General features: G+C 32.3%; 52 protein-coding genes and 1 tRNA gene (2 of these 53 cut by a window edge). 19 read left to right on the top strand and 34 right to left on the bottom strand.

The window, feature by feature from the left end:
• The 6 genes from OJ995_RS07545 to OJ995_RS07520 form a co-directional block, all read right to left on the bottom strand.
• Positions 1-89 carry the beginning of a hypothetical protein gene (locus tag OJ995_RS07545; protein ID WP_264368853.1) on the bottom strand. Its footprint begins 1,141 nt before the window's first position, so the window shows 89 of its 1,230 coding nt (coding positions 1-89); the start codon lies at positions 87-89; its stop codon lies beyond the left edge, outside the window.
• Between the two features lie 105 nt (positions 90-194).
• Positions 195-554 carry a nuclear transport factor 2 family protein gene (locus OJ995_RS07540; protein ID WP_264368852.1) on the bottom strand — a complete coding sequence of 120 codons (360 nt, stop codon included), beginning with the start codon at positions 552-554 and terminating at the stop codon, positions 195-197.
• 118 nt (positions 555-672) lie between these two features.
• Complete coding sequence (locus OJ995_RS07535) at positions 673-1,569, bottom strand: pseudouridine synthase (RefSeq protein ID WP_264368851.1); 897 nt, start codon at positions 1,567-1,569, stop codon at positions 673-675.
• A 28-nt stretch (positions 1,570-1,597) separates the two neighbouring features.
• Entirely contained in the window at positions 1,598-2,518 is a 921-nt protein-coding gene (locus OJ995_RS07530; protein ID WP_264368967.1) for a geranylgeranylglycerol-phosphate geranylgeranyltransferase, read from the bottom strand.
• A 98-nt stretch (positions 2,519-2,616) separates the two neighbouring features.
• The gene (locus tag OJ995_RS07525; RefSeq protein ID WP_264368850.1) at positions 2,617-3,555 is read right to left on the bottom strand and encodes a mevalonate kinase family protein; all 939 of its coding nucleotides are present in this window, start codon (positions 3,553-3,555) and stop codon (positions 2,617-2,619) included.
• 46 nt (positions 3,556-3,601) lie between these two features.
• On the bottom strand, positions 3,602-4,678 hold the full coding sequence (locus tag OJ995_RS07520; RefSeq protein WP_264368849.1) for a diphosphomevalonate decarboxylase: 1,077 nt from the start codon (positions 4,676-4,678) through the stop codon (positions 3,602-3,604).
• A gap of 82 nt (positions 4,679-4,760) precedes the next feature.
• On the opposite strand from OJ995_RS07520, the gene OJ995_RS07515 reads away from it, so the two are divergent.
• Positions 4,761-5,237 (top strand): TspO/MBR family protein, encoded by a 477-nt coding sequence (locus OJ995_RS07515; RefSeq protein ID WP_264368848.1) that lies wholly within the window; start codon positions 4,761-4,763, stop codon positions 5,235-5,237.
• 58 nt (positions 5,238-5,295) lie between these two features.
• On the opposite strand, the gene OJ995_RS07510 is transcribed toward OJ995_RS07515, so the two are convergent.
• The 9 genes from OJ995_RS07510 to OJ995_RS07470 all read right to left on the bottom strand — a co-directional run bounded on the left by OJ995_RS07510 (position 5,296) and on the right by OJ995_RS07470 (position 18,584).
• Positions 5,296-6,510: a BaiN/RdsA family NAD(P)/FAD-dependent oxidoreductase gene (locus OJ995_RS07510; RefSeq protein ID WP_264368847.1), complete on the bottom strand. Its 1,215-nt coding sequence runs from the start codon at positions 6,508-6,510 to the stop codon at positions 5,296-5,298.
• An 87-nt stretch (positions 6,511-6,597) separates the two neighbouring features.
• The gene (locus OJ995_RS07505) at positions 6,598-8,037 is read right to left on the bottom strand and encodes an alpha-amylase family glycosyl hydrolase (protein ID WP_264368846.1); all 1,440 of its coding nucleotides are present in this window, start codon (positions 8,035-8,037) and stop codon (positions 6,598-6,600) included.
• A gap of 12 nt (positions 8,038-8,049) precedes the next feature.
• A complete protein-coding gene (locus tag OJ995_RS07500; RefSeq protein WP_264368845.1) occupies positions 8,050-8,988 on the bottom strand; it encodes an alpha/beta hydrolase in 939 nt (312 codons plus the stop codon).
• The gene (locus OJ995_RS07495) at positions 8,989-10,824 is read right to left on the bottom strand and encodes a glycoside hydrolase family 13 protein (protein ID WP_264368844.1); all 1,836 of its coding nucleotides are present in this window, start codon (positions 10,822-10,824) and stop codon (positions 8,989-8,991) included. It lies immediately after the preceding gene.
• Positions 10,825-10,888: 64 nt separating this feature from the next.
• Positions 10,889-13,003: a glycoside hydrolase family 97 protein gene (locus OJ995_RS07490; protein WP_264368843.1), complete on the bottom strand. Its 2,115-nt coding sequence runs from the start codon at positions 13,001-13,003 to the stop codon at positions 10,889-10,891.
• A gap of 6 nt (positions 13,004-13,009) precedes the next feature.
• A complete protein-coding gene (locus OJ995_RS07485; protein ID WP_264368842.1) occupies positions 13,010-15,292 on the bottom strand; it encodes a glycoside hydrolase family 65 protein in 2,283 nt (760 codons plus the stop codon).
• Positions 15,293-15,337: 45 nt separating this feature from the next.
• A complete protein-coding gene (gene pgmB, locus OJ995_RS07480; RefSeq protein ID WP_264368841.1) occupies positions 15,338-15,991 on the bottom strand; it encodes a beta-phosphoglucomutase in 654 nt (217 codons plus the stop codon).
• Between the two features lie 10 nt (positions 15,992-16,001).
• Positions 16,002-17,357 carry an MFS transporter gene (locus OJ995_RS07475; RefSeq protein ID WP_264368840.1) on the bottom strand — a complete coding sequence of 452 codons (1,356 nt, stop codon included), beginning with the start codon at positions 17,355-17,357 and terminating at the stop codon, positions 16,002-16,004.
• Between the two features lie 204 nt (positions 17,358-17,561).
• Positions 17,562-18,584 (bottom strand): LacI family DNA-binding transcriptional regulator, encoded by a 1,023-nt coding sequence (locus OJ995_RS07470; protein ID WP_264368839.1) that lies wholly within the window; start codon positions 18,582-18,584, stop codon positions 17,562-17,564.
• 223 nt (positions 18,585-18,807) lie between these two features.
• Between OJ995_RS07470 and OJ995_RS07465 the strand changes: the two genes are divergently transcribed.
• The 5 genes from OJ995_RS07465 to OJ995_RS07445 all read left to right on the top strand — a co-directional run bounded on the left by OJ995_RS07465 (position 18,808) and on the right by OJ995_RS07445 (position 28,926).
• Positions 18,808-21,699, top strand: a complete 2,892-nt coding sequence (locus tag OJ995_RS07465) for a SusC/RagA family TonB-linked outer membrane protein (protein WP_264368838.1) — start codon at positions 18,808-18,810, stop codon at positions 21,697-21,699.
• 9 nt (positions 21,700-21,708) lie between these two features.
• Positions 21,709-23,313 (top strand): RagB/SusD family nutrient uptake outer membrane protein, encoded by a 1,605-nt coding sequence (locus OJ995_RS07460; RefSeq protein WP_264368837.1) that lies wholly within the window; start codon positions 21,709-21,711, stop codon positions 23,311-23,313.
• An 18-nt stretch (positions 23,314-23,331) separates the two neighbouring features.
• Positions 23,332-24,390 carry a SusE domain-containing protein gene (locus OJ995_RS07455; protein ID WP_264368836.1) on the top strand — a complete coding sequence of 353 codons (1,059 nt, stop codon included), beginning with the start codon at positions 23,332-23,334 and terminating at the stop codon, positions 24,388-24,390.
• A 51-nt stretch (positions 24,391-24,441) separates the two neighbouring features.
• Positions 24,442-27,333, top strand: a complete 2,892-nt coding sequence (locus OJ995_RS07450) for an alpha-amylase family glycosyl hydrolase (RefSeq protein ID WP_264368835.1) — start codon at positions 24,442-24,444, stop codon at positions 27,331-27,333.
• A gap of 279 nt (positions 27,334-27,612) precedes the next feature.
• A complete protein-coding gene (locus tag OJ995_RS07445) occupies positions 27,613-28,926 on the top strand; it encodes a tyrosine-type recombinase/integrase (RefSeq protein ID WP_264368834.1) in 1,314 nt (437 codons plus the stop codon).
• Between the two features lie 29 nt (positions 28,927-28,955).
• Here the strand turns inward: OJ995_RS07445 and OJ995_RS07440 are convergent, their stop codons facing one another.
• From OJ995_RS07440 to OJ995_RS07425, 4 genes are all read right to left on the bottom strand, one after another.
• Positions 28,956-29,648, bottom strand: a complete 693-nt coding sequence (locus OJ995_RS07440) for a hypothetical protein (protein ID WP_264368833.1) — start codon at positions 29,646-29,648, stop codon at positions 28,956-28,958.
• 9 nt (positions 29,649-29,657) lie between these two features.
• Positions 29,658-30,806: an ATP-binding protein gene (locus OJ995_RS07435; RefSeq protein ID WP_264368832.1), complete on the bottom strand. Its 1,149-nt coding sequence runs from the start codon at positions 30,804-30,806 to the stop codon at positions 29,658-29,660.
• A 96-nt stretch (positions 30,807-30,902) separates the two neighbouring features.
• Entirely contained in the window at positions 30,903-31,187 is a 285-nt protein-coding gene (locus OJ995_RS07430; RefSeq protein WP_264368831.1) for a helix-turn-helix transcriptional regulator, read from the bottom strand.
• Positions 31,188-31,259: 72 nt separating this feature from the next.
• Positions 31,260-31,544, bottom strand: a complete 285-nt coding sequence (locus OJ995_RS07425) for a hypothetical protein (protein ID WP_264368830.1) — start codon at positions 31,542-31,544, stop codon at positions 31,260-31,262.
• A 476-nt stretch (positions 31,545-32,020) separates the two neighbouring features.
• On the opposite strand from OJ995_RS07425, the gene OJ995_RS07420 reads away from it, so the two are divergent.
• Positions 32,021-35,212: a type ISP restriction/modification enzyme gene (locus OJ995_RS07420; RefSeq protein WP_264368829.1), complete on the top strand. Its 3,192-nt coding sequence runs from the start codon at positions 32,021-32,023 to the stop codon at positions 35,210-35,212.
• Positions 35,212-35,469: a hypothetical protein gene (locus OJ995_RS07415; protein ID WP_264368828.1), complete on the top strand. Its 258-nt coding sequence runs from the start codon at positions 35,212-35,214 to the stop codon at positions 35,467-35,469. The genes OJ995_RS07420 and OJ995_RS07415 overlap by 1 nt, the downstream gene beginning before the upstream one ends.
• 29 nt (positions 35,470-35,498) lie before the next feature.
• Here OJ995_RS07415 and OJ995_RS07410 read toward each other — a convergent pair whose 3' ends face one another.
• Positions 35,499-35,786: a helix-turn-helix transcriptional regulator gene (locus OJ995_RS07410; RefSeq protein WP_264368827.1), complete on the bottom strand. Its 288-nt coding sequence runs from the start codon at positions 35,784-35,786 to the stop codon at positions 35,499-35,501.
• 131 nt (positions 35,787-35,917) lie between these two features.
• On the opposite strand from OJ995_RS07410, the gene OJ995_RS07405 reads away from it, so the two are divergent.
• The 5 genes from OJ995_RS07405 to OJ995_RS07385 all read left to right on the top strand — a co-directional run bounded on the left by OJ995_RS07405 (position 35,918) and on the right by OJ995_RS07385 (position 39,219).
• Positions 35,918-36,241, top strand: coding sequence for a hypothetical protein (locus OJ995_RS07405; protein ID WP_264368826.1), 324 nt, complete (start codon positions 35,918-35,920; stop codon positions 36,239-36,241).
• 18 nt (positions 36,242-36,259) lie between these two features.
• The gene (locus OJ995_RS07400; RefSeq protein WP_264368825.1) at positions 36,260-36,571 is read left to right on the top strand and encodes a hypothetical protein; all 312 of its coding nucleotides are present in this window, start codon (positions 36,260-36,262) and stop codon (positions 36,569-36,571) included.
• Between the two features lie 132 nt (positions 36,572-36,703).
• Complete coding sequence (locus OJ995_RS07395) at positions 36,704-37,312, top strand: recombinase family protein (RefSeq protein WP_264368824.1); 609 nt, start codon at positions 36,704-36,706, stop codon at positions 37,310-37,312.
• 129 nt (positions 37,313-37,441) lie between these two features.
• On the top strand, positions 37,442-38,452 hold the full coding sequence (locus OJ995_RS07390) for a hypothetical protein (protein WP_264368823.1): 1,011 nt from the start codon (positions 37,442-37,444) through the stop codon (positions 38,450-38,452).
• Positions 38,453-38,625: 173 nt separating this feature from the next.
• Positions 38,626-39,219 carry an SHOCT domain-containing protein gene (locus OJ995_RS07385; RefSeq protein WP_264368822.1) on the top strand — a complete coding sequence of 198 codons (594 nt, stop codon included), beginning with the start codon at positions 38,626-38,628 and terminating at the stop codon, positions 39,217-39,219.
• A 29-nt stretch (positions 39,220-39,248) separates the two neighbouring features.
• Here OJ995_RS07385 and OJ995_RS07380 read toward each other — a convergent pair whose 3' ends face one another.
• From OJ995_RS07380 to OJ995_RS07370, 3 genes are all read right to left on the bottom strand, one after another.
• On the bottom strand, positions 39,249-39,392 hold the full coding sequence (locus tag OJ995_RS07380; protein WP_264368821.1) for a hypothetical protein: 144 nt from the start codon (positions 39,390-39,392) through the stop codon (positions 39,249-39,251).
• Positions 39,392-39,565 (bottom strand): hypothetical protein, encoded by a 174-nt coding sequence (locus tag OJ995_RS07375; RefSeq protein WP_264368820.1) that lies wholly within the window; start codon positions 39,563-39,565, stop codon positions 39,392-39,394. The genes OJ995_RS07380 and OJ995_RS07375 overlap by 1 nt, the downstream gene beginning before the upstream one ends.
• Positions 39,566-40,026: 461 nt before the next feature.
• A complete protein-coding gene (locus OJ995_RS07370; protein WP_264368819.1) occupies positions 40,027-40,611 on the bottom strand; it encodes a hypothetical protein in 585 nt (194 codons plus the stop codon).
• A gap of 30 nt (positions 40,612-40,641) precedes the next feature.
• Between OJ995_RS07370 and OJ995_RS07365 the strand changes: the two genes are divergently transcribed.
• The gene (locus OJ995_RS07365; RefSeq protein WP_264368818.1) at positions 40,642-40,869 is read left to right on the top strand and encodes a hypothetical protein; all 228 of its coding nucleotides are present in this window, start codon (positions 40,642-40,644) and stop codon (positions 40,867-40,869) included.
• 46 nt (positions 40,870-40,915) lie between these two features.
• Here the strand turns inward: OJ995_RS07365 and OJ995_RS07360 are convergent.
• The 3 genes from OJ995_RS07360 to rplU form a co-directional block, all read right to left on the bottom strand.
• A tRNA-Leu gene (locus OJ995_RS07360) sits at positions 40,916-40,997 on the bottom strand.
• A 123-nt stretch (positions 40,998-41,120) separates the two neighbouring features.
• Positions 41,121-41,381 carry a 50S ribosomal protein L27 gene (gene rpmA / locus OJ995_RS07355; protein ID WP_008254927.1) on the bottom strand — a complete coding sequence of 87 codons (261 nt, stop codon included), beginning with the start codon at positions 41,379-41,381 and terminating at the stop codon, positions 41,121-41,123.
• A gap of 19 nt (positions 41,382-41,400) precedes the next feature.
• The gene (gene rplU, locus OJ995_RS07350; RefSeq protein ID WP_194094158.1) at positions 41,401-41,823 is read right to left on the bottom strand and encodes a 50S ribosomal protein L21; all 423 of its coding nucleotides are present in this window, start codon (positions 41,821-41,823) and stop codon (positions 41,401-41,403) included.
• Between the two features lie 189 nt (positions 41,824-42,012).
• Between rplU and OJ995_RS07345 the strand changes: the two genes are divergently transcribed.
• Entirely contained in the window at positions 42,013-43,338 is a 1,326-nt protein-coding gene (locus OJ995_RS07345) for a M16 family metallopeptidase (RefSeq protein ID WP_264368817.1), read from the top strand.
• Between the two features lie 12 nt (positions 43,339-43,350).
• Entirely contained in the window at positions 43,351-45,402 is a 2,052-nt protein-coding gene (locus tag OJ995_RS07340; RefSeq protein ID WP_264368816.1) for a M16 family metallopeptidase, read from the top strand.
• 50 nt (positions 45,403-45,452) lie between these two features.
• On the opposite strand, the gene OJ995_RS07335 is transcribed toward OJ995_RS07340, so the two are convergent.
• Positions 45,453-46,322: a DMT family transporter gene (locus OJ995_RS07335; protein ID WP_264368815.1), complete on the bottom strand. Its 870-nt coding sequence runs from the start codon at positions 46,320-46,322 to the stop codon at positions 45,453-45,455.
• 110 nt (positions 46,323-46,432) lie between these two features.
• On the opposite strand from OJ995_RS07335, the gene OJ995_RS07330 reads away from it, so the two are divergent.
• Positions 46,433-46,801 (top strand): heavy-metal-associated domain-containing protein, encoded by a 369-nt coding sequence (locus tag OJ995_RS07330; protein ID WP_264368814.1) that lies wholly within the window; start codon positions 46,433-46,435, stop codon positions 46,799-46,801.
• A 32-nt stretch (positions 46,802-46,833) separates the two neighbouring features.
• Here the strand turns inward: OJ995_RS07330 and OJ995_RS07325 are convergent, their stop codons facing one another.
• Genes OJ995_RS07325 through mutY form a run of 5 tightly spaced genes read right to left on the bottom strand, consistent with a single transcriptional unit; the run spans position 46,834 to position 50,785 of the window.
• The gene (locus OJ995_RS07325) at positions 46,834-47,400 is read right to left on the bottom strand and encodes a hypothetical protein (protein WP_264368813.1); all 567 of its coding nucleotides are present in this window, start codon (positions 47,398-47,400) and stop codon (positions 46,834-46,836) included.
• A gap of 27 nt (positions 47,401-47,427) precedes the next feature.
• Positions 47,428-47,985: a gliding motility lipoprotein GldD gene (gene gldD, locus OJ995_RS07320; RefSeq protein WP_264368812.1), complete on the bottom strand. Its 558-nt coding sequence runs from the start codon at positions 47,983-47,985 to the stop codon at positions 47,428-47,430.
• A 5-nt stretch (positions 47,986-47,990) separates the two neighbouring features.
• Positions 47,991-49,280 (bottom strand): gliding motility-associated protein GldE, encoded by a 1,290-nt coding sequence (locus tag OJ995_RS07315; RefSeq protein ID WP_264368811.1) that lies wholly within the window; start codon positions 49,278-49,280, stop codon positions 47,991-47,993.
• A gap of 15 nt (positions 49,281-49,295) precedes the next feature.
• The gene (locus tag OJ995_RS07310; RefSeq protein ID WP_026725353.1) at positions 49,296-49,697 is read right to left on the bottom strand and encodes a single-stranded DNA-binding protein; all 402 of its coding nucleotides are present in this window, start codon (positions 49,695-49,697) and stop codon (positions 49,296-49,298) included.
• A gap of 38 nt (positions 49,698-49,735) precedes the next feature.
• Positions 49,736-50,785: an A/G-specific adenine glycosylase gene (gene mutY / locus OJ995_RS07305; protein WP_264368810.1), complete on the bottom strand. Its 1,050-nt coding sequence runs from the start codon at positions 50,783-50,785 to the stop codon at positions 49,736-49,738.
• 130 nt (positions 50,786-50,915) lie between these two features.
• Between mutY and OJ995_RS07300 the strand changes: the two genes are divergently transcribed.
• Complete coding sequence (locus OJ995_RS07300) at positions 50,916-51,209, top strand: HU family DNA-binding protein (RefSeq protein WP_008254909.1); 294 nt, start codon at positions 50,916-50,918, stop codon at positions 51,207-51,209.
• Between the two features lie 332 nt (positions 51,210-51,541).
• Entirely contained in the window at positions 51,542-53,092 is a 1,551-nt protein-coding gene (locus tag OJ995_RS07295) for a ribonuclease E/G (RefSeq protein WP_264368809.1), read from the top strand.
• 62 nt (positions 53,093-53,154) lie between these two features.
• Here the strand turns inward: OJ995_RS07295 and pbpC are convergent, their stop codons facing one another.
• Complete coding sequence (gene pbpC / locus OJ995_RS07290; protein WP_264368808.1) at positions 53,155-55,539, bottom strand: penicillin-binding protein 1C; 2,385 nt, start codon at positions 55,537-55,539, stop codon at positions 53,155-53,157.
• Positions 55,515-57,671, bottom strand: the 3' portion of a protein-coding gene (locus OJ995_RS07285) for an alpha-2-macroglobulin family protein (RefSeq protein ID WP_264368807.1). 3,339 nt of this gene lie beyond the right edge of the window; 2,157 of the gene's 5,496 nt are visible here — the last part of the coding sequence; its start codon lies beyond the right edge, outside the window; the stop codon is at positions 55,515-55,517. Before OJ995_RS07285 ends, pbpC begins: the two co-directional genes overlap by 25 nt.

The following is a 57,671-nucleotide window of genomic DNA, read 5'->3' as shown; positions in this document are numbered from 1 at the left end:
TCGAATTTTGAAATCAAAGAATCATTGATGACTTTTTGACCAAAACCCAATTGAAAAAAGAGAAAAAGAATAATGACTTTTTTAATCATAATCAAATATAGAAAATTGCATAACTATATAGATGCATTATTTTACAAAAAGGTTGGAATTAGGATTAAAAACTCTAAATAGGTTCAAAAATAAACTTCTATTTTCTACCCATGATAAACTTTAGAAAACACAATTTTCCCCTCTTTAATTTCTAAAACTTCGGCTACTAACATATCGGCTTCACCTTCAACTTGCCTAGTGTATTCCATGAAAACTCGGTCGGTGTTGGCGGTTAGTGAAGTTACTTTGTAATGTAATGTAGGTAATCTATCAAAAGCATCTTGCCACCAAACGCGCATGGCTTCTTTTCCAATAATTAATCCATTAGTTTCAGGTTGACGAATTTTTAATTTCGGACTGAAATGTTGGGCTTCGTCATCGTATAATTCTAATAATTTCTCTAAGTTTTTCGTATTAAAAGCATCAAACCATTTAATGGCAATTTGTTGAAGTTGATTTGGCATAAAGTTTAAGATTAAAACGCAAAGAGCGCTAAGTTTTTCGCAAAGTTCGCAAAGATTACTAAATAAAAAAGGCACAAAGAATAAAATCCTATGTGCCTATGTGTTTTATAAAATGGTATTAAGCATTTTTAAGGTTGATGATTTCTTGTTCGGTTAAGAATCTCCAATCACCTCTTGGTAAATTTTTCTTTGTTAAACCTGCAAAAGTTACACGGTCTACTTTTAAAACATCGTATTTTAAGTGTTCGAAAATTTTACGAACCACTTTTACGTTAGACGTTTTCATTTTGATACCAATTTCACTTTTCGGTTGATCTTCGATATATGTGATTTCTTCCACGTATACTTTGTGATCGTCAATCATTAATCCTTTTTGAATTTTCTCTAAATCTTCGTATTTTAAGTTTTTATCTAAAGTTACTTGATATACTTTAGACGAACGTTGATTTGGAACCGTGAATTTTTGAACTATTTCAGTATCATTAGTAAACAACAACAAACCTGTAGTTGTTTTATCCATTCTTCCAACTGGCATTAAATTCGCTTTTGTAGCACCACGAACTAAGTCTAGCACATTTGCCGAACCCGGAGAATCGTCTCCTGCTGTTGAGAAGTTTTTCGGTTTATTTAATAAGATATATTCTTTCTTTTCAGGTGTAATGTTTACCCCGTCAAACTGTACTGAATCGGTTAATTTAACCTTATAACCCATTTCGGTAATTACTTCCCCGTTTACTTTTACATTTCCACTTTGAATGTAAATATCTGCATCTCTACGGCTACACATTCCCGAATTAGAAATATAACGATTTAAACGGATTTCATCTGGATTAGATGGTTTTTTTGGAGATTTTGGCCCTTTTGCCGCTGCTGGTTTAGCTGCGTCTGGTTTAGCCGCAAATTTAGATGGCGCCTTACGAATAGGTGCATTCCCTCTTGAATTACTATCTTTCTTGTAACCTCCTTGTCTTCCTGAACCTGGACGACTTTTATCATTATCTTGATGACGTGACATATTATAAACAATTTTTGCAAAGATATAACTAATATGTGGAAATCAATTTTTTTCCGTGTATCAAAACTGAAGGTTCAATTAAAACGATACAAAAGACACCCGAAACTATGATGAATTTCAACAGAAAATGAAGTTTTAAATATTCAGCTTTAGTAGTTGCTTTCCACAACAACATTACAAAAAACATCAATGCGGCTAGACTTAGATAAAAATAAATATCCATATAACCTACATCGTAAATTTCAATTAAGAAATAAACCGGAATCAAGGTTGCAATAGTTAAAATAGATATGATAGTTTTCGCCATTTGCTCACCGAAAACAACTGGAATTGTCTTATAATCGGCTATTAAATCGCCTTCAATATTTTCTAAATCTTTAATTAATTCTCGAATTAAAATCAGCAACAATAAGAAAGTCGCATGAGCAAAAATGACATGATAAAAATTCTTGTAATACATCAAAATCCCGAAGAAAGGCAATACCGCTAAAACAGCAGCCGTGATATTTCCTACCAAGAACATCTTTTTCAATTTGTGCGAATAAAACCAAATTAGAAAAATGTAAGTAGAAAAGAACAAAACCGCTCGCCATGAAATAAAAAACATCAACAAAGCGACGATGAAATTAATTCCAAAATAGACTTTCAACTTCGTTTCCTGACTCACCAAACGGTCAATCATGGCTTTTTTTGGACGATTGATTAAATCCTTTTTCGCATCGTAAAAATTATTGATAATGTAACCCGAAGCAATAGTTAAAGTAGAAGCAACAACAATTAAAAACAACCGCCAATCGAGAATAATATCCAAAGCTCTTTTCTCAGTAGCCAGAATGAATATAGCAGAAAGATATTGCGCCAATGCAACCACCCAAATATTGTATCCTCTAATAACAGAGAAGAAACCGAATATTTTAGTAAGAACTAATTTGGATTTACGAGTAAGCATTTCTTTTAGGTTAAAGGTAATGGGTGAAGGATTAAGGGTAGTAATGCTGAATTTTATATTCAAACCTAATCCCTTTTGCCTAATCTCTTTTGCCTATTTTAAAAGTTATAAACTACTTCTAATTTATAGTCTTTTAGCGACTCTTTTGCTTTATCTAAATCTTGGGTAAATCCTAAAATATAACCGCCACCGCCAGAACCACATAATTTTAAGTAGTAATCGTTGGTATCAATTCCTTTTTGCCACACTTGGTGAAATTGCTCTGGAATCATAGGTTTGAAATTATTCAAAACTACTTTTGATAATTGTTTGGTATTTTCTAATAACGATTTCACATCGCCATGTAAGAAGTTTTCCACACAAGCATCGGTATATTTTATGAATTGTGATTTTAACATCGTACGGAAACCGTTATCTTTTAAGTTTTCCATGAAAATAGAAACCATTGGAGCAGTTTCGCCCACTATTCCTGAATCAATTAAGAAAACCGCACCTTTTCCTTGTGTGCTTTGTGTTGGAATTCCAGTTGCTTCAATATTATCTTTCGAATTGATTAAAATTGGAATACTTAAATAACTATTCAAAGGATCTAAACCTGAACTTTTTCCGTGGAAAAACGATTCCATTTGAGAGAAAATCGTTTTTAGTTGTAATAATTTTTCACGCGTTAAATTTTCTAACACTGTGATTTTATCATTTGCATATTTATCGTAAATAGCAGCAACCAAAGCGCCGCTACTTCCTACTCCATATCCTTGAGGAATACTTGAATCAAAATACATTCCGCTGTTTACATCTTGCTTTAAAACTTCTAAATTAAAAGTTACTAATTCAGGTTGTTCTGTTTGCAATTGCTCTAAATAAACAACAAATCTTTTTAAACTTTCGTTTGATTTAATTGCACTTTCTGAAGGATTTTCATCTTTCTTTAGAGCACCATTATAGAAATTATAAGGAATTGAAAGTCCTTTCGAATCTTGGATAATTCCATATTCTCCGAAAAGTAATATTTTTGAGTAAAAAAGTGGTCCTTTCATAAATTTCAGTTTTCTTTTTCAGTAAACAATGAGTAAATGTACAAAATTAATTTGATTTAGCGCCATTCCCAATTTGATCGCAAATATACTGACCATTCTGACAATAGCCAACTAATTCATCTTGAATAAATTGCAATACTTTTCCCTTTACGTTTTCAGGATACAAAACGTGCACATTTGCACCTGCATCTAACGTAAAACAAACTGGTATTTGCGTTTCATTTCTGAACTTCCAAATCTTATTAATAATTTCTAATGTATTAGGTTTCATCAAAATAAAATACGGCATTGAAGTCATCATCATAGCATGTAAAGTCAAGGCTTCACTTTCTACAATATTGATGAATTCAGCTACATTTCCTGATGATAAAATCGCTTTTATTTGGGATAAATTTTCATGAGCTTGCGCAAAACGTCTTACCGCATAAGGATGATTGTGCATTAAATCGTGCCCAACCGTACTCGAAACTTGTTTTTCGCCTTTATCGACTAACAAAATTGTGTCTTGATAGTTTTTAAAGTTAGAATGAATTTCTGAAAATTCTACTCCAAACAAATCCGAACTTCCGTTAATCTCTGCATGATTTCCCCAAACCACAACTTCACCTTTGATACTTCTGCACGCACTTCCACTTCCTAATCTTGCCAAAAATGAAGCTTTTGAATAGAAATATTCATCAGAAATTGTTGGATTAATTGCTTTTTCCAAACTCATAATGTTCATTGCTAAAGCTGCCATTCCGGATGCTGAAGAAGCAATTCCTGAGCTATGTGGAAAGGTGTTTTGGGTATCAATTTTAAAATGATATTCTTTCAAAAACGGACAATATTGCTCTATTCTTTCGAAGAATTTTTGGATTTTTGGCTTAAAATCTTCTTTTGGTTTCCCTTCAAAAAGCAAATCGAATGAAAAACTATTGTTATCCGATTTTTTAACTACTTCTAACTTCGTAATCGTTTTACAATTGTTTAACGTAAAACTTATCGAAGGATTCGCTGGAATTTGGTTTTCTTTCTTGCCCCAATATTTTACCAATGCTATATTACTAGGCGCACTCCATTCGAAACTTGCAGAATCAATAGAATTATATGAGGTTGCGATAAAATCTTTTTCGGTAAGCATAGCTTAAAATTTTGACAAAAATACCGATTTTGATTGATTTGTTCCCTTGATATTTCGTTAATTTGCCTATAAAATTGAAAACATGAACAAATATCTTAAAATTATATACTGCGTTACCATCTGTTTAGCTGTTGGTTACTTGTCGAGCAACGTTACGCAATCAAGCATCACTACTTGGTATCCAGAAATCAAAAAGCCTAGTTTTAATCCGCCAAATTGGGTTTTTGCACCGGTTTGGACCATGCTTTTCATTATGATGGGAATTGCTGCAGGAATGGTTTGGAATAAATTAGAATCGAACAAAGAATTGGTAAAAAAAGGATTATTGTTTTTTACTGTTCAGCTACTTTTGAACGCTTTGTGGTCATATTTATTCTTTGGTTTGAACAATATTTTATTGGCTTTAATAGAAATTATATTGCTTTGGTTAATCATTTATGAAACCTATCTTATTTTCAAACAAATAGACAAAAGAGCTTCTTATTTATTGATTCCGTATTTAGCTTGGGTTGGTTTTGCAACAATTTTAACAGGTAGCATTTTTTGGCTGAATCGATAAGGTTTGTAGCACAATGTAACACAAAGTGAAGCACAAAGTTTCACAAAGTAATTTATATTTATTTCACAACATTCTCAGCCACAATAAATCCACCTGTCCAAGCATTTTGGAAGTTGAATCCACCTGTAATAGCATCGATATTTAAAATTTCGCCTGCAAAATAAACGTTTGGTAAAATTTTGCTTTCCATGGTTTTAAAATTGACTTCTTTTAAGTCGATTCCGCCAGCAGTAACAAATTCTTCTTTGAAAGTACTTTTCCCATTGACTTGGAATTCGGCATTTGTTAATTGTTCGACCAAAGTATTTAATTGCTTCTTGTTGATATCCGCCCATTTGGCTTCTTCTGAAATTCCAGCTGCTTTTACGAGGTTTTCCCAAAGGCGTTTTGGCAATTCGAAATGTGCGTATTTTGAAACTAATTTTTTAGCGTTTTCTTCTTTGATGTCTTTTAACAAATCAAGCGCTTCGTCAGAAGTAGTTTCGTTTAACCAATTGACTTGAATAGCAAATTGATACTTTTTTTCAGCTAATTCTATTGCTCCCCAAGCCGAAAGTCTCAAAATTCCTGGACCGCTCATTCCCCAATGCGTAATTAACAAAGGTCCAGAAGCTTGTAGTTTAGATTTTTTAACCTTTACAGATGCAATTGTAGAAAGTCCCATCAAGTCTTTAATTCGAACATCTTTGATATTGAAAGTAAATAAAGACGGAACGGGTTCGATTATCGAGTGACCCAGATTTTGTAATAATTCCCACATTTTTGGATTACTTCCGGAAGCCATTACAATTTTATCACAAGTAAAAACTTCTTGAGTAGTGGTTACTTTCCAATGCGTTTCCGTTTTGTACAATTCCTGAACACTGTGATTGGTTAGCACATCAATTTTCAGCTTCTTAACCGCTTCTATAAAGCAATCAATTATGGTTTGTGAGGAGTTGGAAACTGGAAACATTCTTCCATCATCTTCAATTTTAAGTTCTACTCCATGTTTTTCAAACCATTCAATCGTATCACCTGAACAAAATTGATGAAATGGACCTTTTAATTCGCGTTCACCGCGAGGATAAAACTTCACTAAATCATTTGGCACAAAACACGCATGTGTAACATTACATCTTCCACCACCCGAAATACGTACTTTTTCTAAAACGCTTTTTCCTCTTTCAAGAATAGCCACTTTTAAGTTTGGGTTTTTCTCTACAATGTTGATTGCAGTGAAAAATCCGGCAGCGCCTCCGCCGATTATGATGATGTCGTAATTTGAGTTCAAATGATTTGTTTTTGCAAATATCGGTAATTTCAAAACAAAAAATCCTACTGAATCATCAATAGGACTTTAAATAAAGTTAAGTTGATTTTAATTATTAGTCAATATAAAATATTGAAAAGGTAAAATGGTATAAACTTGTTTCTCATTTAATCCCATTATTTTACCCGTCATATAATTAGTAAATTCACCTGTAATACCTATTTTTGTATTGATTGGATTGTTAGAAAAATTAGCCATATAAACCACTTTCTTTCCGTCTTTTTCTCGAACAAAAGCTAAAATATTGGCATCATCATCTGTTTTGATTCGGGTATATTTAGCTTTGTTTTTCCCTCCGTTTAGAGCAGGATTTTCAGCTTTTAACTTTCCTAATTTTGCTCTTAATCCCCAATCTTTCCCTTTTGTTTTTGGAATCGAATCTTTTTCGAAAAATTTTAAACTGTGGTTCAAACCATACTCATTTCCACTATAAATTAAAGGCATTCCAGGCATAACATAAGAAAGTGCTGTCATTGCCTCTTCTCCTTTACCTAATCTTCCTTTAATAGTTCCGTTCCAAGAATTTTCATCGTGGTTATCAACAAAATTCATTAGAATATCGTTGGCTTCATATTTTTTAGCATCTTCCGCCATGAATTTATCCCAATCTTTCACTGTATTTTTCCCTTGAGCAATTCTATTCATGGTATGATGTGCTTCCCAACCATAGGCCATATCAAACAAACCTTCTTTTAATAATTCAGGTTCCCAAGCTTCTGCCAACATAAAAATATTCTTTTGTTTACGCAATTGAGGAATAGCTTGTTGCCAGAAGTCTAAAGGCACATTACTTGCTACATCGCAACGGAATCCATCAATGTTTTCGTTTTTAATCCAATGCAACATATCTGCAGTCATTGCCGAACGCAATCCTTGATTGTCATAGTTTAAATCCGCAACATCTGACCAACCCCATGATTTTCCAGTTTCTGGGTTGACAGGGTCGATGATTTCACCTTTAGTATTTTTTGAATAATATTCTGGATGTTCTTTAATCCAAACGTGATCCCAACCCGTGTGATTTGGAACCCAATCTAAGATTACATAAATACCATTTTCATGAGCAGTTTTAACTAAATTTCTAAAATCTTCAATCGTTCCAAACTCTGGATTTACTTTTTTGAAATCAGAAACTGCATAATAACTGCCTAAATATTTGTGTTGTTCTTCTTTTGGCATTTCTGAAGCAAACTTACTATCATCTCCACCAGTCGCTTTTCTTTTCGTTTGAGAAATTGGAAAAATAGGCATTACCCAAATAATTTTTACGCCCAATTCTTTTAATTGCGGGATGTCTTTGGTAAATGCTTTAAACGTTCCTTCTGGCGAATATTGGCGAATATTAACTTCATAAATTACCGAACTTTCTTCTACATCTGAAGAAAATTTAGCGATTTCAGTTTTTGAATTTTCTGCTGTTTTTTCTGTTTCATTTTTACAACTAAATAATGTTAAAACAGCTAAAGCAGTAATGAGTGATTTTTTCATTTTTTTATAATTTTATTTTCCAAACATAAATTCTAACGGAATGTGGATTCTCTTTTGCCAAGATGCTTCGGAATGATTTTCACCTTCGAACTCAAAATTTCGTGAATCTACATTCGTATATCCTTTTGCTTTTAAAATTTCATCAACGCGATATTCGTATTTTAAGTAGAAGGCATCTAAAGTTTCCGTTCCGTAATCAAAATATATCTTGTGATTCTTAGCTTCAGGTAATTTCTTTTCCATGTAAGCGAAAAAAGATTCCGGAATGGGATTGTTATCAAATTCTCTAAAACCAATCCAGTGCGTTGACAAACAAGCCGCTTTTCCGAATATATTAGGGTATTCACACAAGGCATACATCGATATTAATCCGCCCATACTTGACCCCATAATAGCTGTGTGATTCGCCGTTGTAAAAACGGAATACTTTTTATCAATGTAAGGTTTCAATTCTTCCACAATGAACTTCAAATATTTATCGGAATTAATTTTACTTTCATCAAATGGAAATTGCGATTTTTTAGCTTCGATTTGAATTTTCTCTTTTAACTCATTCGAAAGTGATTCATAAGGCTTTTTTGGATACAAATCCATGTGACGCAAATTTGGGATATTCCAAATAGCCACTACGATAAAATCTTTTACCTTATCTTCTTGCATTAATTGCGATGCTACTTCATCAACTCTCCATTCTTGTTTATTCCATGTAGTTGTAGCATCAAATAACATTTGGCCATCGTGCATGTACAAAACATTGTATTTTTTTGTATTAGAATAGTTTTTTGGCAACCAAACATCAACTGTTCTTGGTACAATATATTTCGAAGGAAAACTGTCTATTCTTTCAATATTACCATCAAATTTTCCTGAATTTTCAAGAACATAGGAAGTTATCTTACTTTGGGAAAAAGCAAAACAAGAGCATAACAAAAAGAATAGTAACTGTTTCATTTATTTCAATTCTAAAACCATAGACGTTTTACCTTCAATCGATAATTCGTTTTTCAAATCGATTGTTTTTCCTGAAAGAATATCACTTCCAGAAATAAATGATTTTATGTTCTCTTGAAAACGAGTAAGATTTAACTTTTGAGTATCAGGAGCATTATTGATGATTACCATAACCGTTTCTTTGTCATTGTGACGGAAATATACATATACATTATTTTCAGGAATGTAATGCGTTAATTTTCCTGTGTGAATCACTTCTTTATTTTTTCTCCAATTCAATACTTTCTTAGAAAAATCGAAATATTTTGCTTGCTCTGCTGTTCTTCCACTAGCAGAAAATGCATTGTTTGTATCGCCTTTCCAACCACCAGGGAAATCTTGACGAATATCGGCATCGCCTTTTCCTTTATCACCTGCCATTCCAATTTCAGATCCATAATACAATTGTGGAATCCCTCTCATGGTTGCCATAATGGTCATTCCTAATTGGTATTTTTTGAAATCGTTTTGATAAATTTGATTGAAACGACCAGTATCGTGATTCTCAAGGAAAATCAATAGATTATTTGGGTCGGCATATAAGAAATCGTTAACGAAATTCTCGTAAAATTTAATCATTCCGTTACTCCAATCGGCTCTGTCTTCATAAAAAACATTACCAAAAACATCGTGCAACGTAAAATCCATTACACAGGGCAAATAAGAATTATAACTTTGAATTTTAGCAATCGGACTGTCTTTTTGCCAGTATGAAATTTGGGCTTGATCGTGCATCCAAACTTCTCCTACAATATTGAAATACGGATATTCATCGGTTATGGCTTTGGTCCATTTTGCAATTCCTTCTTTGTCGTTGTAGGAATACGTATCTACTCTAAATCCATCTAAATCAGCATATTCTATCCACCAAATCGCATTTTGAATTAAGTAATTCAAAACTAAAGGATTTGATTGATTCAAATCGGGCATACTTGGTACAAACCAACCGTCCATACATAATTTAGCATCTATTTTTGATCCATTCGTATCGTATTGCGTAGTCATGCGATAGTTACTTTGTTTGTAACCTGGAAATTGATGAAACCAATCGTAGGTTGGCATATCTTTGAACATCCAATGTTCGGCACCCCAATGATTCGTAACGTAATCTTTGATTAATTTCATGTCACGCTTATGCATTTCATCGGCAAGCTTTTTATATTCTTCATTGGTTCCATAACGCGGATCAATTCTGTAAACATCTGATTGTCCGTAAGTATGATACGAATAGCCTTTGTCGTTATCTTCACACATTGGTGTGCTCCAAATTGCTGTTGCTCCTAATTCTTTGATGTAATCCAAATTATTAATGATGCCTTGAATGTCTCCACCATGTCTTCCGCCTGGCAAACTCCTGTTCGCTTTTTCTTGTAGTTCTGGTGACGAATCATTATTTGGATTTCCATTTGCAAATCTATCTGGCATCAATAAATACATCACATCAGAAGCATCAAAACTTTTACGAAGCGCTGAATTTGGTTTTCTTTTTTTGATTTCGAAATTTCTTTTGAATGATTTTTTACCATTGGTAAACGTAAATTGCAATTCTTGCGCTTTTACATTTTTGGTATCAATTGTAACGAAAAGATAATTCGGATTTTCGGTTTTAGTTACATTCGTAATTACTACATTATTGGAAACTTGTACCGAATTTTGAGCGATATTCTTTCCGTAAAATAATACTTGAACTTCGCTTTTATTCATTCCTTCGTACCAAAACGGTGGTTCCATTCGGTCAATTTGAGCGACAACACTTGTTGAAAATGTTATTAAAAATAATAGAAATATTTTTTTCATTTTTTTTATTTTAATTAACCCTGTCAGAGTTTTGAACTCTGAAAGGGTTATAGACAGAATTATATTATTTAACCTCAACAATACTAATGGCGTAGCCACCGCCTGCTGCCGTTCTCAATTGCAATTTAGTCTTATTGGTTACTTTTTGTTTTGAAATTTTGTATGCTTGTGGATTCGTTTTATAATCCGCATCGGCAGCATCGGCGTAAATAGTTGCTTCGTATTTTTTTCCTTTTTCTAAGAAATCTAATGTAATCGTTGATGTTCTAGCATTGTATCCATTTGAATTTCCAACGTACCAATTGTTAGAATTTTTATCTTTTCGAGCAATTGTGATATAATAACCTGGCTCGGCTTCTAAATATTTTGAAGTTGACCATTCTACCGGAACATCCTTGATAAATTGGAACGCGTCTAAGAATCGATTATAGTTTTCTGGTAAATCAGCAGCCATTTGAAGTGGCGAATACATGACCACATACAATCCTAATTGATTCGCCAATGTTGTATTCACATGTGAATTGTTGTTTGGATTTAATTTTGCGATATCCATTTCGAAAATACCAGGAGTGTAATCCATTGGGCCACCTAATAAACGAGTAAAAGGCAACAAAGTGGTATGATTTGCTTTAGAACCACCAAAGGCTTGAAACTCTGTTCCACGAGCTGATTCGTTACCAATCATGTTGGGATACGTTCTGCAAATTCCTGTTGGGCGCACCGCTTCATGCGCATTAATCATAATTTTATAATCCACTGCTTTTTCAATCACATATTGATAATGATTTAAAATCGATTGGCTGTAATGATGTTCTCCTAAAGGTAAAATATTGCCCACATAACCCGTTTTAGCAGCGTCATAACCATTGTCATTCATAAATTGAAATGCCTTATCTAAATGGCGCTCATAATTCCTAGTTGAACCAGAAGTTTCGTGATGCATAATCATTTTTACACCTTTTGATTTTGCGTATTCATGAATTCCTTTTACATCAAAATCAGGATATGGTGTTAAGAAATCGAATACATAATCTTTTTCTTTTCCGAACCAGTCTTCCCAACCTTCATTCCAACCTTCTACTAAGACCGCATCGAAACCATGTTTAGCAGCAAAATCGATATATTCTTTTACGTGTTTGGTATTCGCTGCGTGTTTACCGTTTGGTTTGGCTTTGGTGAAATCAGTTACTCCTAATTGTACGGATGGAATTTCATCTGTGTACGCCCAAGAGCTTTTTCCGGTAATCATTTCCCACCAAACACCGATATATTTTACAGGTTTTATCCAAGAAGTATCTTCTATTTTACAAGGCTCATTTAAGTTCAATGTCATTCTGGAAGCTAAAATATCACGTGCATCAGCACTAGCAATTATCGTTCTCCATGGCGAAACACATGGTGCTTGTAAATGTCCTTTATTTCCTTTAGCGTCTGGAGTTAAATGCGATTGAAAAACTAAGTTTTTATCGTCAAGATTCAAATGCATACAAGAATAATTAATCAAAGCTGCTTCGTGAATGTTGATGTAAATTCCGTCCGCAGTTTTTAACATTAAGGACGTTTGAACTCCCGTATCTGAAAATTGTTTTTGTGATGCATTTTCAGAAACAGCACCTCGGAATAACTTTCTAATCTCAGTCAACTTACTTTCTGTAAAATCGTATTCTTGTGTATCATAATCGCCTGGAATCCAAAATGCGGTGTGATCGCCGGTCATAGCGAACTCGGTACGTTCTTCTTTTAGTACAAAATATGTTAGGTTTTTTTGTTCTGGAAATTCGTAACGAAAACCCAAACCATCGTTGAATAATCGAAAACGGATGATTACTTGTCTTTCGGTTTCATTTTGTTTCAGTGTAAGCGCTAATTCGTTGTAATGATTGCGAATTTGGGTTTCTTCACCCCAAACGGTTTTCCAAGTTTCATCGAAAGTGTTACGAACTTCGTTTACCAATTTAAAATCATTTAATAACGACTTTTTATCTTTTTGAAGTTCAAAACCCAACTTACTTTTTTTGATGATTTCTTTGTTTTTCATGAAAAGTTGGTACGTTGGTGTACCATCATTTTCTATGGCGAAAACCATTTTGAAATTCCCATTGGGTGATTTTAATTCTTGAGCATTCATCCCAAAAATTGAAAAAACCATCACAAATACTGAAACAAAATATTTATTCATGTCTTACTATTTAATTAATTGCGATTCTCCGTTTACAAAAACATCCACATCCGAATTTCCTTCAATAGAAACGTTTGTTCCTTCTTGTTTTACTTCTACTTTAATAATGGCGTTTCTGAAATTCACTTTAAAGGAATAGCCTTTCCATTGTGCTGGGATTTTTGGTTCAAAATGCAATTGGTTATTTCTAACGCGCATTCCACCAAAACCTTCAACGATACTCATCCAAGTTCCCGCCATTGAAGTAATGTGTAAACCTTCTTCGACTTCCTTGTTATAATCGTCTAAGTCCAAACGCGAAGTTCTTAAATAAAATGTATACGCTTGTTCCATTCTTCCCAAAACAGCCGCTTGAATCGAATGCACACAAGGTGAAAGTGAACTTTCGTGAACCGTAAATGGTTCGTAAAAATCGAAATGTTTCTCTAATTGTTCTTTGGTAAAATGATCTTCGAAGAAATAGAATCCTTGTAACGTATCTGCTTGTTTGATGTAAGGCGAACGTAAAATTCGATCCCAAGACCATTTTTGATTTATTGGTCGTTGCGATTTATCTAAATCAGCTACTGTGATTAATTCTTTATCTAGAAAACCATCTTGTTGTAAATATACGCCGTGTTCTTCAGAATAAGGGAAATACATATTATCCGCTACTTTTTTCATTTCTGAAATTTCGACTTGTGATAATTTCACTTTATTCATGATTCGGGTATAATCCGATGGATATTCGTTTTCAATTTTATTGATTTGCTCAACAGTGTAATCAATACACCATTTTGCTATGTAATTCGTATACCAATTGTTATTTACGTTGTTTTCGTATTCATTTGGACCTGTTACTCCTAAAATCACATACTGATTTCTATATGTTGAAAAAGTAGATCTTTGATGCCAAAAACGCGCAATTCCAATTAAAACTTCTAAGCCTTTTTCTGGAATATAAGAATAATCGCCTGTAAATCGGTAATAGTTATAAATAGCGAAAGCGATGGCCCCATTTCTGTGAATTTCCTCGAAAGTAATTTCCCACTCGTTGTGACATTCTTCTCCATTCATGGTTACCATTGGATAAAGAGCAGCTCCATTTTTGAAACCTAATTTTTCAGCATTTTCGATGGCTTTATCCAATTGGTTGTATCGATACGCTAATAAGTTTCGAGCAACTTGTTGGTCTTTGGTAGCCATATAAAAAGGAATACAATACGCTTCAGTATCCCAATAAGTAGAACCACCGTATTTTTCACCTGTAAATCCTTTTGGACCAATATTTAATCTCGAATCTTTTCCTAAATAGGTTTGATTCAATTGGAAAATATTGAAACGAATTCCTTGTTGTGCTTTTACATCGCCATCAATGGTAATATCGCTCATTTCCCAAATTTTTGCCCAAGCTTCTTTTTGGTTTTTAGTTAATTGCTTTACACCTATTTCCAAGGCAGTTGCAATACTATTTTTTGCACCTATAATAGTGTTCTCATGATTCATAGAAATGGTATAACCACCTATTTTTTGAATCGTAGTCGTTTGTCCCTTCGTTACCGCAACTTGGTAGCAAAACTGAATCTTTTCTTTCGTTTCTTCAACACTTACGGGCGCTACACTCAAATTTGAACCTTCTAACAAAATACTATTTTGCATGAAAGTAGTTGCCGTGAAATGCGTTTTGAAAGTTCTAGCCGTTACGAAAGCTTCATTTCCAGAATGTTTAACGCTGATTGGTTCCCAAAATTTTTCTTCCCAATTGGCATCTTCGTTATGAACTCCAGCGTCAACATATGGTTTGAAAACAATTTTTGCATCTGAATTTAAAGTTGTGATTTCGTAATTGATAACCCCTACTTCATCCAAATCTAAAGACAAGAAACGTTGAACTTTAACGGCGATTTCGGTTCCGTTTGCCAAAGTAGCGTTGAAAGAACGATAATAAATACCTTCTTTCATGTTCAATTCACGACGGAAATTAGAAACCGATTGACATTTTGCTAAATCTAAATTTTCGCCATTGATTTCAATGTCAATTCCAATCCAGTTGGGAGCATTTAGTACTTTTGCGAAATATTCGGGATAGCCATTTTTCCACCAACCTACTTTTGTTTTATCGGGATAATAAATTCCGGCAATGTAACTTCCTTGAAACGTTTTGCCCGAATAGTGCTCTTCAAAATTAGCGCGTTGCCCCATAGCACCGTTTCCGATACTAAATAAACTCTCAGAAGATTTAACTCGCTCTGCATCAAATCCTTCTTCAATAATCGACCAATTGTCGGGTTGTATATAATCTTGATTCATTTTTGTAATATGTCAATTTTGTTAATGTGTCAATCAGTCAATTTCTTAACCAATTAATTGCGATAAAAAGGCTTCATCCATAAAGGTGAAATCTTTAAAATTGTACTTTGCTTCGTGTAAGACGGTGGCATCGCCAATTCCTACACTTATCATGTTGGCAATATTAGCCGCTTGAATTCCCGCTACCGAATCTTCAAAAACGATGGCATTTTCATTGGAAACTCCTACCAATTGTGCTGCTCTTAAAAATACTTCCGGATCTGGTTTTGCGTTGGAAACGTCATTTCCGTCAACAATAGCATCAAAAAAGTGCATGATATTGGTTTTTTCTAAAATAGGTCGCGCGTTTTTACTTGCCGAACCCAAAGCAATGAATTGGTTTTTACTTTTCAGATATTCCAATACTTTTAGTACACCTGGAAGAATTTCAGTCTCGTCCATGTCTACTAAATAGGAAAGATATTCTTCATTTTTTTGAACCAACCATTGGTTTTTATTTTCTTGAGAAGCTTGGATGTTTCCCAATTCTAAAATAATGTCTAAAGAACGAACTCTACTCACGCCTTTTAAGCCTTCGTTGTGTTCGTGTGTAAATTCGATTCCTAATTGATTGGCCAACTTTTGCCAAGCTAAAAAATGATATTTAGCGGTGTCAACGATTACGCCATCAAGGTCGAATATGAATGCTTTTTTTGTCATAACACTTAAATTATCCAGAAATTGCGTTTTTATCGGTTATTAAAAAATTGCAAAGTCCTGCAATTATTAATGAAATTCCGGCTAATATCATTGCATTTATAGTTGCTTCTCCCATTAACTTATAGAGTATATTGATACCTCCAATTGCAGCAACTATTTGCGGAATTACTATAAACATATTGAAAAGCCCCATCATCATACCCATTTTTTTTGGATTTACAGCGCTAGAAAGCATTGCATAAGGCATTGATAGAATACTACCCCAAGACAACCCAATTAAGACAAACGAAATGAAAAGTGTTGATGGAGTTGCATAAAACATATAAATAAATCCGATTCCTCCTAAAATTAAAGATCCAAAATGGATTAATCTTCTGTCGATGCTGTATTTTGCTGTGTAAAATGTAAGTAAAAGTGCAAATGCCATAGAAGATAATCCATAAACACCCATTGCAGAGCCTACAAGGTTTGAAGCATCTTGATATTTTAAATTGGCTGCAGCATATTCGCTTTTTTGAACGGCGTCTTCCATGTTATAATTTTTTTCGATAGGCGAAGGAGCAATGTAAACATGTTCAGTTAACGCAGGTGTGGCCATGCTCCACATAGTAAAAAAGGCAAACCAACTAAAAAATTGAATTATTCCTAATTTTAGCATAGTGGCAGGCATTTCTTTTAGACTTAAAAACAAATCTTTGAAAAAGGCTGCTTCTTTTTTTTCTTTTTTAAAGGCTTCTAAATTTTCTGGCGGATATTCTTTAGTGGTAAAAATAGTAAACAATATACTTGTAAGAAAAACAAAAGCACCAATGGCAAAAGCAACTTTTACAGACATGGGAACTTCACCTGCAAGCGCTTCATTACTTACACCTAATTTATTTACTAACCAAGGTAAATTACTTGCTATCCAAGTACCAATACCAATAATAAGAGTTTGAATTACAAATCCATTTGATCTTTGTGATTCTGGAAGTTTATCGGCAACTAATGCTCTAAAAGGCTCCATGCTTATATTTATGGAAGCATCTAAAATCCAAAGAAATCCAACAGCAATCCATAAAATTGGAGAATGTGGTACAAAAAACAGTGCAATTGAACTTAAAATAGCTCCAATTAAAAAATAGGGTTTTCTTCTTCCTAAAGTAGGATGCCAAGTATTATCAGACAAATATCCAATAATAGGTTGCACAATAAGACCTGTTAAAGGCGCTGCAATCCATAATAAGGGGATGGCATCTTTTTCAGCTCCTAAAGTTTGAAAAATTCTGGACATAAACCCTCCTTGAAGGGCAAAACCGAACTGGATTCCCAAAAAACCGAAACTCATGTTCCAAATTTCCCAGAAACCTAATTTACGCTTTTCCATTATCGTAATTTATTGATTAATAAATCGATAAGCGTTATATGTGCTTATCAAAACTTATGTTTTTAGAAGTGAAGTTACAAGTTTTGATAACACAAATATAAAAGGTTATTTTAATAAATAATCTTATTTGTGCAAATATTTTTAGTTATAATTTTAAAAATTAAAAATATAAAATATTGATTTTTAAATAGTTAAATCAAACTATCACGATTTCGTAGATTCTCGAATTATTAAATTCGTTTCAATAATTTCGGTTCTGTAATGCTCATCATCTTCATCTTCTAATTCCAATCTATTTATAAGCATTTCAGCTGCCTTTCTTCCCATTTTAATACCATTTTGACTAATAGTGGTAATAGTTGGGGTAGAATATTTAGAAATAATTCCATCTGTAAAAGCTACAACTGATAAATCTTCAGGGATTTTAATACCTTTTGACATGGCTAATTTTATTGCAGTTACAGCAAATAGTTCATTAACAGCCAAAATAGCATCAATTGTTTTATTTTCTAATAATTCATTGATTTTCTCATCGCAATGCTCTGTATCCTCGATACGAATTATAAGGCTTTCATCTACTTCAATTCCATGATCGAGTAGGACGTTTAAATAGCCATCAGTTCTAAGCTTTCCAACACTTACATAATCAACTGTCGTAAGTAAGGCAATCTTTTTTAGTCCTTTTGAAATTAAAAAATTTGTAGCTTCATAAGCGGCTAATTGGTCGTCAATTATTACTTTATCACACATGATATCATTAGAAATTCTATCAAAAAGGACCACTGGCATTCCTTGATTAATTACTTCTTGAAGATGGTGAAAGTCTTTCTTTTGCTGGGTTTCTTTTGACAATGACATGATAAAACCATCTGTACTCCCATTTGCCAACATTTCCATATTGATAACTTCTTTATCGAAAGATTCGTCTGATAAGCACACAATAACATTATAACCAGATTCGTTTGCCACTTGTTCAATACCACTAATTACGGTAGCAAAAAAATGATGGACTATCTCGGGAATAATAATACCAATCGTCTTAGTTTTCTTGTTTTTTAAACTTAATGCAATATTATTTGGCTTGTAATTATATAACTTGGCAAAAGCTTGCACTTTTAAACGCGTATCTTCACTGATTTCAGGGCTATCACGAAGCGATTTTGACACTGTTGAAATTGACACATCTAATTCTTTTGCAATTTGCTTTAAAGTAACTTTTCTTCTCATGACAATTTAGGCGATTATAATTTTTAAATAAATGTAACTTATTTTTTTGGGTATTGCAATATTATGCTAAAAATTAGTGAATATTGATAAAGTTTTCAACACGAAAACGTTTTCGAAAGGTTTTTCGTAAATCTAGGTTTTTTTATCCGTAATTTTTACATAAATTTAACATTAGAAGTGAATTTACAAGCGATTAAAAAACAATTTAACCTAAACAATTTGTATGAAAACACTGCAAAAAAAGTTATTGCTTTTGCTACTGATGTTACCTTTTGGCTTATTGGCTCAAAACACTCTTAAAGGAGTTGTTTTAGATGGTTCTTCGAAACAACCCTTGCCAGGAGTAAATGTACTAGTAGCAGGCACAACAAATGGAACAACTACCGACTTTGATGGAAATTTCACTTTAGCAAACATCAAAAAAGGAGATCAAATTGTATTCTCATATATAGGATTCAAAGATGAAACCCTAGTATATGAAAATCAAAATACAATAACGATTACTTTACAAGAAGATCAAAAAGAATTAAAAGACGTTGTTGTAATTGGATACGGAACAACAACTAAAAAAGATGCTACGGGATCAGTAAACACAATAACTGCAAAAGATTTTGTTAAAGGACCTGTAGTCTCTGCTGATCAAATGATTCAAGGTAAAGTAGCAGGGGTTCAAATAACGAACGGTGGTGGGTCACCAGGGGAAGGTTCTACAATTAGAATTAGACAAGGATCTTCATTAAACGCTAACAACGACCCTTTATTTGTTATAGATGGAGTACCTGTTGCACAAGACAACACAGGTGGTCGAAATCCATTAGCTACAATAAATCAAAATGATATTGAGTCAGTTACCGTTTTGAAAGACGCATCAGCAACGGCAATCTACGGATCACGTGCATCGAATGGTGTAGTTATTATTACTACTAAAAAAGGAAAATCAGGCGAATTAAAAGTTAACTATAATGGAAACGTTTCATTAAGTGAAATCTCTAAAAAAGTTGATGTTTTAAGCGCAAATCAATTAAGAAATTATGTTAATACTTTTGGAAATGCGAATCAACAAGCTTTATTAGGAAGTGCAAATACAGATTGGCAAAATGAAATTTATACTAAAGGTATAGGAACTGACCATAATGTATCGTTATCTGCAGGTAATAAACTTATTACTTACAGAGCTTCAGTTGGATTAACAGATATGAATGGTATATTAAAAAGAGACAACATGAACAGAGCGACAACCGGAGTTGCTTTAGTTGGAAACTTTTTTGATAATCATTTAAGAGTTGAATTAAATAATAAAACATCTGTAATGAGAAACAATTACAGTAATAGAGGAGCGATAGGTTCAGCTGTTTCATTTGATCCAACGCAAAGTGTTAGAAATGGTAGTGGTTCTTATTTTGAATGGAACCAACAACTAGCAGGAAGAAACCCTGTAGCTTTAATTGAACAATTTAACAACTTTGGTAATAATTTTAGAAGTTTAGGTAATATTCAAACCGAATACAAACTTCATTTTTTACCTGAATTAAAATTAGTAGCTAATTTGGGTTATGATTATACGTCTGGTAGAACATTTGGAAACTCAAATCCTACTTACGCATACGACGTTACCGATTCTTATGAAAGTCAAAACTATAGTAAGAATCGTCTAATGGATTTATATTTCAACTACAAAAGAGATATTAAAACCATTGAAGGTAACTTCGAATTAACGGCGGGTTACAATTATCAAAACTTACAATATTATGGAAGTGGTTTCTCCGTAAACAATTTAATTACTTCACAAAACAATCCGTATTTTAACGAATTAAATTTGCAATCATTCTTTGGAAGAGCTACAGTTAATTTATTTGACAAATATATTTTGACAGCTACTTATAGAAGAGATGGTTCTTCAAGATTTACAGAAGAGTTTAGATGGGGGGATTTCCCTTCAGCTGCGTTTGCTTGGAAATTAAATCAAGAAGAATTCCTTAAAAATATTTCTGCAATATCAAATCTTAAATTAAGATTAGGTTGGGGTATTACTGGACAACAAGATATTGGAAGTTTTTATCCTTCTCAACCAACATATTTAGCTTCTGATGCTCAAGCTCAATATCAATTTGGAAATCAATATTACAACACTGTTCGTCCTGAGCGTTATAATCCTAACTTAAAATGGGAAGAAACAGAAACAAGAAACATTGGTTTAGATTTTGGATTCTTAAATAATAGAATTTCTGGATCAGTTGATGTTTATGAAAAAAGAACCGAAGATTTATTAGCATTTATACCAAATCCACCATTTTTTGGTTTTTCTAACTATGACAACTATAACATTGGAAAAACAAAAAACCAAGGTTTAGAAATTGCTGCAGAAGTTATTCCTATTAAAAATGATAATTTAACTTTGTCAATTGGTGGTAATATAACTTTCCAAAATTCTGAACTTACAGATTTAGTTGAGGGAGCACCAAACTTCGGAATTGAAACTGGTGGAATCGCTGGTGGAATAGGAAACAACATACAGGTTCAAACTATTGGTTATGCGCCAAATTCATTCTTTGTATATGAACAAGCCTATGATAATTTAGGAAATCCTATAGACGGAGTATTTATTGACAGAAATGGAGACGGCTCTATCACAACTGCTGACCGTTACGTTTACAAAAAACCAAGTGCTGATATTTTTTATGGTTTTTATACAAATTTAACATACAAAAATTGGGACATGGCAATGTCTTGGAGAGGAAGTTGGGGTAATTATGTGTACAACAATGTAGATTCTAATTTAGGATGGAGCAATCAAGTTTTAATTAGAGAAACTGACTTAGGAAATGCTGTTACTGAGATTCTAAATACTAATTTTAACTCCACTTCTGCTGAAAGATATCAATCAGATTATTATATTCAAGATGCTAGTTTTATTCGCTTAGACAATATTACTATTGGATATAATTTCAAAAAATTTATGTCAGAAAAAGTTAGTGCAAAACTTTCTTTAGGAGGCCAAAATTTATTATTAATAACAGATTATAAAGGAATTGATCCTGAAGTAAATGGAGGTATTGATAATAATATTTATCCTAGACCTAGAATTTATACATTAGGATTAAATGTAAACTTTTAATAAAGAACTATGAAAAATTTAAAATTAAAACTTTTTAGCTTAGCTTCAGTTTTTGTTTTAACTCTAATTACTACCTCATGTGTAGATGAACTGAGTACAGAACCTGAAGGATCGCAACAAACAGCAGAAGAATTGTTCAGAGATCCAGCATCTTATAAACAATTTTTAGCAAAACTATATGCTGGCTTGGCTACCACTGGACAACAAGGTCCAGCTGGAAATGGAGATGTTGCTGGAATTGACGAAGGATTTAGTCAATATGTGAGAAACTATTGGAATTTCCAAGAACTAACTACTGATGAAGCTATTATCGCATGGAATGATGCAACAATTAAAGATTTTCATTGGCATACTTGGACTCCTTCAGATGGGTTTATTAAAGCAACTTTCTATAGATTAGCCTATCAAGTTACAAATTGTAATGAGTATTTAAGACAAACTACAGATGCAAAACTAGATTCTAGAGGTATTACTGGAAGCGTAAGAAATGACATAAAAATTTATCGTGCTGAAGCTAGATTTTTGAGAGCATTGAGCTACTGGCATATTATTGATTTATTCGGGGGAGCTTCACTTGAAACAGAAGACTCTACAACAGAATATCACTTGCCAGATTACGCAACAAGAGCTGAGTTATTTGCATTTGTTGAGTCTGAATTAAGTGATTTAGAAGCTGATTTAATGGCTCCAAACTCAAATGAACAATTTAGAGTTGACAAAGCCGCAGCATGGATGTTAAAAGCAAAACTTTTAATGAATGCTGAAGTATATGTGGGAGTAAATAGATATACTGACGCAATGACTTACATTAACAAAGTTATTTCTGAAACATCATATACATTAAATCCAAACTATAGACATTTATTTTTAGCAGATAATGATACTAATGGTGCCCAAAATGAATTTATTTTTGCCATAGCATTTGACGGATTAAACACAAAAACTTATGGTGGAACAACTTATTTAACTCATGCTCCAGTTGGAGGTAGTATGACAGCATCTGAATTTGGAATAAATGGAGGATGGGCTGGTTTAAGAACTACTTCAGCTTTTGTAAATAAGTTTAATGGCATGAATTCTGATTCAAGAAAACAATTTTATACATCTGGACAAGCACTTGAGATTGCAAATGTTGGAACATTTACAGATGGATATGCTATTTCAAAATGGAGAAATGTAGATATTAATGGGAATCAAGGGTCAGATGCTGCTGGTGATTTTGTTGATACAGATTTTCCTGTTTTCCGTTTAGCTGATGCCTACTTAATGTATGCTGAATGTTTTGTAAGAGGTGGAGGTGGCTCTAGTTCAAATGCAGTTGGATATATTAACGCATTAAGAGAAAGAGCATATGGCAATACTACAGGTAACATCTCTAGTGGTGATTTAACACTAGATTTTATATTAGACGAGAGAGCAAGAGAACTTCATTGGGAAGGACATAGAAGAACAGATTTAATTCGTTTTGGTAAATTCACAGGAAGTTCATATATCTGGCCATGGAAAGGCAATGTACCAACAGGAGCACCTACACCAACTTACAGAAATATTTTCCCTATACCGCAAGATGCGATTAATGTTAATCCAAAATTAATTCAAAACCCAGGTTATTAATAATTAAAAAAAAGCAATATGAAAAATATATTAAAATCAGTATTTATATTATTTGCTGCTCTTGTAGCATCATGTAGTGTTGACGATGTTCAAGATAGACCAGTAATTGAAGGTGTTGATTCACCTATTTTATCTGCTCCAGAATCAGGAAGCACATATACTTTATCTCCTGCAAATATGACACAACAGGCAGAACGATTTGTTTGGTCAAAAGCAAATTATAATGGAGATGTTGCGATTAGTTACACATTAGAAATCGATGTTGAAGGTGGTGATTTCTCAGCACCACAAAACTTAGGAGGTACTACTGGAGCATTACAACTTTCAGTATCACAAGAAACTTTAAACGGCGCATGCTTGGCATTGGGAGCAAATCCATATTCTGCAACTAACTTTGATGTTAGAGTTGTTTCGAGTGCTTCAGGTTTTGATTTAATGGGATCAAATAAAGTAACTATAACAGTAATTCCTTTTACAACAGACTTACCACAACTTGCGGTACCAGGAAATCACCAAGGATGGAGCCCGGGAACAGCACCAAGAATTGCTGCTTCAGGATTTGGGCAAACTGATTATGAAGGCTATGTTTGGCTTGATGGTGAATTCAAATTTGTAGGACCTAATGGATCAGGAGTTTACGATTGGGGTAATACTGACTGGGGAGATAATGGTGATTTTTCAGGAATTTTAGCAGAAACAGGAGAATCTAACTGTTCAGCAGTAACTGGATATTACAGAGTAAGAGCCAATACTGGAACATTAACTTATACAACAACTGCAGTTAGTTGGGGAATCATTGGCGCAGCGACTCCTACAGGATGGGATTCTGACACAGATTTAACTTACAATTCAACAACTAAAAAATTAGAAATTGCTAGCATTGCTTTAGTCCCTGGAGCATTTAAATTTAGAGGTAACAATGCATGGAGCAATGGTTTTGATTTAGGTACAGTAAATGCTGATGGGTTCTTAGTTGACGGTGGAGACTTGACATTCTCAGGTCCTGCAGGAAATTACAAAGTTATTTTAGATTTATCTAATCCTAGAAAATACACTTACGAGTTAATTGCTCTTTAATTTAAATTATAAAGGGCTGCTTAAAGGCAGCCCTTTTTTCCATTTACAGCTATGAAGAAAATATTATTTATATTAATACTGTCGTTAAGCAATCTATACTTTGCTAACGCACAAGTAACTATTACCCCTAGCAGTTTTAATGTTACGGATCAGATAACCATTACAGTTTCAACAGCAGCACAAGCTTGTAATCTTATGGGTACAACCCCAACTAAAGTATACATGCACGCAGGAATTGGTGACGACAGTAATGCTTTTGGTTTTTCAGTAGTAGGAAACTGGGGTCAAGATGATAGTGTTGGATTAATGACTAATAACGGAAATGGAACATGGAGTATAACTTTAACTCCTAGTACATATTTTGGTTTAAATGGTACACAACAAGCTAATGCTACAAAATTAGGAATGGTTTTTAGGAATGCTAATGGAAGCCAAACTTTAAAACTACCTCCATCATGTGGTGATTTTATCTTCAATGTAGGTACTTTTCAAGTTAACTTAACAGCTCCAACTAATAATAGTGCAACCATTATTAATTCTGGAGGTAATTTAAACATTGCTGCAACTAATACCGGTGGAAATGCTTTTTACAATTTAAAGGCAAATGGAACAAGTATAAACACTAACACAACCTCAAATTACTCTTTTAACCACACCAACATTACAACTAACACAAGTTATGAATTAGAAGTAACATTAGGTGTCTCAACAATTACAAGAAGATTTTCTGTAATCGTAAATCCAGGTAGTACTTCACAAGCTATACCTGTAGGGTTAGTTAACGGAATCAATTATAATACTACCGATAACACTAGGGCTACCTTAGTATTAGAAGCACCGGGTAAAGATTTTGTATATGTTGCTGGTAGTTTTAATAACTATAATCCGAATTCTAGTTATGCGATGAAAAAAGATCCCACAACTGGAAAATTTTGGTTAGAACTTACGGGATTAACTCCAGGCGCTAATAATACGTATCAATATTGGGTTGTAGATCAAACACCTGTTGCAAATTCACCATCTTTAGTAAAAGCAGCTGATCCATGTTCAACCATGGTATTATCACCTTATGATGATCCTTGGATCTCAAACACTACTTTTCCAAATTTACCTGCATATCCATCAGGACAAGAAAGAGAGGTAACTTGGTTTAAAACTGGAACAACTCCTTATAACTGGCAAGTAACTAACTTTACAAAACCTAACAAAGATAAATTAGTCGTTTACGAACTATTAATTCGTGATTTTGATGCAGATAGAAACTTTCAAGATTTAATTGATAGAATTCAATATTTCAAAAACTTAGGTATAAACGCTATTGAATTAATGCCTATAATGGAATTTGAAGGAAATGAAAGTTGGGGTTATAATACTGCTTTTCATATGGCTTTGGATAAATTCTACGGAACTCCAGAAAAGTTCAAAGAATTAGTAGACATCTGTCATCAAAATGGAATCGCTGTGATATTAGATATTGCATTTAATCATGCTTTTGGAAGAAATCCTATGGTAAGAATGTGGATGAACGATCCTGATGGAGACGGTTGGGGCGGACCAGCTAGTGATAATCCTTATTTCAACACCACAGCAAGACACAGTTATAGCGTAGGAGAAGATTTTAATCATTCTTCAACACTAACTAGAAACTATGTAAAACAAACAATCAAACATTGGATAACAGAATACAAAATTGATGGTTTCCGTTGGGATTTAACAAAAGGATTTACACAAAACTGTACAGGTGGAGATGATGCTTGTACAAATGCATATCAACAAGACAGAGTGGATGTGTTAAAAGAATACGCAGATTATTCTTGGAGTTTAGATAATGACCATTATGTGATTTTTGAGCATTTAGGAACAGACAATGAAGAGCAACAATGGGCAAATTATAGATTAGGTGAAGGAAAAGGAATTATGATGTGGGGTGAAATGTATTCACAATACAAAGAACTTGCTATGGGATTTTCTACACAAAATATTTCGAGAATGGGCCATACAAGTCGCGGATTTACCGGAAAGAGATTGATAGGCTATCCAGAAAGTCATGATAAAGATAGAATGATGTATGAAGCCGTAACTTATGGAAATGGTGGTGGAACAGCTCCTGTAAACGGGAATCTAACAAATGCATTAGCTAGAATGGGCGCCATAGGAGCTATGAGTATTCTTGTTCCCGGTCCAAAAATGATTTGGCATTTTGCTGAATTAGGAAACAATCAATCAATTTACACCTGTGCAAATGGAACCGTTAATGATGAAGGTACTTTTTTTCCTGGTGATTGTAAATTAGATACGAAAGAGCAAGTACAATGGACTCAAAACTGGTTGTCAGATACCAGAAGAACAGCTATTTTAAGCGATTGGTCAAAATTAATTAGTCTAAAAACTTCTGAACCTGTATTTAGTTCTGATTTTGCAATTAGCCCTGATGGAAGTAACATTCGTCAAAGATTATACGTGTACAACAATACTTTCCCAACAACCCAATTGCGTAACGTAGTAGTTATTGCTAACTTTTCAGTAGGAAATCAAAGTATAAATCCAAGTTTCCCTACAGATGTATACTCCTACCCTATGACTTGGTATAATTTAATGGATAATACTCCTGTAACAATAACAAGTCCAACAGCAACTATTACTTTAGCACCAGGTCAATTTAGAGTTTATGGAAATAGACCTTCAACCTTATCCTCAAATGATTTAGAAATTATAAAAAACGAGGTCTTGATTTTTCCTAACCCTACAAGAAACAGTTTTGCACTTTCAGCAGATGTGAATCAAGTAGAAGTTTATACAATAACAGGTCAATTGATTAAATCATTCGCTAATGTACTATCCAATCAGCAATTAGATATTACAAATCTTGAAACTGGAATGTATTTAATAAAAATAACAGATGTTAACGGTACAAGCCAATCAAAGAAATTAATAAAAGAATAAATTTATTGTTAGTTAATAAAAAGCCGCTTGAATTATCAAGCGGCTTTTTTAATGGTTATAATATCCAAAATAAAAAAGCCCTAACCTTAGTTAGAGCTTTCAGTGCGGGTAAAAGGACTCTAATCTATGTGTTTTATGCTTTTCTGTGCAGAGATAGAAATTATATTTCTCTTTAATATCAATACTTTACGCAATTTTTAAAAAGTTTACTTGCACAGAGTAGCACACAAATACAAACTTTTTGGGGGAAATACGGGGGAAATTTTTTATCTTTGATTTATGGCAACAGTTTCATTTAAAATAAATTTAAAAGCAAAAAATGACCCAACTAAAATATATGTTAGGTTCAGAGGAACCGATTTTGATTGTGAAACACCAACGCAATTTTTGATCCCAAAAAAGGATTGGAGCAATCCTAAACAAAAAGTAAAAGCTACTTTTGATTCTGGAGATTATCGAAACAAAATTAATCCTCAATTATCGGAACTTAAAGAAGAAATCATAAATCGTTATAATGAGGACAACCACAAAGGGATAAAAATACAAATAAATTGGTTAAAAAACCTCATCTTAAACTTTCATAACAAGCCGAGCCATAACGAAAATGACATAAAAGTTTTTCTTACATCATTTTCAGACAAATTCTCTAAAGAAGCCGTATTTAAAATCAATTCTAAAACAGGTGAAAAATTAAATCTGAGAACTGTACAGGATTACCAAAATTCATCCAACAAGTTAAAAGCATTTGAAACCTACATTGGAAAAAAAATAAACCTTACTGAAATTGATTTTAATTTTCATTCTGAGTTTATAAAATATTTAAGATCCGAAGAATTTTTGGGAGAAAACACCATCAAAGGAATTATTACAAATCTGAAAGCATTTTTAAGAGAAGCCGATAGATTAGGCTATAAAGTGAATCCTTCTTTTAAAGATAAAAAGTTTAGCTCACCTTCATTTAAACCAAAAGACATATACTTTAATGAAGAAGAAATTGAAAAGATACGAAATCATACATTTGATGTAGATTATTTAGACAATGCTAGAGATTGGCTAATTATTGGAGTATGGACTGGTCTTAGAGTTTCAGACTTGCTTCAATTAACTAAAAAAGACATAAAAGAAGGCTTCATAGACAACACCAATTTTAAAACCAACATTCCCGTAACAATTCCAATTCATCCACACGTTAAAGAAATACTTGACAAAAGAAATGGTGAATTCCCGAGAAAAATTAGCGACCAAAACTTTAATGATTACATTAAGAAAGTCGCTGAAAAAGTTGGATTTAACGAGTTAGTTGATGGCTCAAAAAATCAAGTCTTGAAGAACGAAAAGGGAGAAATTATTCTTGATGGAGAAGGAAAAAAAATACATCGCAAAAAACAGGGCAAATACCCTAAATGGGAATTAGTAACAAGTCATATTTGTAGAAGATCATTTGCATCTAATCTTTATGGTAAAATTGACACTTTGACAATTATGAAAATTACGGGGCACACAACAGAAAAACAATTTTTAGATTATATAAAAATCACACCTAAACATCATGCAGAAAAATTGAGCCAACTTTGGGCTAAATTATACAGCTAATCTTGCAAACTGCTGTTAGTGGTGGTTTTTTATATCAATATTTCATCTAATATTTCTTTGAGTCCTGGAATTCGATGAGATAAAACCTCTATTAGATTGATGATTTCTATTGCATTTACCGTTCGCTGAATACTTGCTTCAGTTTTATCATAAGTTTCTCCAGCGTGAGAATAAATTTCATTTAATTTATCCGAAGGACAATCGAATGTTTCAACATTAACCGTATCAATATCAATACCTGTTGATTGTAATATGAACTGCTTAGTTAATTTCGGAGAAATTTTTTGGAAATGAGCTTCCTCTGCAATAAACCATGCTTCTGTCTCCATTATGCACAATAAAAAGCTTGTAGGTATGGGTTTTTGAGGAACTCTGTAAGGAAGTTGTTTTCTTAATAGTGGTATAGTAGCTTTATCTTCAGGATGTACATCTCGAATTCCAATTATTTTGTTAAATTGATTTTTGTGTAATGAGTTTCTCTGATGATTAATCATTGAACGGATAGTTGATAGACCACCACAATCGTATATGTGAAAAGTATGGGTTGGGGTTCCACTTGTAGCTTCATGTTGTTCACGTAATGTAACTCTTACGGGAATTTTATTTCCACCTCTTAACTTATATAAGTAAAAAGAAACATTTGCAGCTCCATAATTATAAAGAACAATATTTTTTACGAGTAGCATTTCCGTAAATCCCTCAACAAATAAAGCTATTTTCATAAATTTAGTCTATTCTTCTGAAAACCCGTTTTTGAAAAAACCTGAAGCAAAAAAATCAAAATGATTTAGCCCCGTAAGACTATAATTACCAAATGTATCGGGAGAATTTTTGTGATTATAATATTTAACTTGATTACCTTCTCGATCAATTATTTGCCAGTATTTCAAATCCACACTATTCATTACAAAACTATCATTAGTAGACATTATGAGTTGCATATTAGGGTTTTTCTCTGCTTTAGAAATAAGTAGATCGATTAAATTTGTAGATCTTTCAAAATCTAAACCCTCACCGACATCATCAATTAAAATTAATCCAGGAATTTTTTCTAATTCATAATAATTAAAGTGAATGATAATTGAAAGGGCTCTAAACATACCATTAGACATTCCTAATTGATCTGTCCAACAAGGAAGATCTTTTTCTTTAACCCTTACACCTGTTATTATAGCATTTGGATTTTCCGCAATAGAAATCGTAAAACCGCTCAATGGTCCCAAATCAATATCTGTAATTGGAAATCCGATAGAAGTAAAATCAGTAATTATTTTATCTAAAAACTCTTTCCCGTAAGTTTTTAATCCCTTATTAAAAGTTGGAATGGTTCCTCTGGTATCCTTTATATTAAATTCAGATTCTTTTAAATTTGGATCTTTTAAACCTAAAACTGTCTTTGTCGAAGAATCACTAAATTGAAAAATTCTCGTATGTATTGCCCAAAAATTTATATCTTCCAAATATGGATAATTAATTTTATCTCTCCTGTTAATTTTTAATTCATTTGTTGGAATCTCAAATTCATGATAATCTCCTTTATAAGACAAAATTTTCCCTTTCCCATTTTGATCTCTTTCTATTAATGTTTTTGAACCTGATTTAAGTATTTCACTAGTTATGTTACCTTCATGAACTGTTAATAAAAATTGATATGTAATATCATCTTTTTGGAACGTAAAGTCAAAATCTCCTTCTGTAAAATTAAGTGGTTTATTTTCAGCTAAATTATTCGCTAAGCCATTAATTAAACTCAAAGTTTTTGATTTACCGCTTGCATTTTTACCTACTAATAGATTTATTCCTTCAAAACTAATTGGATTTAAATTCCAAAAATTTTCGGTGTGTTTGAATTGAGAATAAGTAACGCCAATAATTTGCATAACATAAATTTTACGCGAAATTAATTAACTTTTTTGATATGTTATCGTTTAATGCTTAAATTCTCAAAATTTTCAGAAAAATTACTACTATTACTACTAACTTAAAGATTTAATATAATTTAATACATCAGAATTTCTAAACCTTACTGATTTTCCTATTAGGCATGACTTTAGCTTTCCTTTATTCTTAAGATTGTCAACTTGTCTGATACTTATGTTTAACTTTTTTGCCACTTCGTGTTTGGTTAGTAAGCTATCATCTAAGTAATAGTTTGCCGAAAGGTCTTTTTGAAGTTCAGAAACAAAATCACTAAGAACCGAATCCACTCGGCTCTTAATGATACTGTTTAAAAAATCTTCATTTAATAATTTACCTTCCATTTAAACATAAGTTTTAGTTATAAAAACCGTAATAATTACTTTTTACGGTTTTTAAATTTTAATTTTAGCACATTAACAAAACTCACTAAAATCTACCATTGCAATAAATTCATCTTCGTCTACACTTAAAACTTCAAGATAAAAATGTCTTAAATCATATATGTATTCGAACTGTATAAAAACATAACTTGGAGAAAACCCCTTATCAATATCGACAACGAAACTCAAACCCATTTTATCCAATAAAAAGAATACAGGTGATAAACCGAATAAATTTCCTTCAACATCTTCAGGCTTTGAAAACACATTTGAATGCAAAAAATCACTTTTAATTTCTGCTTCAGAACAAAACTCCACATTAAAAGCCCCTAATCATTTAGCTGTTTTTAATACATTTAACAGCGCAACTGCGTCAATTCTTAATGACGCTTCATTAATTTTTTTCATAATTTAAAAATTTTTATAAATAAATAATTATGATAATCGATTATCAATTTTTACTCGCTCAAGCCTTACAAAGTTGGCGCAATAAATCGACTTTTTTTGCTTCAGATTAGTTAGTTTAAAATTTTGATTTAAATAAGTTTATTTAAACTTATTTTATTGATTTTCAATTTATTAAGAGAAATAGAAAGTTATATTTATAACAAAAAACACAATGTTTCATTATAATTTAACTAATTTTTTTTATTTCAGCCTATTTTTATCGAACTTTACTGCTATAAAAAACAAGAATATTCTTACTTTAAAAATTCTGAAAAAGCGAGTTTTAGTTTCATAACGCTTTTATACTATATTTTTTTGTCTTAATTTGGCACAAATTCTATCAAAAAATGACACTCTCTCAATACATCGACAAAATAAACACGCTTTACAAAACAGGAAACGCTCGAGAACATTCCTATCGTGGTGACCTTCAAAACCTCATCATGGCAATTTTACCTGATGTATTAGTAACAAACGAACCCGCTCGAGTTGATTGTGGCGCACCTGATTATGTATTGACCCGTAAAGACGTTCCTGTAGGATATATTGAAGCGAAAGATATTGGAGTAGACTTAGGAAGCAAGACACTTAAGGAACAGTTTGATAGATATAAATCGGGATTATCAAATTTGATTTTTACTGATTACATGGATTTCCATTTTTATAAAGATGGAGAACTAACCACCAAAATTGCTATTGCTAAAATTGAAAATGGTTCCATCGTTCCGATTACGGAAAACTTTGACCAATTCAATAAACTTATAAAAAACTTTGCCGAAACCATTTCCCAAACCATTAAGTCACCAACTAAATTGGCTCAAATGATGGCGGGTAAGGCTCGCTTAATGGCGGATATAATTGAAAAATCGTTAAGCCATGACGACCAAGAAGGCAAACGTTCGCAACTAAAATCACAAATGTTATCGTTTCAACAAATGTTGATTCACGACATCGATAATAAAGCGTTTTCTGATATTTATGCTCAAACAATTGCTTACGGTATGTTTGCAGCTCGCTACCACGATCCTACTTTACCAACATTTTCAAGAATGGAAGCTGGAGAACTAATTCCAAAATCAAATCCATTTCTTAGAAAATTATTTCAAGACATTGCGGGTTTTGATTTAGATACCCGATTGGTTTGGATTGTGGATGAATTAGTTAATATTTTCTTGGCTTCTGATGTGGCTCAGATTATGCGTAATTTTGGTAAAAGCACTAAACAGGAAGACCCTGTGGTTCACTTTTACGAAACGTTTTTAGGTGAATACAATCCCGCTTTAAGAAAAGCTCGAGGCGTTTGGTACACTCCGCAACCTGTAGTTAATTTTATAGTTCGTGCCGTTGATGATATTTTAAAAACTGAGTTTAATTTACCACAAGGTTTAGCGGACACAAGTAAAACTAAAATAAAACAAAAAGCCGTTACGCAAACAGGCAAAGGAGCCAACTCCAAAATAAAAGAGGTTGAAACTGAAACAGAAGTTCACAAAGTACAAATCTTAGACCCAGCAACAGGAACAGGAACTTTTCTTGCTGAGGTAGTGAAGCACATACACAAGAAATTTGAAGGACAACAAGGGATTTGGAGCAAGTATGTAACCAATGACTTAATACCTCGTTTAAACGGCTTTGAGTTACTAATGGCGAGTTATGCTATGGCGCATTTGAAAATGGATATGTTGCTCACTGAAACAGGTTACAAACCCACAGACGACCAACGTTTTAAAATATTTTTGACCAACTCATTAGAAGAAGCGCACCCCGATACCCAAACCCTATTTAGTAGTTGGTTAAGTGACGAAGCCGACCAAGCTAATGCAATTAAACGAGATGCACCCGTAATGGTGGTTATTGGAAATCCGCCTTATGCCGTTAGTAGTACTAATAAAAACGAATGGATTCAAAATCTAATTGCAGATTACAAAAAAGATTTGAACGAAAGAAAAATCAACCTTGATGATGATTATATAAAATTCACTCGTTTCGGGCAACATTTTATTGATAAAAATGGTGAAGGTATTTTAGCTTATATTTCTAATAATAGCTTTATCGATGGAATCACTCACCGTCAAATGCGAAAACATTTACTAGAAAGTTTTGATAAAATCTATATTTTAGATTTACACGGTAACTCGAAGAAAAAAGAAGTTTCACCTGATGGCTCTCCAGACCAAAACGTTTTTGATATCATGCAAGGTGTATCTATCAACTTATTCATAAAAACAGGAAAGAAAAAGAAAGATGAATTAGGTGAAGTTTTTAATTATGATTTATACGGAAAAAGGGAATTTAAATATGATTTTTTGAATCAAAATTTAAAAGACTTAAAATGGACTAAAATAAATTATGAAAAGCCTTATTATTTTTTCATTCAAAAAAATTATAATATTTTAAAAAAATATGAAACGGGTTTTTCAATTGATTCTTTATTTAGTTCATATAATTCAGGAATTCAAACAAAAAACGATTCGTTAACAATTAAATTTACTGATAATGAAATCAAAAATACAATTGATATATTTAAAGAATTTGATGAAAATGAAATAACTTCTAAATTAAACATAAAAGATAGTGCAGGTTGGAAAGTAAATAGTGCAATAACTGACATCAAAAACAATAAAGGAGTTTTTACTAATATTAATTATAGGCTTTTTGATTTTAGAAAAACTTATTTTACTGGAAAATCTTCTGGATTTATAGGAAGAACTAGAGGGCAAGTTATGAGCTCAATGCTTAAAGATAATTATTCTCTAATCTTTAAAAGAACTGGAAAAGTATATGGAAATAGTTATGATTTTATTTTTGTTTCTAAGTTCATAGTTTCAGAAGGATTTTATGTTATTGACCCTTTAGGAAGAGAATATTTAGCTCCACTTTATCTTTATCCTGAAATTACTGACCAAGCAACTTTATTAGATGAAGAAGTTCGCACCCCCAATCTCAACATGGAAATTGTGAATGAGATAGCAAAAGGGTTGGGGTTAGCATTTACACCAGAGAAAGAAGACGGCAATGTTTGTTTGGCAAATGATAAAGACGTTCGTTCTGAGTATAGAACCACGTTTGCTCCAATTGATTTGTTGGATTATATCTATGCGGTGCTTCACTCACCAACCTACAGAGAAACGTATAAAGAATTTTTAAAAATAGATTTTCCTAGAGTGCCTTATCCAAAGGATTCCAACATCTTTTGGCAATTGGTTCAACTAGGTGGAGAACTAAGACAAATACATTTGTTAGAAAGTCCTATTGTAGAAAAATACATCACTCAATATCCTGAAGACGGTGACAATATTGTAAAGAAACCTGTTTACAAAAATGGAAACGTATATATTAACGAAACGCAATATTTCGCCAACGTTCCTGAAGTAGCTTGGAACTTTTACATTGGTGGCTACCAACCCGCTCAAAAATGGCTTAAAGACCGCAAAGACCGTGAACTAGGTTTTGAAGATATTTTGCATTATCAAAAGATAATTGTGGCGTTAAGTGAGACGGATAGGATAATGAAGGAAATTGATAAAATAGAGATTTAATGAATAAAGAGGATCTAGCTAGAATAATAAATTCTATTAGGAGTAATTCTATAGAACAATTAGAAAGTGCAAATAGTAACTGTTTTGTTTTTCATGAAAAAGAAACAAATTCTATTATTTCCATGCCAGATAGGATATATGAAAATATTATGAGAAAAGAGTACAGATTTTTAACTCAAGGATACGTTTTAATTCAAGAGCCATATTTAATAAATGACTTGAAATTTTACTCTATTGATGATCCTTTACCATTCTAGTCAAATGGTTCAAATATGTAATAACTAAGCTATTTTTTACCTTCTAAAATTTTCAATCCTTTTTCAATTAATTCTTTCGCTTCATCTACTTGACTTTGCACAACTAAGCTTCCTTTAGTTGGCACAAACATTTCTCTAATATCTACATCCAAAGCTTCAGCTATTTGCAGAAGTAAATCTATAGTAGGTAAATTAGTTTCTGTGCTAATATTACTAATTGTGGTCATAGAAACTCCAACCTTATTAGCTAATTCTTCCCTACTAATTCCTTTTAGAGTCATTATTTCTTTTACTCTTAGTTTTAGAATTTTATCCATTTTTAATTTTTTTACAAATATAGACAAAATCAAGTAATACTTTATTTTAAATAAAATAAATTAAGTATTATTTGTTTTTTAGTAAAATATTACTTTACTTTGTAGTGTAATAATCAAGTAACACTTTACTTATGACTGCAACAGAATTTAAAAACGGAATTAAAGAAATCAAAGAAAATTTGAGAGGTTTAACTCTTCAGTTAGTTCATGCACATGGTTACAGACCTTACTTTAATTTGAGAGAGTTTGGTTCCGCAATTCTTAATGAAGAAGCTAGAGGGAATGATTTCAGGGTGAACCAAGTTTGGACATCAGAAGGGATTTTGGGAGTTAAATCATTAAAACATTTAGCTGAATTAATCAAAACAGGAAAAGTTACTGCTATTCAATTTGAAAGTTACTACGAGCACAAAACGAAAGAAGAATTTATCAGAAGTTTTGGTTCACTAGACTAATCATTTAAGAAAAATAAAATGGAAACAACATCAAGAACAATGGAAATCGCTCAAACTATACTAGATCAAATTAGATATGCTGACCGCATGGCACTAATGGCGTGGGGAGCAAAAAATTTTTCTGCGATTAGCGAATCAAAAGAATTTCAAGGTGGTTTAGCATTTCAGGTGAATGGACTTACTCACCAAGGTTGGGTAAAAGTTTGCTTACGCTGGGTGGATGATTACACAATAGTTTTCATAAATAAGAACCGTGAAGTGGTTAAAACTTTTGAAGGAGCTTATTGTGATATGTTGGTTCCTGTTATCGATTGGATTGAGGGGAAATAACCCTCAATTTGATCAAAAATAGACTATACTTTAAACGTGAGCACCAACACTAAAGCTAAAACCAACAAAATCATTTAAAAAAATTGTGCAAAATACACCATCCTAATTTTGAACAAAAAAAATAGAAAAACCATGAAAAAGGCAAGGTACATAAGACAAAGTTCACAAACACAGAAAAATTATCGTCAGTTAGCAATTGCACACCCTGATGAAAAATTATTTATCGATGTCATTAGTGGCTCCATTCCATTTGCGGAAAGACCTGAAGGCAAAAAATTGATTGAAGCCGTTGAGTCAGGCGTGTATGACTTTATCACCTTTCATGACCTTTCGAGAGCTGGTCGCTCAACTATAGACGTTTTGACCACTTTATCATTTTTTCAAAGCAAAGGAGTTATTGTTAAAATTGATAATCTTGGACTTGAATCCATAGTAAATGGCAAAATAAATCCTATTTTTAATCTAATCACAACTGTACTTAGTGAGATAAATGCTTTAGAGCGCACCACCCTCTTAGAAAGACAAGCCGAAGGAATTTTACAAGCTCGTTTACGTGGGTCTTATGTCGGGCGAACAAAGGGAACAACTGATTCAACTGAAGTTACCCTATCGAAACATAAAAAAGTAGTTAAAGAACTAAAAACAAACCCACACTTGTCTTTGAGAAAAATCGGAACACTTACGGGAGTTTCGGCAAATACAGTTAAAAAAATTGCGGGTATTCTACAAAGTCAGAGTTAAAAATGTTGATTTAAAGATCATTACTTAATAATTATAAGCTTGAATTAACATCAATAAACTTTAAATAAATAATTTGTTTTGATTGTCAGAAAAGATTATTTTTAAAAAATCAAAAACCAATAGATTTATATGAGAAAAGCAATATTACTATTTGGATTATCCATCTTACTTATTTTTTGTACCTCAAAAAATAGTTCCTCTGAAAAAATCGTCAAAATTGATATAAATGATACTGAAGGCATAAAAAAATATATCCAAGGAGAATGGGAGTATAATCTGATAAATGTTGATCATATTGTTAAATACAGATTCTATTTTCATGATAATAAAGTAAAAGTTTGGTCTAGTTTTTTAAAAAGATCTGAGCAACCTTTTGTAATGGAAAAACCTATTGGCGATTATGATTATGAAATAAGTGGTATTACAGAGGATGAAAATGGATATAAAATAAGAGAAATTGGGTTTTCAATTTTCAGCAATCAAGAAGTAAAAATGGACGTTAGAGCTTTATTTCCCGTAAAAATAACTTTAGATAGCACATATCTTAGTCGAACTGGAAATAACCCATATTTAATAGGAAGAGAAACTTATCACTTTAGCCGAGGGTGGAGAAACCCAGATATGAAGTACAATAAAGAAATTGACAATAAAGTTATAGACAACCCTTCAACTTCAGCTCAAAATAAATCGTCAAATAGAATTGATGAAAATTTTGAAGAAGAAATAAATGAAACTAAATATGAAGAGTTGCCTCTTAGTCAAAGAAACGAAATTGCTTTGAATGAACATATTAAAGATATGTATGAAGATATAATGAATAATAAATTTGATGCAACAAAATATTATTCCGACAATGTAGATTTATTCATTACAAGAAAAAATATTAAATCTTCTGAAATAACTAAATTATATAGAAACGAAAAAGAATATGTAAATCAAAAATTTACAATTAAAGATAATATATATCGTTTTCAAGTAAACGATAATATTACATATTATAGATATACAGTTGATTACAGTTGTTTTAGAGTTTCAAAAAACAAAAATCAAAGTTGTAAAGTGTATATTGAAATAGGTATTGGGGAAGATGGAATAAAAAGTTACAAAGAACTTAAAGTTGAAAACATTAAGTTCTACTAAAATTGTAGTCAAATAAAATACAAACATATATAAATAAGAATTACGATTCTAATTATCATATTCAATGTTTCCCATAACACAAAATTTGATTATCTTAGAGATTAATTCATTTTCAGGGCATAACCTTGAAAATACTATAAAATTTTACAAATAAATAATAAAACTAGATTAATATGGTAATTAGAAAAATTAGTTTCAGTAATGGTTATATAAATATAACTGAAGATAAAATTTCATATTATAATGGGAATCAACATCAAACTATTGAGAGAAAATGCATAGGCACTATCAAAACAATTGAAAAAACATTTTTACAAAAAGACTCATTTACATATTCTTTACGTTTAATTTTTTTTAGTCTAGTAGTATTTGCACTTGCTTTAATAACAAGTATTGGTTTTCTAACATACTTGGGTTTATTCATCTGTGCTTATGGTTTTATAGCTTTGTTTGTGAATGTTTTTTTTGGGTTGATAGGATATCGTGATGCTTCAAACTTTTTAATTAGAGTTATTTTTGGAATTAGAGGATATGAAGTAACTATTCATAATAATTGTGGTGCTAAAAATATTATTTTCAACATAGATAAGTCAGACAAAAACAAAATTAATTCTATAGATCAATATAGAATTTCTGCTAATGAAAAACCCGTAATTGAAACAGCTTTAAATCTTAACGAGCTAGAAAAACTAGCTGAACTATTAAAAAAAGGAATTATTACAGAAGAAGAATTTAATATAAAAAAGAAACAAATATTAGGGTTGTAAAACTTAACAAAACCAAATTTAAGTGAATTTTATTTAACCTGTTGAGCCGTAATAACACGACTGTTTGGATACATTTTTTTTGCTATGTTCATGGCACCAACACCATTTATTGCTTTTATGTTTACTTCTGTTCTGCGCCCGCTAATCCATATTTTTACACGAAAATCTTTCATTAATCATTGTCCTTCAAATTTTGGGTTATTTTGGTTTGCTTAAGTAATTGCTTACGCAAGTTTAATTTTAATAACTCAGCCTGAAGAACTTTCTTTTTCTCAGGATCGTTATTAGCTACACTAATTTCTTTTTGCTTGACTGCAATTTTGCCATCGAGAGTATTTTCATCCATAGTTTATATTAAATTTTAAACGCCAAGCAGCTTTTCTATATTTTTTAAACCTATTTACAGGACTTGACAACATTATTTTAATCTCTGAGCGTGCTATACAGTACTCATATACAACACATTAATAACATAAAATAGACTGAAAAGTGTTATTATCTTATAAAATTCCCAAAAATTTTTTATGGAATTTTTCTGGAGGAACCAGCTTGTAAATTTTATACCATTAATTTTAATCTTATTAATAATAGGATACCTAGACATACTTTTGAAGAGATTTTATTGTTAGATATTCACAAAGGAATAAATCATTCAAACAATTGCTCTCATTTAAGTAATTATATTCCGCTATTAAACTCTCATCGTCTAATACAGCATTTTCTTCATATGTCATTAGACAATATTGAGTCAATAATCTCCTTAACTCAGGGTTGAACCTAAAATCTTTTATTTCTATATTTTCCATTTTAAATAAATTTAATTTCACCTTGCTTTTTCATGTATGCGATATAGCAATACTTATTTTGAATTTCATTAACTTTAATTCTTTTTTCTTTATTATCTAAAAATTGACATAATATCTTTTTAACTGAACTCAAAACTTTATTTGTTGAAGCGTCTGAAATTCCATGCACATGATAATAACCCCTTTCATCTTTTTCAATGCAAAAGCCAATTTTATATTTACCTAAATCAGACTTAATTAATTCTACTAATTTATTATGATATTTATAATCGTAACTTTTTTTTAGGTTCCAGCTAAAATGTGTTGCCCATTTTTCAGCATATATACTTTCTCGCTTTCCTTTGTATTTTGGTAAAAATTCATGAATCAAAGTGAAATGAATATTCCAATCTCTACCTTTTTTAAATAAAAGGTGTTCAGAATCTTTATACTTTATTTTTACCCTAGCCATATCATATTTCAACGCTCTAGCTTTTTTGGTAGTAATCCTTTCAAGGCTTTTTAAGTTATAAAATATTTTAGCTTTCTTTTCTTGTAATTTTTTAATAATTTCACATAAACTGTTATTTATAGTTTTTTTATTCATATTCTTTTTTATTAAACAACTTTATATAAAATGGACAAGGCTTGTCCAAACAAACAACCCCTCTTTTATATAAATATAGACAAGTGCATTAAAAGTCAAAAAAACTTGTCCCTATACACACTATATAATGAAAAAAAAATAAAAAACCAACTTTTTTTGGCACCAACACGTAAAAAAGTTGCTATTGAAATTGCACCTATTAATTTTAAATTGAGTTCAAAATGGTTTTGGGGGAAATACGGGGGTTCTAAGAAATAAAAAACCCTTAACTACTTAGTAATTAAGGGCTTTTAGCATTTATGAGTGCGGGTAAAAGGACTCGAACCTTCACACCTTGCGGCACCAGATCCTAAGTCTGGCGTGTCTACCAATTTCACCATACCCGCGTATGCTTAATTGTGGGTGCAAATATAAGTAATTGCATTAAATATGCAAACACAAACCACATTTATTTTAATAAAAAAACCTCTCCAATGGAGAGGTTTTTAGTATGTTGCTAAATAGGATTATTAAGCTTCAAACGGAACTACAGATACATATGATTTGTTTTCCGCTTTTTTCTGGAATTTTACAACTCCATCAACTTTAGCATGTAAAGTATGATCTTTTCCCATGTAAACATTTTCACCTGGGTTGTGCTTAGAACCTCTTTGTCTAACAATGATGTTTCCAGCAATAGCAGCTTGACCACCATAAATCTTAACGCCTAAACGTTTCGATTCTGATTCTCTACCATTCTTCGAACTACCGACACCTTTCTTGTGAGCCATGACGTAATATTTTTAAATGTTATTCTTCAGTTTTTGGTTTTTTTGTTGCTTTTGCTTTTGGCTTAACTTCTTCAGTAGCTTCAGTTACTTCAACTTCTACTTCTTTTTTAGCAGCTTTTTTCTTAGCTCCAGCAGCAACAATTCCTTCAATTAAAATTTGAGTGAATGATTGTCTGTGACCGTTTTTCTTTTTGTAACCTTTTCTTCTTTTCTTTTTGAAAACGATTACTTTATCACCTTTTAAGTGTTGTAACACTTTGGCTTCTACTGAAGCACCTTCTACAGCTGGGGCGCCTAAAGTTACTGTTCCGTTTTCATCTAATAAAAGAACTTTATCAAAAGAAACTTTAGTTCCTTCTTCTGAAGCTAAACGGTGAACATAAACCTTTTGGTCTTTGCTTACTTTGAATTGTTGCCCTGCTATCTCTACGATTGCGTACATAACAATGATTTTAGTTAAAAATTTTAAGGTTGCAAATATACAATAATTTCTAAACCAAACAACTATCTACCCAATAAAAATATTCTAAATTGTAATTTCAATAAAATTTCCAACTAAAAATGCAATTTTATTGTAACATTATCTCGAAATTGCGTCTTATTACAATTATATCAAACAAATTAATAACGTATGAAAAAATCTTTAATGGCTTTGGGTACTGCACTAATGCTTGGCGGAACTGCTTCTGCTCAAAAAGTAACATTCGAGGAATTTGATTTAGACAACGGATTACATGTTGTATTACATCAAGACAATTCAGCACCTGTGGTAATTACATCTGTAATGTATCACGTAGGAGCAAAAGACGAACAACCTAACCGTACAGGTTTTGCTCACTTTTTTGAACACCTTCTATTTGAAGGAACAAAAAACATAGGCAAAGGAGACTGGTTCAAATTAGTTACAGCAAACGGAGGAAACAACAATGCTAATACTACGGATGACAGAACATATTACTATGAGGTTTTCCCTTCAAACAACCTAGAATTAGCTATTTGGATGGAATCTGAAAGATTAATGCATCCTGTTATTGACCAAAAAGGTGTTGATACACAAAACGAAGTTGTTAAAGAAGAAAAAAGATTACGTGTTGATAATCAACCTTATGGTAATTTAATTAAGGCTGTTAAAGAAAACATGTTTAAAGTACACCCATACAAATGGACAACCATTGGTGAAATGGAGCATTTAGATGCAGCTACTTTAGAAGAATTCTTAGCTTTCAATAAAAAATTCTATGTACCAAACAATGCGGTTTTAGTAATTGCAGGTCAGTTTGACAAAGCGCAAGCTAAAGAATGGGTGAAAAAATATTTTAGCCCAATACCAAAAGGAGCTCCTGTAACTCGTCAAAAAGTTGAAGAAGCGCCAATTACTCAAGAATTTAAAGCAACTTGGCAAGATCCAAACATTCAAATTCCAATGTTAGTGGCTTCATACAGAACACCTTCAATGAAAACGCGCGATGCTAGAGTTTTAGATATGATTTCAGCTTACCTTTCTGATGGAAAAAGCTCTAAATTATACAAAAAGATTGTAGACGATAAAAAAATGGCATTACAAATTGGTGCTTTCAACTACAGTCAAGAAGATTATGGAATGTATTTAATCTATGGTTTACCAATGGGAGAAAACACAACAGAATCTATCTTAAAAGAGATTGATGAAGAAATTGCAAAAATGCAAAACGAATTAATTTCTGAAAAAGACTTCCAAAAACTTCAAAATAAATTTGAAAGCAACTACGTAAGTAACAATGCTTCTGTTGAAGGAATTGCTGATAATTTAGCAACTTATTATATGTTATATGGCGATATTAACTTAATCAATACAGAAATTGATATTTATCGTTCTATCACAAGAGAAGAAATTAGAGATATTGCAAAAAAATATCTAAACTCAAACCAAAGAATGATTTTAGATTATGTACCTGCTAAAGACAAAGCTCAAAACTAAGATTTGAAGAATATGAAAAAATTTATATACATAGCAGCCAGTTTATTTTTAACAATAACTATGCAAGCACAAGATAGACCGCAACCAAAAGCAGGACCAGCTCCTACTATCAACATCAACAAACCACAAAGCTTTATACTAAAAAATGGTTTGAAAGTTTTAGTAGTTGAGAATCATAAATTACCTCGTGTTTCTTTCAATCTTACTTTAGATAATCCACCTTATGCTGAAGGAAATAAAAAAGGAGTTTCTGATATTTTAAGCGGAATGTTAGGTAACGGAACTGAAACCATTAACAAAGATGCTTTTAACGAAGAAATTGACTTCTTAGGAGCAGACATCAATTTTTATGCCTCTGGAGCTTCCGGAAACGGGCTTTCAAGATATTCAAAAAGAATTTTAGAATTGATGGCAGATGGTGCATTAAACCCACTATTTGACCAAAAAGAATTCGAAAAAGAGAAAGAAAAAATCATCGAAGGATTAAAAGCAGATGAAAAAAGCGTTACAGCTATTGCTCGTAGAGCTGAAAATGTTTTAGTTTTCGGAAAAGAACATTATAAAGGGGAATTTACTAGCGAAGAAACTTTAAAGAACGTTACTTTAGATGATGTTGTAATGAACTACAACACTTATTTCGTTCCAGCAAATGCCTATTTAGTAATTGTAGGAGATGTTAACTTTAAAGAGGTTAAAAAAGAAGTGGAAAGACTTTTCGGTACTTGGAAAAAAGCTACAGCTCCACAACTATCATACACTTCTCCAAAAGACGTTCAATACAGTCAAATCAATTTTATTGATACACCAAACGCAGTACAATCGGAAATTTCTCTTGTTAACTTGTCTAACTTAAAAATGACAGACAAAGAATATTTTTCAGTTTTGTTAGCTAACCAAATTTTAGGTGGTGGCGGTGAAGGAAGACTATTTTTAAACTTACGTGAAAAACACGGTTGGACATACGGCGCATACTCTTCTATTGGAGCTGGAAAATATATCAACAAATTCCGTTCAAGTGCTTCTGTTAGAAATACAGTAACTGATAGTGCTGTTGTAGAATTTTTCAATGAGTTAAAAAGAATCAAAACAGAATTAGTTTCTGAAGAAGATTTAAGAAATGCTAAAGCAAAATATGTAGGTAACTTCGTAATGCAAATTGAAAAACCTTCAACTATTGCAGGATATGCTTTAAACAAAGAAACTCAAGGTTTACCTGAAGATTTCTACGAAAACTATATCAAAAACATCAATGCAGTTACTGCTGAAGATATCAAAAATGCAGCTAATAAATACTTCTTGTCTGATAAAACAAGAGTTGTAATCGTAGGAAAAGCAGGTGATGTTTTACCAGGCTTGGAAGCTATGAGTAAAAGAGAAAAATTACCAATTTTCTACTTTGACAAATATGGTAACCCAACAGAAAAACCAGAAGTTAAAAAACCTATTCCTGCAGGAGTTACAGCTCAAACAGTATTAAACAGTTACATCAATGCAATTGGTGGTGAGAAGGCGGTTAAAAACGTAAAAACGTTAGCCGTAATGTCAGCTGGAACTGTTCAAGGAACACCATTAGAATTAGTAGTAAAAACAGCTCCTAAAAAATTAGGCGTTGAAATGAAGGCTATGGGAATGGTAATGATGAAACAAGTAGTTAACGAAAAAGAAGCTTACATGGTACAACAAGGTCAAAGAAAAGATTTCAAAGACCAAGATTTGAAAGACATGCAAGACATGGCAGGTAACTTTAAAGAATTGTCATTGTTAACTGATAAAGACGTTACTTTAACAGGAATTGAAAACATTAATGGTACTGATGCTTATGCAATCAAAAACGGAAAATCTACCTATTACTATGATGTAAAAACTGGATTTAAAGTAGCTGAAGCTAAAGACGTTGAGCAAGGTGGTCAAAAAATGACACAAACCACTTACTTTCAAGATTACAAAGATGTAAAAGGATTAAAATTCCCATACAAAACCATCATGAATGTTGGTATCGAAATCGAGTTAATCACTACCGAAGTTAAAATTAACGAAGGTGTAACTGATGCTGATTTCAAGTAATAAACAAAACATGAAATTCAGAAAGCGCTCAAGAAATTGGGCGCTTTTTTTTATTTCTTACTGGAAAAATAAACTCCGACTAAAACTATCAAAGCGCCTAATAATTGAATAACCGAAAGCGTTTCATTCATAAATAAATAACCTAGAATAAAAGCAACCACAGGAATAATATAAGTAACCGAAGAAGCAAAAACAGGCGATGAAAGCTGAATCAATTTAAAAAATAAAATATTCGAAAATCCGGTTCCAACGATACCTAAAATAGCAATAAAGCCTAATGAAGTTTGTACTTTAGTTTCGTGAACAATATCAAAAAATCCCGTAAAGTATAAAACGATTAAAGCTGGAAAAAACATAATTAAGAAGTTTCCTGTGCTAATCGTTAAAGGTTTTAAATCGGATAAGTATTTTTTAATTAAGTTAACATTGATACCATAAAAAACGGAAGCAATCACAACTAAAATTGCATAGTAATAATTTTCAGTTGTATTTTCTCCATCACCAAATAACACTAACAAAGCGCAACCAATAAATCCAATAATCACACCAAAAACTTGACTTCTTTGCACGCTCATTCCAAAAAAGAGCAATCCAGCTAATAATGTATTTAACGGAGTTAATGAATTTAGAATTGAACTAATAGAACCATCTATTTTGGAAAGTGCAAAAGCAAACAAAAACGCTGGAATAAATGTTCCACACAAAGCTGTTAACGCAATGTATTTCCATTTGTGTAACGGAATTTGAGGAATTTGTTTAAACCCAACAAGAATTAAAAACAAAGCCGCAAAAAGAATTCGCAAACTCCCTAATTGAACCGAATTTACACCTTTCAAACCCAATTGCATTAAGATGAATGAACTTCCCCAAACACAGCCTAAAAAGCCTAATAAATACCATTTTGTTGAATTGTTTTCCATTGCACTATTTTGTTCGTCAAAATTCAGGCTTTATTTTTAAAATAGCACTATGAATTTTTGTAATTTTGCATAGTCTTTATTTAAAGACTTTTAATTTAACATTTGTAGGTATGAAAAATTTAAAAAATATTGGTTTAGCGCTTGTAATCGCTCTTTCTTTTGCAAGTTGTAAACAAGAAAGCAAGGAAGTTGCTGTTGAAGAAACAAAAAAAGAAGCGGTTTCTGAAGCAGATTTAGCTAAAATGCAAACTGCAAGTTTTACTATCGACGGAATGACTTGCGCTATGGGTTGCGCTAAATCAATCGAAAACAAATTAGCTGATCAAGAAGGTGTTGGACAAGCAGTAGTAGATTTCGAAACTAAAATTGCAACCGTAAAATTCGATTCTGAAAAACAATCTTTAGAATCGTTAACCAAAACCATTGAAGGTGTAGCTGGTGGTGATTCTTACAAAGTAAAAGAGTCGAAAAAAATGTAATAAAAAAAGCCCTGAGATTATCAGGGCTTTTTTTATTTCCAACATCTAATTATCATACATTTTAATTCATCGTTTGGATAAATTAAAGTGTAAATTGAATTACTTCCATCATAACAATCATTAGTATTATTCTCCTTTTGAATCTGATTAATTTTTTTACCTTTTTTTAAATTTTCAAAAATTATTTTCAAATCAGAATGTAAATATTCCGTTTCTATACCAGGAACTTTTGATTTATATTCTTTAAGGGCAGATTCAAATTTATCTTCATATTTACTTTCATTAATATTTTCACTCATATTAAGCCTAAATTCAATATATTTTTCTTTAGAAAATATTTGAACAAAACTTGCGGGACAACCATCGCAAGCAAAATCATGTTTTTCAATAATTAGAATTGTATCATTTTTGTTTTGCTGATGTAGTTCAATTATATCGTTAATATATTGCTTTCTAAAATCAAACTGCGACTCTATTTCATTTGAAAATTTAGCAATATTAGACTTATGACATTTATAAATCTTGTCATTAAGTGAATCATTATTGATTAATAATAACACAATTGAAATGATAAATGATATTAGTTTGACTTTGACCATTTTTGTAAATTAGAAATTAATACAAATTTATTTCCATTCCAAAGTCTCCAAAATTCTTCGCATATCTTCTTTTAGATAATTTGCTGCTGGTAAAATAGAATCAAAATTTGGTTTTGCGTAAAAATAAACGCTTCCTACTATAAAGTTTTTTGTGCTATCGGTAACGTAAAATTGAGCGTTTGTAGCCGCGTTTCCACCTACTTCATAGAACATTCCGTATACCTTTTTTTTGTCATTAATAAAAGGTTGTTCTAGAATATCATCTGCTTTCACTACGTGGTCGTAAGTTAGTTTTTGAGCATCACGTAATAATTTATCAATGTCGTTATTAACTGATTTGTGAGTAAGGTAAATCGTAGCTTTCATCTTCGGATAATTAATTTCGAAAGCACATGATTTATCTTTTATATTAGCCAAATCATTTTTTTCAAAAGTAAAAGTACAATCCGAATTTAATTTAGAATATTTGGCTTTTGGATATTCCAAACTCAAATGTCCTTTTGGTTTTGGTAATGTTTCGTCTCCACAAGAAACCAATCCAAAAAACAATCCCAAACAACTTAATTTCAATATATTTTGTATCATGATTCTTATAACGTAACTTTTATTTGTTTTATTCTTCTCTTATCTACATTTTCGATGGTAAAAATAAGATTATGGAACGTTATTTTCTGTCTTTTCTTTGGGAAATTTCCAGAAATCTCGAGTAAGAAACCAGCTAAAGTTTCAGCTTCACCTTTTTTACTTTCAAATTCATTTTCATCCACATCAATTATTCGATAAAAATCTTTCAAGCTAATTTTACCTTCAAATAGGAAATTTTTATCATCAATTTGAGAATAAATCAAATCTTCATCATCAAATTCATCACTAATATCGCCCACAATTTCTTCCAAAACATCTTCTAACGAAATGATTCCAGAAGTTCCTCCATATTCATCCACCACAACAGCTAAGTGGCTTTTCATTCCCTGAAAATCTTTCAATAAATCGTCTAATTTTTTATTTTCTGGAACAAAGAAAGGTTGACGAAGTAATGTTACCCAATCAAATGTTTCACTATCAATGTGTGGAATCAAATCTTTGATAAATAAAATTCCTTCAATTTGGTCGATATTTTCTTTGTAGACTGGGATTCTAGAATAACCTTTTTCGACAATTTTCGGCATTATTTCTTCGAAAGTTTCTTCAATATTTAAAGCAAAAACATCTATTCTCGGACTCATCACTTGACGGACTTCGGTGTTTCCGAAAGTTACAATACCCTCCAAAATCTTCTGTTCACCGTCCGTTGTATCCGATTGTGAAGTCAATTCTAACGCTTGTGAAAGTTGATTTACCGAAAAATTTCCTTTTTGTACATTCAGTTTCTTTTCAATAAAAAGAATTCCATTTCGCATAGGAACACTAATAGGAGATAATACATTATTTAAAATCGAAATAGGAATTACCACTTTTTGGGAAAAATCCATGTTGTTTCGATTGGCATAAATTTTAGGTAAAACTTCTCCGAAAAGTAAAATGAAGAACGTAACTACTACAACTTCTAAAACAAATCGTAAAACAGAAGATTCAATTCCGTTAAATAATCGTCCACTAAAAGAAGAGAAAATGATTACAATAGCAATATTCACAAAATTATTGGCAACTAAAATAGTAGCTAATAATTTCTTAGGTTTTTCTAATAATCTGGAAATAAGAGTTCCTTTGTTGAAATCTTTATTTAGAATTTCATCTACATCTTTTTGAGATAAAGAAAAAAGAGCTACTTCAGAACCCGAAATAAAGGCAGAACAAGCGAGCAATATAACAATTGCTACTATTCCGAAAAGGAATTCAAAATCTATCGTGTGAAGTAAACTGGCAGGATCAGGATCCAAATTAAATTAATTTAGTTAAACATTAAAATCATCTGGTGCGCTACCTGTTGGTAAAGAAGATTTACTTAAATCAGTATCTTTTTTGGTAGTTAAGAAAGTAAATTCGGTCACTTGAATTTCAGTAGTGTATTTTGTAGCACCATCTTCAGCTTGCCATTGACGCGACTTTATACGTCCTTCGATGTAAATTTTATCTCCTTTAGAAAGATATTTTTCACAGATTTCGGCTGCCTTATTACGAACGACAATGTTGTGCCATTCTGTAGAGGTGATTTTTTCTCCAGTAGTTTTATTGATATATACTTCGTTTGTCGCTAAAGGAAAACGTCCGATGCAATTGCCTCCTTCGAAGTAATGCATTTTTACTTCATCACCTAAGTGACCTATCAATATTACCTTGTTTAAAGTTCCGTTCATGGCTTGTAAATGTATTAGGGTTAATCAAAAATAGTAATTTAATGCGAATTAAAATAATTTGAAACCATAAAATTATGAATTACAATTGGAAAAGGTAATTTTTCTATTGCTGTAAAAGGTTTTGAATCAGGTAATTTCGAAGCAAAACGAAGTTCGAAAAAACGAATATGCAAATGCTGATGCGATAATTTATGAAGCGTGATTTCGTTTTGTAAAATCAAAATTTCCGAAGGTTTTTGATTGTAGAATTGCATTTTTGAAATCTGATCAATCGCATCTTTTTCAGACAATAAAAAGTCGGTTTCTAAAAGAGGAAACTCATATAAATTTTCCCAAATTCCTTTTCCTTCGCGTTTTTGCACAATATAATTGGAATCCGAATCTTTCAAAATTAAATAATTCAAATAGCGATTCGTCACTTTTGTTTTCTTAGACTTTACGGGTAATTCTGAAACTTTTTTATGTTGAAGAGCAGCACAACTCGAATTTAAAACACAAGAATTACAATCCGGATTTTTTGGAACACATTGTAGCGCACCAAATTCCATAATCGCTTGATTAAATACTGCAGCATTCTTCTTGTCTAAAACTTCTTGCGCTAATTGTTGGAATTCTATTTTAGTTTTTGGCAAAGAAATATCGCTATCTACATTAAAATAACGACTCAAAACTCTGAAAACATTACCATCTAAAACAGCTACAGGTTCGTTATATGAAAAAGAAGCAATAGCAGCAGCGGTATATTCACCAACTCCTTTTAGCTTCAATAATTCTTTATATGTAGGTGGGAATTCTCCGTTTAATTCAAAAGCAATGTGTTTTGCAGTAGCATGTAAGTTTCTGGCTCTGGAATAATAACCTAGGCCTTGCCATAATTTTAAAACTTGTTCTTCATCGGCATTTGCTAGGTCGAAAATTGTTGGAAAAGCATCAGTAAAAGACAAAAAATAAGGCAAACCTTGTGCCACACGCGTCTGTTGAAGCATAATTTCTGAGAGCCAAATCGGGTATGGATTTGTCGTGTTTCGCCATGGTAAATCGCGCTTGTTCTGTAAATACCAATGAATTAAAGAGTTAGAAAATTCCATGATTTTTTATAAGGCAACAAAAATAAATCTTTAGTAATTAAAATTTAATCAATTAACGTTGAATTATTGTTTTTTTAATTCTTATATTTGCAAACTCAAAAAAATACACAAAATATAAATACGAAAGAAAATGACGAAAGCAGATATCGTAGCGAAAATTTCAGAGAAATTAGGACTTGAAAAAGGAGATGTTCAAGCAACAGTTGAGACTTTTATGGAAGAAGTGAAAAACTCGTTAGAAACTGGTGACAATGTTTATTTAAGAGGTTTTGGAAGTTTTATCATCAAAACTAGAGCTGAAAAAACAGGAAGAAACATTTCTAAAAACACTACAATTAAAATCCCTGCACACAACATTCCAGCATTTAAACCAGCTAAAGTGTTTGTAGAAAGCGTTAAAGAAAAAACAGAAGTTACAGTATAAAAACTATTTATTAATCTAAACACCAACATGTTATGCCAAGTGGTAAAAAAAGAAAAAGACATAAGGTAGCAACTCACAAACGTAAGAAAAGAGCGAGAGCAAACCGTCATAAAAAGAAAAAGTAGTTTAAAACTACTTTTTCTTTTTTAGAAAAAAAAGTTCATTGAAAACAATCAATTTAACATTGATTATCGGGAAAAATCCTGTAAAATTATTATTTAATCCATCCTTACAATTAGCCATAAGCCTTAAGCTTTAAGCTGTATGCGTTTTACGCCTATTGCTTATAACTTATTGCCTATTGCCGAAAAGTTCGGATAAAAATGTACTGCATGAACAAAGAGTTAATTATTCGATCAGGTTCAGACGCTGTAGATTTTGCCTTATTAAAAGATGGAAAACTAATTGAATTACACAAAGAAGAAGAAAAACAAAGCAATTTTGCGGTTGGTGATATTTTTATTGCCAAAATCCGTAAACCCGTTGCTGGCTTAAATGCCGCATTTGTGAATTTAGGTCATGAGAAAGATGCTTTTTTGCATTATCACGACTTAGGTCCAAATCTTCCTTCTTTAATGAAATTCATTAAACTTGTAAGCGCAGGTAAAATAAAAGATTATTCACTCAAAAATTTTCCTTTTGAAGCTGAAATTGACAAAGATGGCTCTATAACCGACATTCTAAGTGCCAATCAATCAGTTTTAGTTCAAGTAGTAAAAGAGCCTATCTCTACCAAAGGTCCCAGAATTAGTTCTGAGATTTCTTTAGCTGGAAGATATGTGGTTTTAGTTCCTTTTTCAGACCGAGTTTCTGTTTCTCAAAAAATAGAATCAAGAGAAGAAAAAGACCGATTAAAACGACTGGTTCAATCTATTAAACCAAAAGGATTCGGGGTTATTGTGAGAACAGTAGCCGAAGGCAAAAAAGTAGCCGAACTTGATAAAGACCTGCAAACACTGCTTGACCGTTGGTCAGCAATGAGCAGAAGGTTACAAACTGCTCATCATCCATCAAAAGTATTAGGAGAACTTAACAAAGCTTCTTCTATCTTAAGAGATGTATTTAATGATACCTTCACTGGAATTCATGTTGATGATGAAGATTTGTATCTTGAAACGAAGGAGTATTTGCAAGAAATAGCTCCCGATAAAGTGTCTATCGTAAAACACTATCAGTCTAAGGAACTGCCTCTTTTTGAGAAATACAATATTGAACGACAAATAAAAACGTCTTTTGGAAAAACAGTTTCCATGAGCAAAGGTGCTTATTTAATTATTGAACATACCGAAGCTTTACACGTTATCGACGTGAACAGCGGAAATCGTTCAAGCAAAGCAACTAGCCAAGAAGATACTGCTCTAGAAGTTAATATGATTGCTGCAGCTGAAATTGCACGTCAGTTACGACTTAGAGACATGGGCGGAATTATTGTGGTGGATTTCATTGATATGCAAAATCCAGAAAACCGCAAAGTATTGTACGACTTCTTAAGAGAAGAAATGAGTGACGATAAGGCCAAGCATAAAATCTTGCCTCCTAGCAAATTTGGATTAATTCAAATAACTAGACAAAGAGTTAGACCAGAAGTTAATATTAAAACAAGAGAAGAAGACCCTAACAATGAAAACGGGGAAATTGAAGCTCCAATTTTAATCATCGACAAAATAGCATCTGACCTTGAACGCATTATAAAAGACCATAAAAAAGTTGTACTTAATGTACACCCTTTTGTGGCAGCATACCTTACAAAAGGTTTTCCATCATTACGTTCGAAATGGTTTTTCGAATATAAGAAATGGGTGAAAATTATACCTCGTGACGCTTACACGTATCTAGAATATCACTTCCTTGATAAAGAAGGAAATGAAATTATAGTAAAATAATATGGGATGTATCCTGTAAAAATAAAAAACCGCCTTTCGAAAGATTGGCGGTTTTTTTGTTTTTATTCACTCTCAAATTGTACTTTTCTTCTGATTTCGTTACCAAATTCATCTACTACGGTAATGATATGAAATCCTGTTGTAGCAAAAATAGGTTTCTCGTGAAAGGTTTTTGTGGTTCCTACATATTTATCGTCTAAATACCAGAATAACTCCGCGTTTGAATTAGAATGCGCTACTTTGATGATGGCGGGCTGCACTTTACTTTCAAAATCTTTAGTTAATATAATTTTAGTGTTAGCTTTTGGATAGATAAAATCCATACGTTTGTCTTGTAAAGCGTCTACGCAATCACTTCTGAATGGTGGTAAATTTTGATAATTTACATTTTTACTTTTATAATACCATTCCATAACCGGTGGTAGAACAAACCAAGATTTGGTTATCATTTCATCAACACTTTCACAATTACTATTGACTCTAAATTGCTGATTTTTATCTAAATGAATAATTTTATGATACGGACAATTGTCTGTTTTTTTAGCTGTTTTTGGAATCCATTGTTTTATTTTCGGACAATGTTCTTGCGCTAAATAACCCGAAAGCTCACAAACCTCGACAGGATCTAAGTCGTTATAAGGTATTTCAAACCATTTCGATTTTGGTAATAATCTGAAAACGTCAAATAAAATCGGAGCTGCACTATCAACTCCAGTTAATAATGGTCTTCCTTCGCCTGTGGCATTTCCTACCCAAATTCCCACTACATAATCTTTGGTAACCCCAATTGCCCAAGCATCTCTACTACCAAAACTAGTTCCTGTTTTCCATGCGATTTCTAATGAAGAATCGTAGAATTTCCAAGCTTCATCACCTTCTGGTCGGTTAACTTCTTTCATCGCATTAAAGGTTTGCCAAATAGCGCCAGCACCAAAAATGTTTTTCTGACGTGAACTACTTCCAAAATCGGGTTGAAAATCAGCATCGTAATTCAAATTTAGCATTTCATTCTTACGATATTTGGAATCGTTTTGATTGAAATACGTCAGCGTGGAAGACATATAAGCATACGCTTTACACAAATCCCACAAATTCGATTCAGCTCCACCTAAAATCAACGATAAACCATAAATAGAAGGTTGTCGATTTACATTTCGCAACTTTAATTGTTGTAATTTTTCATAAAACTGATTCACAGAATAATCTTGTAACATCAAAACAGACGGAATATTCAAAGAACGCGCCAAAGCTCTACTCGCAGGAACCGCTCCATCATAAGTTAAATTGAAATTCTGAGGCGAATATCCTGAAATTTGGGTAGGAACATCAGGAACCAAAGTTTGCGGTAAGATGTAACCATCATTCAGCATGGCAGCATACAAATAGGGTTTCAAAATACTTCCTGTACTTCGTGGCGCTTCAATAATATCTACGTCTTTTTGATGCTCTTTATCCGTTGGACTGTTTCCAACATATGTAATTACGTTACGCGTTTTTACATCAACCACCAAAACAGAAATATTATAGACTTGATTTTGTTTGTAATAGTTATAATATTGTTTTACGATTTCGTTGGTACGCTCTTGTAAATCCAATTGAATGGTGGTTTTTATTTTTTCTGTAGGATGTTCTTTTGCTACTTTTTGAACCAAATGAGACGCAATTTGTGGTACATCAAACGGTTTTTGAGGTAAACTTTCTTGTAATGATAATTCGTAAGTTGCTTTGTCTATGACGTTATCGTTGTACAATTTCTTTAGTAATCGATTGCGTTTCGCTAATAATCGTTCTTGATTTTTACCTGGATAAATTAAACTTGGCGCATTGGGTAAAACCGCTAAAGTAGCGGCTTCCGCCCACGATAATTGATGGGGTTGCAATCCGAAATATTTCCAAGACGCCATTTCTAAACCTACTACATTACTTCCAAAAGGCGCATGCGCACAATACAATTCTAAAATTTTATCTTTCGAATGACGAAATTCTAAACGCGTTGCGAGAATCATTTCGATTCCTTTTTCAAAATAGGAGCGCGACTTTCCGTTTCGATGCAAACGAATTACTTGTTGGGTTAGCGTACTTCCACCTCGAACTACACGATTTGCTTTTCGATTTTGTTTAAAAGCGTGATACATAGAAATTGGGTTAAACCCAAAATGTTTATAAAAATGTTGGTCTTCAAAAGCAACAATACATTTCTGAAATTTATGAGGCACACTATCACTTTCTGGAAAACGCCATTGCCCATCGGAAGCGATTTTAGCTCCTAAAAGCTGCCCGTCTTGACTTTCAATTACGGTAGAATAGTTGTTTTCAAAAAGTTTTCTTGGGAGTGAGAAATAGTAAACTACCACAAGCAATAAGCTTATGGCAGTTTTAATTTTATTATTTCTAATTTTAGTTTTTAATCGAGTAAACCAACTTACTCTTTCACTATTTGCACCCATTGTCCTTTGGTTCTTGCCAAATAATTATTGTCGTACATCGCTTCACATTGCACTCCTGGGAAATAATATTTTCCTAAATAAGTGGCATTTAACAACATGGTAAACGTTTTGGTTTCACCCGATCTGATTCCGAAATAGAATTGTGTTCTGTCATCGCGAATATCAATGTAATCGGCTTTGTTTTCGGCATAACTTCCAAAATCGGTATAACGTGAATTCATAATTTCAAATCCAGAAGGAACAATTTGCGAAAGTGCTACATTTTCTAATGTTTCATCCGACTGATTTCTAATAGTTACTTGCGCGACGATTTCTGTTCCTTGTTTTACAGAACTTAAATTCAAAACAGTTCCTTTTCTATCTTTATAAACTACCGAGGTTGAGAAGTTTTCCTGAATTTCTTTTTCTTGTCCAACAGGTAAAATTCCGCTATTTAATACACGAACATAAAGTGTTCCGCTGTTTTTATTTTGAATCGTTACCGAATTTGAACCTTGTTTTGCTACTAAATTTCTATCCACAAATGATTTTTTAGAACTAACTGTTTCTGATTTTCCAGCTATAGAATACGTTATATTCACACCTTTTCCACCATTTTTAAGCGCGAATTTTGACATAGCATACAATCCAAAAGCAGTGGTTTGTGTACTCATATAACGATTAGAAGATAAATCCTTGGCTAATTTGTTTGCCATTTCATACGCTTTCGTTTTGTTATCTACCAAAATGTAGGTTTCTAAAACCATAGCTCTATTTCTTTCTTCCGAACCGTAGTAATAATCTGCATATCGTTTGTCTTCTTGAGCAGTTGTTGTTCCTATCAAAGATAACGCGGCTTTCTTTTGACCGGCTAAAGCATAAGCGGCTGCTAATCTCAATTTTGATTCGTTTGAGATTCCGGTAGTTTCTCTTAATCTGTTCATTGAACCCATATCAGCTGAACCTGCTAATGCTAAAGTGTATAAACGATACGCTTGAGCAAAGTCATTGCGATATTGCGCGTTGAATCGCCATTTTTTAGCTTCGGATTGTTGGAACGAAATCCACTTGTTTTTAAATCCGATAGGTAAAACGTATCCTTTTTTCTCTGCTTCAATTAAGAAATGTCCAGCATAAGAAGTGGCCCAATCATCTACATAATTATTTCCTTGCCAATAACTTAATCCACCATTTGATAATTGGAAATTCCCTAATTTTTGAATTCCAGCATTGATATTTCGTTGAATTTCTGCTTTTTTGTTCGCATCAACATCCATAATATCCGCCAAATACAATTGTGGAAATACAGCCGAAGTCGTTTGCTCCACACAACCATGTGGATATTGAATCAAATAACTCAATCGACCATTAAAATTGATGGTTGGAAAAGACGAAACTTCTAATCTTGCTTTGTTACTTCCTGCCACTCCAAATGTTTTCCAATTGATTGTTTTGGAGCCGTTTGCCGGAATTACCATATCTACGTAATCATTCGTAACTGGATTCGGATTCGTAACATCAACTTCCACTGCATAGGTTGATTTTTCTTTTCCTGATGTGGCAATAACTTCAATTTTTCCAATTCCTGTTGCACTTCCAACTTCTAAATTAAAGTAGACTACTTTTTCATCTGGCGAACTGAAGCTTACATTTTGAGTTGTATTCCCAATGATTCGTACTCCATTATTTGTTTTTAATTGTACATTAACATTTTTCACTTGGCTTTCCATTGCGAAAACGGTTACTGGCAACATAATTCTTTCGTTTGGAGAAATTTTTCTTGGTACCGAAGCCAATACCATAACAGGTTTTCTCACAAAAGAAGTTTTTTCTACACTTCCGTAAGCACTAGTTTTGGCATCACCAGCAACAACCATTGTTCGTACCGAACCAACATAATTTGGTAAGGTAATCGTATGTGATTTGGTTTGTCCTTTTTCTAATTTAAATGGTCCTAAATAAATGACAACTGGTTTAAATCGATTCGCTTTTTTGGCATTTCCTCCTGCTAAATCTTGGTCACCACCAATACTAAAAATCTGGTTTATTTTTCCACCATAAGCACCAATTACATCATCATAAACATCCCAAGTTTTTACGCCAAGCGCTTGTCTTGAATAGAATTTATCCCAAGCATTTGGAGTTTTAAATCG

This window comes from Flavobacterium lacisediminis, from assembly GCF_025909975.1.
GTDB classification, from domain to species: Bacteria; Bacteroidota; Bacteroidia; order Flavobacteriales; family Flavobacteriaceae; genus Flavobacterium; species Flavobacterium lacisediminis.
The sequence above is the reverse complement of the archived record's forward strand: the minus strand, read 5'-3'. Positions and strand labels throughout refer to the sequence as shown.

What these genes read in the sequence shown, in the direction of transcription:
- OJ995_RS07460 (WP_264368837.1), top strand. Translation starts at nt 21,709, where the DNA reads ATGAAAAATTTAAAATTAAAACTTTTTAGCTTAGCTTCAGTTTTTGTT.
- OJ995_RS07535 (WP_264368851.1), bottom strand. Translation starts at nt 1,569, where the DNA reads ATGTCACGTCATCAAGATAATGATAAAAGTCGTCCAGGTTCAGGAAGA.
- OJ995_RS07530 (WP_264368967.1), bottom strand. Translation starts at nt 2,518, where the DNA reads ATGCTTACTCGTAAATCCAAATTAGTTCTTACTAAAATATTCGGTTTC.
- OJ995_RS07380 (WP_264368821.1), bottom strand. Translation starts at nt 39,392, where the DNA reads ATGAAAGATTTTCGTGTAAAAATATGGATTAGCGGGCGCAGAACAGAA.
- OJ995_RS07435 (WP_264368832.1), bottom strand. Translation starts at nt 30,806, where the DNA reads ATGCAAATTATTGGCGTTACTTATTCTCAATTCAAACACACCGAAAAT.
- OJ995_RS07345 (WP_264368817.1), top strand. Translation starts at nt 42,013, where the DNA reads ATGAAAAAATCTTTAATGGCTTTGGGTACTGCACTAATGCTTGGCGGA.
- OJ995_RS07365 (WP_264368818.1), top strand. Translation starts at nt 40,642, where the DNA reads ATGGACAAGGCTTGTCCAAACAAACAACCCCTCTTTTATATAAATATA.
- OJ995_RS07540 (WP_264368852.1), bottom strand. Translation starts at nt 554, where the DNA reads ATGCCAAATCAACTTCAACAAATTGCCATTAAATGGTTTGATGCTTTT.
- OJ995_RS07310 (WP_026725353.1), bottom strand. Translation starts at nt 49,697, where the DNA reads ATGAACGGAACTTTAAACAAGGTAATATTGATAGGTCACTTAGGTGAT.
- OJ995_RS07395 (WP_264368824.1), top strand. Translation starts at nt 36,704, where the DNA reads ATGAAAAAGGCAAGGTACATAAGACAAAGTTCACAAACACAGAAAAAT.
- OJ995_RS07505 (WP_264368846.1), bottom strand. Translation starts at nt 8,037, where the DNA reads ATGAAAAAATCACTCATTACTGCTTTAGCTGTTTTAACATTATTTAGT.
- rplU (WP_194094158.1), bottom strand. Translation starts at nt 41,823, where the DNA reads ATGTACGCAATCGTAGAGATAGCAGGGCAACAATTCAAAGTAAGCAAA.
- rpmA (WP_008254927.1), bottom strand. Translation starts at nt 41,381, where the DNA reads ATGGCTCACAAGAAAGGTGTCGGTAGTTCGAAGAATGGTAGAGAATCA.
- pbpC (WP_264368808.1), bottom strand. Translation starts at nt 55,539, where the DNA reads ATGGGTGCAAATAGTGAAAGAGTAAGTTGGTTTACTCGATTAAAAACT.
- pgmB (WP_264368841.1), bottom strand. Translation starts at nt 15,991, where the DNA reads ATGACAAAAAAAGCATTCATATTCGACCTTGATGGCGTAATCGTTGAC.
- OJ995_RS07385 (WP_264368822.1), top strand. Translation starts at nt 38,626, where the DNA reads ATGGTAATTAGAAAAATTAGTTTCAGTAATGGTTATATAAATATAACT.
- OJ995_RS07340 (WP_264368816.1), top strand. Translation starts at nt 43,351, where the DNA reads ATGAAAAAATTTATATACATAGCAGCCAGTTTATTTTTAACAATAACT.
- OJ995_RS07495 (WP_264368844.1), bottom strand. Translation starts at nt 10,824, where the DNA reads ATGAAAAAAATATTTCTATTATTTTTAATAACATTTTCAACAAGTGTT.
- OJ995_RS07420 (WP_264368829.1), top strand. Translation starts at nt 32,021, where the DNA reads ATGACACTCTCTCAATACATCGACAAAATAAACACGCTTTACAAAACA.
- OJ995_RS07330 (WP_264368814.1), top strand. Translation starts at nt 46,433, where the DNA reads ATGAAAAATTTAAAAAATATTGGTTTAGCGCTTGTAATCGCTCTTTCT.
- OJ995_RS07485 (WP_264368842.1), bottom strand. Translation starts at nt 15,292, where the DNA reads ATGAATCAAGATTATATACAACCCGACAATTGGTCGATTATTGAAGAA.
- OJ995_RS07375 (WP_264368820.1), bottom strand. Translation starts at nt 39,565, where the DNA reads ATGGATGAAAATACTCTCGATGGCAAAATTGCAGTCAAGCAAAAAGAA.
- OJ995_RS07335 (WP_264368815.1), bottom strand. Translation starts at nt 46,322, where the DNA reads ATGGAAAACAATTCAACAAAATGGTATTTATTAGGCTTTTTAGGCTGT.
- gldD (WP_264368812.1), bottom strand. Translation starts at nt 47,985, where the DNA reads ATGATACAAAATATATTGAAATTAAGTTGTTTGGGATTGTTTTTTGGA.
- OJ995_RS07370 (WP_264368819.1), bottom strand. Translation starts at nt 40,611, where the DNA reads ATGAATAAAAAAACTATAAATAACAGTTTATGTGAAATTATTAAAAAA.
- OJ995_RS07415 (WP_264368828.1), top strand. Translation starts at nt 35,212, where the DNA reads ATGAATAAAGAGGATCTAGCTAGAATAATAAATTCTATTAGGAGTAAT.
- OJ995_RS07390 (WP_264368823.1), top strand. Translation starts at nt 37,442, where the DNA reads ATGAGAAAAGCAATATTACTATTTGGATTATCCATCTTACTTATTTTT.
- OJ995_RS07325 (WP_264368813.1), bottom strand. Translation starts at nt 47,400, where the DNA reads ATGGTCAAAGTCAAACTAATATCATTTATCATTTCAATTGTGTTATTA.
- OJ995_RS07445 (WP_264368834.1), top strand. Translation starts at nt 27,613, where the DNA reads ATGGCAACAGTTTCATTTAAAATAAATTTAAAAGCAAAAAATGACCCA.
- OJ995_RS07500 (WP_264368845.1), bottom strand. Translation starts at nt 8,988, where the DNA reads ATGAAACAGTTACTATTCTTTTTGTTATGCTCTTGTTTTGCTTTTTCC.
- OJ995_RS07430 (WP_264368831.1), bottom strand. Translation starts at nt 31,187, where the DNA reads ATGGAAGGTAAATTATTAAATGAAGATTTTTTAAACAGTATCATTAAG.
- OJ995_RS07520 (WP_264368849.1), bottom strand. Translation starts at nt 4,678, where the DNA reads ATGCTTACCGAAAAAGATTTTATCGCAACCTCATATAATTCTATTGAT.
- OJ995_RS07515 (WP_264368848.1), top strand. Translation starts at nt 4,761, where the DNA reads ATGAACAAATATCTTAAAATTATATACTGCGTTACCATCTGTTTAGCT.
- OJ995_RS07455 (WP_264368836.1), top strand. Translation starts at nt 23,332, where the DNA reads ATGAAAAATATATTAAAATCAGTATTTATATTATTTGCTGCTCTTGTA.
- OJ995_RS07410 (WP_264368827.1), bottom strand. Translation starts at nt 35,786, where the DNA reads ATGGATAAAATTCTAAAACTAAGAGTAAAAGAAATAATGACTCTAAAA.
- OJ995_RS07465 (WP_264368838.1), top strand. Translation starts at nt 18,808, where the DNA reads ATGAAAACACTGCAAAAAAAGTTATTGCTTTTGCTACTGATGTTACCT.
- OJ995_RS07475 (WP_264368840.1), bottom strand. Translation starts at nt 17,357, where the DNA reads ATGGAAAAGCGTAAATTAGGTTTCTGGGAAATTTGGAACATGAGTTTC.
- OJ995_RS07450 (WP_264368835.1), top strand. Translation starts at nt 24,442, where the DNA reads ATGAAGAAAATATTATTTATATTAATACTGTCGTTAAGCAATCTATAC.
- OJ995_RS07405 (WP_264368826.1), top strand. Translation starts at nt 35,918, where the DNA reads ATGACTGCAACAGAATTTAAAAACGGAATTAAAGAAATCAAAGAAAAT.
- OJ995_RS07300 (WP_008254909.1), top strand. Translation starts at nt 50,916, where the DNA reads ATGACGAAAGCAGATATCGTAGCGAAAATTTCAGAGAAATTAGGACTT.
- OJ995_RS07440 (WP_264368833.1), bottom strand. Translation starts at nt 29,648, where the DNA reads ATGAAAATAGCTTTATTTGTTGAGGGATTTACGGAAATGCTACTCGTA.
- mutY (WP_264368810.1), bottom strand. Translation starts at nt 50,785, where the DNA reads ATGGAATTTTCTAACTCTTTAATTCATTGGTATTTACAGAACAAGCGC.
- OJ995_RS07525 (WP_264368850.1), bottom strand. Translation starts at nt 3,555, where the DNA reads ATGAAAGGACCACTTTTTTACTCAAAAATATTACTTTTCGGAGAATAT.
- OJ995_RS07490 (WP_264368843.1), bottom strand. Translation starts at nt 13,003, where the DNA reads ATGAATAAATATTTTGTTTCAGTATTTGTGATGGTTTTTTCAATTTTT.
- OJ995_RS07295 (WP_264368809.1), top strand. Translation starts at nt 51,542, where the DNA reads ATGAACAAAGAGTTAATTATTCGATCAGGTTCAGACGCTGTAGATTTT.
- OJ995_RS07470 (WP_264368839.1), bottom strand. Translation starts at nt 18,584, where the DNA reads ATGAGAAGAAAAGTTACTTTAAAGCAAATTGCAAAAGAATTAGATGTG.
- OJ995_RS07400 (WP_264368825.1), top strand. Translation starts at nt 36,260, where the DNA reads ATGGAAACAACATCAAGAACAATGGAAATCGCTCAAACTATACTAGAT.